The sequence below is a fragment of the Bacteroides sp. HMSC067B03 genome (assembly GCF_001811315.1).
Classification (GTDB): Bacteria; Bacteroidota; Bacteroidia; order Bacteroidales; family Bacteroidaceae; genus Bacteroides; species Bacteroides faecis.
On record NZ_KV804458.1, the window covers coordinates 103913 to 146397 of the forward strand.

General features: G+C 44.3%; 34 protein-coding genes (1 of these 34 cut by a window edge). 24 read left to right on the forward strand and 10 right to left on the reverse strand.

The features are described from left to right. From HMPREF2794_RS23265 to cdd, 3 genes are all read right to left on the reverse strand, one after another. A protein-coding gene (locus tag HMPREF2794_RS23265) for a DUF417 family protein (RefSeq protein WP_010538785.1) crosses the window boundary here: on the reverse strand, positions 1-559 show its 5' portion. Its footprint begins 23 nt before the window's first position; the window shows 559 of its 582 coding nt (coding positions 1-559); the start codon lies at positions 557-559; its stop codon lies beyond the left edge, outside the window. An 88-nt stretch (positions 560-647) separates the two neighbouring features. Beyond that, positions 648-1487, reverse strand: coding sequence for an AraC family transcriptional regulator (locus HMPREF2794_RS23270; RefSeq protein WP_010538784.1), 840 nt, complete (start codon positions 1485-1487; stop codon positions 648-650). 2 nt (positions 1488-1489) lie between these two features. Next, positions 1490-1972, reverse strand: a complete 483-nt coding sequence (gene cdd, locus HMPREF2794_RS23275; protein ID WP_010538783.1) for a cytidine deaminase — start codon at positions 1970-1972, stop codon at positions 1490-1492. 111 nt (positions 1973-2083) lie between these two features. Between cdd and HMPREF2794_RS23280 the strand changes: the two genes are divergently transcribed. The 20 genes from HMPREF2794_RS23280 (at position 2084) to HMPREF2794_RS23375 (ending at position 28788) form a co-directional block, all read left to right on the forward strand. Beyond that, the gene (locus tag HMPREF2794_RS23280; RefSeq protein WP_010538782.1) at positions 2084-2989 is read left to right on the forward strand and encodes a glucosaminidase domain-containing protein; all 906 of its coding nucleotides are present in this window, start codon (positions 2084-2086) and stop codon (positions 2987-2989) included. A 198-nt stretch (positions 2990-3187) separates the two neighbouring features. Next, positions 3188-4579: an NAD(P)/FAD-dependent oxidoreductase gene (locus HMPREF2794_RS23285; RefSeq protein WP_070752835.1), complete on the forward strand. Its 1392-nt coding sequence runs from the start codon at positions 3188-3190 to the stop codon at positions 4577-4579. A 241-nt stretch (positions 4580-4820) separates the two neighbouring features. After that, complete coding sequence (locus tag HMPREF2794_RS23290; RefSeq protein ID WP_010538780.1) at positions 4821-6068, forward strand: efflux RND transporter periplasmic adaptor subunit; 1248 nt, start codon at positions 4821-4823, stop codon at positions 6066-6068. Positions 6069-6139: 71 nt separating this feature from the next. Further along, a complete protein-coding gene (locus tag HMPREF2794_RS23295) occupies positions 6140-6805 on the forward strand; it encodes an ABC transporter ATP-binding protein (RefSeq protein ID WP_010538779.1) in 666 nt (221 codons plus the stop codon). 31 nt (positions 6806-6836) lie between these two features. After that, complete coding sequence (locus tag HMPREF2794_RS23300; protein ID WP_010538778.1) at positions 6837-7457, forward strand: GIN domain-containing protein; 621 nt, start codon at positions 6837-6839, stop codon at positions 7455-7457. Positions 7458-7500: 43 nt separating this feature from the next. Further along, positions 7501-8790 carry an ABC transporter permease gene (locus HMPREF2794_RS23305; RefSeq protein ID WP_010538777.1) on the forward strand — a complete coding sequence of 430 codons (1290 nt, stop codon included), beginning with the start codon at positions 7501-7503 and terminating at the stop codon, positions 8788-8790. Positions 8791-8822: 32 nt separating this feature from the next. Continuing rightward, positions 8823-10076: an ABC transporter permease gene (locus HMPREF2794_RS23310; protein ID WP_010538776.1), complete on the forward strand. Its 1254-nt coding sequence runs from the start codon at positions 8823-8825 to the stop codon at positions 10074-10076. 84 nt (positions 10077-10160) lie between these two features. Further along, a complete protein-coding gene (locus HMPREF2794_RS23315) occupies positions 10161-12770 on the forward strand; it encodes a sensor histidine kinase (RefSeq protein WP_010538775.1) in 2610 nt (869 codons plus the stop codon). A 131-nt stretch (positions 12771-12901) separates the two neighbouring features. Continuing rightward, the gene (locus tag HMPREF2794_RS23320) at positions 12902-14380 is read left to right on the forward strand and encodes a TolC family protein (protein ID WP_010538774.1); all 1479 of its coding nucleotides are present in this window, start codon (positions 12902-12904) and stop codon (positions 14378-14380) included. 68 nt (positions 14381-14448) lie between these two features. Continuing rightward, positions 14449-15798, forward strand: coding sequence for a sigma-54-dependent transcriptional regulator (locus HMPREF2794_RS23325; protein WP_055270796.1), 1350 nt, complete (start codon positions 14449-14451; stop codon positions 15796-15798). 15 nt (positions 15799-15813) lie between these two features. Next, positions 15814-17106, forward strand: a complete 1293-nt coding sequence (locus HMPREF2794_RS23330; protein ID WP_055270794.1) for a sensor histidine kinase — start codon at positions 15814-15816, stop codon at positions 17104-17106. A 100-nt stretch (positions 17107-17206) separates the two neighbouring features. Further along, positions 17207-19759 (forward strand): DUF5686 and carboxypeptidase-like regulatory domain-containing protein, encoded by a 2553-nt coding sequence (locus HMPREF2794_RS23335; RefSeq protein ID WP_055270792.1) that lies wholly within the window; start codon positions 17207-17209, stop codon positions 19757-19759. Between the two features lie 108 nt (positions 19760-19867). Continuing rightward, positions 19868-21157, forward strand: a complete 1290-nt coding sequence (locus HMPREF2794_RS23340) for an inositol-3-phosphate synthase (protein WP_008762240.1) — start codon at positions 19868-19870, stop codon at positions 21155-21157. A gap of 86 nt (positions 21158-21243) precedes the next feature. Then, a complete protein-coding gene (locus tag HMPREF2794_RS23345) occupies positions 21244-21723 on the forward strand; it encodes a phosphatidylglycerophosphatase A family protein (RefSeq protein WP_010538770.1) in 480 nt (159 codons plus the stop codon). A gap of 14 nt (positions 21724-21737) precedes the next feature. After that, positions 21738-22202 (forward strand): GtrA family protein, encoded by a 465-nt coding sequence (locus HMPREF2794_RS23350; RefSeq protein ID WP_010538769.1) that lies wholly within the window; start codon positions 21738-21740, stop codon positions 22200-22202. A gap of 40 nt (positions 22203-22242) precedes the next feature. Then, positions 22243-22911 carry a CDP-alcohol phosphatidyltransferase family protein gene (locus HMPREF2794_RS23355; protein WP_010538768.1) on the forward strand — a complete coding sequence of 223 codons (669 nt, stop codon included), beginning with the start codon at positions 22243-22245 and terminating at the stop codon, positions 22909-22911. Between the two features lie 36 nt (positions 22912-22947). Next, complete coding sequence (locus HMPREF2794_RS23360; protein WP_029425630.1) at positions 22948-23865, forward strand: phosphoinositol dihydroceramide synthase; 918 nt, start codon at positions 22948-22950, stop codon at positions 23863-23865. Continuing rightward, positions 23865-24857, forward strand: coding sequence for a lysylphosphatidylglycerol synthase transmembrane domain-containing protein (locus tag HMPREF2794_RS23365; RefSeq protein ID WP_022301944.1), 993 nt, complete (start codon positions 23865-23867; stop codon positions 24855-24857). The genes HMPREF2794_RS23360 and HMPREF2794_RS23365 overlap by 1 nt, the downstream gene beginning before the upstream one ends. 106 nt (positions 24858-24963) lie before the next feature. Then, entirely contained in the window at positions 24964-26136 is a 1173-nt protein-coding gene (locus HMPREF2794_RS23370; RefSeq protein WP_010538765.1) for an iron-containing alcohol dehydrogenase, read from the forward strand. Between the two features lie 93 nt (positions 26137-26229). Continuing rightward, on the forward strand, positions 26230-28788 hold the full coding sequence (locus tag HMPREF2794_RS23375) for a zinc-dependent metalloprotease (protein WP_029425629.1): 2559 nt from the start codon (positions 26230-26232) through the stop codon (positions 28786-28788). Between the two features lie 44 nt (positions 28789-28832). Here HMPREF2794_RS23375 and HMPREF2794_RS23380 read toward each other — a convergent pair whose 3' ends face one another. The 7 genes from HMPREF2794_RS23380 to HMPREF2794_RS23410 form a co-directional block, all read right to left on the reverse strand. Next, complete coding sequence (locus tag HMPREF2794_RS23380; protein WP_070752838.1) at positions 28833-29819, reverse strand: Fic family protein; 987 nt, start codon at positions 29817-29819, stop codon at positions 28833-28835. A 187-nt stretch (positions 29820-30006) separates the two neighbouring features. Beyond that, complete coding sequence (locus tag HMPREF2794_RS23385; protein WP_070752840.1) at positions 30007-30453, reverse strand: N-acetylmuramoyl-L-alanine amidase; 447 nt, start codon at positions 30451-30453, stop codon at positions 30007-30009. Between the two features lie 12 nt (positions 30454-30465). After that, entirely contained in the window at positions 30466-30771 is a 306-nt protein-coding gene (locus HMPREF2794_RS23390) for a hypothetical protein (protein ID WP_010538761.1), read from the reverse strand. A gap of 68 nt (positions 30772-30839) precedes the next feature. Beyond that, positions 30840-31340, reverse strand: a complete 501-nt coding sequence (locus HMPREF2794_RS23395; protein ID WP_010538760.1) for an HU family DNA-binding protein — start codon at positions 31338-31340, stop codon at positions 30840-30842. A 187-nt stretch (positions 31341-31527) separates the two neighbouring features. After that, positions 31528-32907, reverse strand: a complete 1380-nt coding sequence (gene dnaB, locus HMPREF2794_RS23400; protein WP_070752842.1) for a replicative DNA helicase — start codon at positions 32905-32907, stop codon at positions 31528-31530. Next, on the reverse strand, positions 32897-33529 hold the full coding sequence (locus tag HMPREF2794_RS23405) for a hypothetical protein (RefSeq protein WP_010538758.1): 633 nt from the start codon (positions 33527-33529) through the stop codon (positions 32897-32899). The genes dnaB and HMPREF2794_RS23405 overlap by 11 nt, the downstream gene beginning before the upstream one ends. Before the next feature lie 445 nt (positions 33530-33974). Further along, a complete protein-coding gene (locus HMPREF2794_RS23410) occupies positions 33975-34274 on the reverse strand; it encodes a DUF4248 domain-containing protein (protein WP_010538757.1) in 300 nt (99 codons plus the stop codon). A gap of 376 nt (positions 34275-34650) precedes the next feature. Here HMPREF2794_RS23410 and HMPREF2794_RS23415 point away from each other — a divergent pair, with 376 nt between their 5' ends. The 4 genes from HMPREF2794_RS23415 to HMPREF2794_RS23430 all read left to right on the forward strand — a co-directional run bounded on the left by HMPREF2794_RS23415 (position 34651) and on the right by HMPREF2794_RS23430 (position 42457). Beyond that, the gene (locus HMPREF2794_RS23415; RefSeq protein WP_010538756.1) at positions 34651-35589 is read left to right on the forward strand and encodes a tyrosine-type recombinase/integrase; all 939 of its coding nucleotides are present in this window, start codon (positions 34651-34653) and stop codon (positions 35587-35589) included. Positions 35590-36091: 502 nt separating this feature from the next. Then, entirely contained in the window at positions 36092-39928 is a 3837-nt protein-coding gene (locus HMPREF2794_RS23420; protein ID WP_070752844.1) for a coiled-coil domain-containing protein, read from the forward strand. Positions 39929-40078: 150 nt separating this feature from the next. After that, a complete protein-coding gene (locus tag HMPREF2794_RS23425; protein WP_070752846.1) occupies positions 40079-41170 on the forward strand; it encodes an OmpA family protein in 1092 nt (363 codons plus the stop codon). A gap of 348 nt (positions 41171-41518) precedes the next feature. After that, on the forward strand, positions 41519-42457 hold the full coding sequence (locus HMPREF2794_RS23430; RefSeq protein WP_022301367.1) for a tyrosine-type recombinase/integrase: 939 nt from the start codon (positions 41519-41521) through the stop codon (positions 42455-42457). Positions 42458-42485 lie beyond the last annotated feature (28 nt).

Below are 42485 nucleotides of genomic sequence, written 5' to 3' on the forward strand. Positions count from 1 at the left end.
GTACGCGTTGTGACGAGTCTGAAAGAAGCACTACGGCTCCTGCAAGAATAACAATATCTTTGATAACCAATCTTCCAGCACCGGACAGTAACGGGAAGCCAAACTCTTCACCGCCCAGGTTGGGGACCCAGACTTCGGGCGTGGTAACAAGAAAGGATAGGGTACCTAATGTCATAATGATAGCAAGCGTATCACCTATCAACGCTACTTTCGGGAAGAAAATCCCCAGGAATACCAATATGCCGATACTCATAATGAGTGCTCCCAATCCATAAGAGAAAGTATACGTGTTATTGGCTTCATGCCATGCACGGTTTTCCGGTACGAAAGCTCCTTCCGGATTTTTGTGTTCTTTATATTCAGGAGTATCTTTCGCATAGAAAAAACTCATGAATGGACTGTTGGCGACAAACGGAACAATTCCATCGGCTTCATAATGGAAGTATTTCAATCCGCCGATCCATACGAATACGACCAGGATAGCTACACGGATAAACTTAATTCCGAAATTCTTCAGGCTGGAGGTGAAGGTGAGTAAAGCAATCAATTTCTCTTTCATTTTGCGGTCTTTTTAATGGTTTAACTTAACACCGCAAAGATCGTGCTTTCTGCATCCCCCCGAAATGGCAATACTTCCGCTTCGCTTATCAATTCTTCCCTTCTTCCGTATTTCTGAATTGTACGGCACTCTGACCTGTCATGTTTTTGAAAAAACGGCTGAAGGAAGCCTGATCTTCAAAGCCCAGAATGTCGGCAATCTCTTTAGCGCTTTTGCTGCTGTAAAGCAGCAGGCGTTTGGCTTCTGCTTCTACGCGTTCGTGAATGACCCTTAGCGGAGAAGGTAACTTACAGGTTGAGAAAATGTTCGAAAGTGTTTTGGGAGACTTGTGAAGCATGTCGGCATAGTCTTGTACCTGCTTCTTGGTCCGGTAATGCTCGTCTACCAGATTGTAATACTGGCGGACAATCTCAAAGCCGGATTCCTTTTCCCGCGTGATATCCAGTCGCTGACGGGCGATTCGTGTGCATTGGATAATGAAGCGCTTCAGCAGGATACGTAGCATTTCTTCCTGCAGGCTGTCGGAAACGGTAAACTCGTTTTCCATGGCTTCGGTAATCTGATCCAGTTGCCGGCGTTCTTTTTCATTCAGAGTGAACCTGACAAGATGGGACGAACCGTTGAACAGGAAGCCACTGCATGATACTTCGTGGTCATTTCCATAGATACAATAGAAGTTACTGTTGAATAGCAAAGTCATATATTCACCTTCTATTGATTTAAATTCAAGATGTTGCAGATGAGTCAGTGAGATTACATCGTCTTTTGAAAGCACCATTTCCTGATGGTCAATTTCTACAGTGATGCTTCCTTGCCGGACCCATATAAACTTATAGAGTCCTTTTTCTTTTTGCAAAGCCTTCTCTGTCAGATATGAATCTGTGAGTGCGAGTGTTCCTTTTAGTTTGGTGTGATACTGTTGTAACATATTTATTCCTCCATAGCTGATGCGTCAAATGATAGTGGCAGTAAGTCGCCGATGCTTTTTACTTCGTAGATACATTCTTTGCCATATAGCAGAATGCGGATCGGTTGTCCGTAGCGTTTCTCCGTCTCCAGAATAACCTGGCGGCAGGCGCCGCAAGGAGGAATAGGTTTTTCTATAAAATCCTTTTCGGTTCTTGCTGCAATAGCGAGGGTCTTGATCGGTTGGTCGGGATACTGCGAGTTGGCATAAAACAGGGTAGTACGTTCCGCGCAAAGCCCTGACGGATAAGCTGCATTCTCCTGATTGGTTCCTGTCACAATGGTCCCGTCGTTCAGCAGTGCGGCGGCGCCTACTGAGAAATGTGAATAGGGAGCGTAGCTGCGGGCAGTTGCTTCCATGGCTGTTTTCATTAATGACTGGTCAGCCTCATTCAGTTCATCGTATTGATATACTTTAATTATAGCGGTAATTGTGAGGTCCTTCATATAGGTAAATAGGTTAGTTCTACATTATTAATGTTACAAAGTTAGAAAAGAGATTGATAATCCCAATTATTTTTCAGATTTTTGTGACCAATAATCCACATATCAATCAAAATGGAGAACAAATTGTATAGACTGGTCTTTTTAACTGTTCTTATTTTCTTTGCCGTAGGGGTACAGGCGCAAAGACGGAATGCACGTTATGTAGAATATATAAATAAGTATAGTGACTTGGCTGTGGAGCAGATGAAACTCCATAAAATTCCCGCAAGTATCACGCTGGCACAAGGATTGCTGGAGAGTGGGGCTGGAAACAGTCAGTTGGCACGTAAGAGTAATAACCACTTCGGTATAAAGTGTGGTGGCAGTTGGCGCGGGCGCACCGTTCGTCATGATGATGACGCGCGTAATGAATGTTTTCGGGCATATAGCCATCCCCGTGATTCGTACGAAGACCATTCTGATTTCTTGCGGAGAGGCGCTCGTTATGCCTTTCTTTTTAAACTGGACATCACTGATTACAAGGGATGGGCACGCGGACTGAAAAAAGCGGGATATGCCACCGATCCTTCCTATGCCAATCGTCTGATTACGATTATCGAAGATTACGATTTATATAAATATGACAGCAAAGGCGTTTACTCGGAGCGCAAACTGCGAAAGAACCCTTGGCTGCTGAGTCCGCATCCGGTATATATTGCCAATGATATCGCTTATATCGTAGCCCGTAGCGGAGATACCTTCAAAGATTTGGGTAAAGAATTTGATATCAGCTGGAAGAAATTGGTGAAATATAATGATTTGCAGCGTGATTATACACTCGTGGACGGAGATATTATTTACCTGAAGAGTAAAAAGAAGAAGGCGTCCAAGCCTCACACCGTATATATTGTAAGAGATGGAGACTCCATGCATGGCATTTCGCAGAAATATGGTATCCGTCTCAAAAATCTGTATAAGATGAACCGTAAGGACGGAGAATATATTCCGGAGGTAGGAGATCGTCTGCGTCTTCGCTAGAAGGCTGTTATATCCGTTTTTCTCCGGCACCGATGAAGCTATGCTCCGGCACCGGGGAACACCCCCTTCGGCACCGATGAGGAGGTGCTTCGCCACCGGGGAAGAAATTGCTGCCTTTTTTCTTTGCAAAAGTACTGCCGTATGAAAACTAAATGTCCTGCCCGTATGTTATTATGTATGATAAAACATGATTAATATATGAGTCTTAATATTGCAAAGGACAGTAAGAAACGTGTCGTCATAGTAGGCGGTGGTTTCGGTGGCTTGAAACTGGCTAATAAGCTGAAAAAATCAGGCTTTCAAGTGGTGTTGATAGATAAGAATAACTATCATCAGTTTCCTCCGTTAATTTATCAGGTGGCTTCGGCGGGTATGGAACCGACTTCCATTTCCTTCCCTTTCCGTAAGATATTCCAGCATCGGAAAGATTTTTATTTCCGGATGGCGGAAGTACGTGCCATTTTTCCCGAAAAGAACCTGATACAGACTTCCATAGGTAAGGCAGAATACGATTATCTTGTGCTGGCGGCAGGTACTACGACCAATTTCTTCGGTAATAAGCATATTGAAGAAGAAGCCATGCCTATGAAAAATGTATCCGAGGCTATGGGATTGAGAAATGCTCTTTTGGCCAATCTGGAACGTGCGGTAACCTGCTCCAACAAACAGGAGCAACAGGAATTACTGAACGTTGTGGTCGTTGGCGGCGGAGCTACAGGGGTGGAAGTTGCAGGAGTGCTTTCGGAAATGAAGAAATTTGTATTGCCGAATGATTATCCCGATATGCCCAGTAGTCTGATGCATATTTATCTGATAGAGGCCGGTCCACGATTACTCGCCGGAATGTCGGAGGACTCATCGAGCCATGCGGAGCAGTTCCTGCGCGAAATGGGAGTCAATATTCTTTTGAATAAGCGTGTTACGGATTATCGTAACCATAAAGTGACACTTGAAGATGGCAGTGAGATTGCTACCCGTACTTTCATTTGGGTAAGCGGAGTTACCGGAGTTTCTTTTGGAAATATGAATGCAGCTGCTATCGGTCGTGGAGGCCGTATCAAAGTAGATGCTTTTAACAGGGTAGAAGGTACGAATAATATATTTGCGATTGGTGACTTGTGTATCCTTTCCGGTGACGAAGATTATCCGAACGGACATCCCCAATTGGCACAGGTTGCCATTCAGCAGGGAGAATTGCTGGCAAAGAATCTGATCCGTCTGGAAAAAGGAAAAGAGATGAAGCCTTTTCATTATCGCAATTTAGGCTCGATGGCAACCGTTGGCCGTAATCGTGCCGTAGCTGAATTCAGTAAAGTGAAAATGCAAGGATGGTTTGCTTGGGTGATGTGGCTGGTAGTCCATCTGCGTTCTATTCTTGGAGTACGAAATAAAGTCGTGGTATTGCTGAACTGGGTATGGAATTACTTTACGTACGATCAGTCTATGCGTATGATAGTCTATGCCCGTAAAGCGAAAGAAATCCGCGACAGGGAAACAATAGAAGCTACAACTCATTGGGGCAAAGAACTCATACAAGAGCCGCAACCGGTAAAACAGGAGCCGCAGTCAGCCGAACCGAAAAAGGAATAATGCCGTTTTGCGATGGTGACGCTATCTAGTCGTGATAGTGACGCCATCATAAGAGGATAGTGACGCTATGATAACAGGATGGCGTCACTATATTTTTGAGCGGTGAATTCGTACAGGGTGTCCGATATCGGACACCCTGTTTTTGTTACTATCCATTGTTAATCAGATGATTATGATTTTGGCATAGATTTGGTATAATAAAAGGCAAAACAACTGAATGTGAAATTGTAAATACTTAGATATGGACAGAGAAATTCCGAAAGAGGTGCGCAATAAAGAACGCAATAAAAAAATCATCCGTTATTCATCAATAGGAGCAGCAGGTATTATTCTTGTCGGCGTACTTATATCAATCATGCGGACAGGAGTGGAAAAGAAGGATCTGGTACTTTCTACGATTGACAAAGGGATGATTGAAGTTAGTGTCAGTGCATCCGGCAAAGTAGTTCCCGCATTTGAAGAAATTATCAATTCACCTATCAACAGCCGCATCGTCGAGGTGTACAAAAAAGGTGGGGACAGTGTGGAAGTAGGTACTCCGATTTTGAAACTCGATCTTCAGAGCACGGAAACAGAATATAAGAAACTGCTTGACGAAGAGCAGATGCGCCGCTATAAGCTGGATCAGCTCCGTGTTAATAATCAGACGAAACTTTCTGATATGGCGATGCAGATTAAGGTTTCCGCCATGAAGTTGAGTCGTATGAAAGTAGAACTTCGAAATGAACATTATCTGGATAGTCTGGGAGCAGGAACCACAGATAAAGTGCGTCAGGCAGAATTGAGTTATAACGTAGCACAGCTGGAATACGAGCAGCTTCAACAGCAATATAAGAACGAAAAAGAAGTAGCGGCAGCCGAATTGAAAGTACAGGAACTGGATTTCAATATCTTTCGTAAAAGTCTTGCCGAAATGAAGCGTACACTGGACGATGCCCAGATTCGTTCTCCGCGTAAAGCTATTCTTACCTATATTAATAATCAGATTGGTGCCCAGATATCCCAAGGCGGACAGGTAGCTGTCATTTCAGATTTAAGCCATTTTAAAGTAGAAGGTGAAATAGCTGATACGTATGGCGACCGGGTTGCTGCCGGAGGAAAAGCGGTTGTGAAGATAGGTAATGACAAACTGGAAGGAACGGTCAGCAGTGTGACACCTTTGTCTAAAAACGGAGTTATTTCCTTTACAGTGCAGTTGAAAGATGATAATAACCATCGTTTACGTTCGGGGCTGAAAACGGACGTTTATGTGATGAACGCCGTGAAAGAAGATGTAATGCGGATGGCGAACGCTTCTTTCTATGTAGGACGTGGTGAGTATGAGCTTTTTGTTCAGACGGCAGACGATGAGTTGGTGAAACGTAAAGTTCAACTAGGAGATTCAAACTTTGAATATGTGGAAGTGGTGAGTGGTTTGCAGCCGGGAGATGTAGTGGTTGTCAGTGATATGAGTTCTTACAAGAACAAGAATAAGCTGAAAATGAGATAAAACGGATAATAGGTTTCGTATGGGTTGGGTATAATGAAATATGATATAGAATAAATTAAATACTTATAATTATGATAACATTGACTTCTCTTTCCAAGATTTACCGTACGGACGAGATCGAAACGGTCGCATTGGAAAATGTGAACCTGACAGTAGAACGCGGGGAATTTCTGAGTATTATGGGACCGTCCGGATGTGGTAAATCCACGTTGCTGAATATCATGGGGCTGCTTGATGCACCTACAACGGGGACGATTGAAATTAATGGTACGCACACCGAGGGAATGAAAGATAAGCAACTGGCGGCTTTCCGTAACAAAACGCTGGGTTTTGTATTCCAGTCCTTCCATCTGATTAACTCGCTCAATGTGATGGATAATGTTGAATTACCGTTGCTCTATCGTCGTATCAGCAATAGTGAACGTAAACGTCTGGCAAAAGAAGTACTGGAAAAAGTCGGATTAAGTCATCGTATGAATCACTTCCCTACGCAACTTTCCGGTGGTCAGTGCCAGCGTGTGGCAATAGCACGTGCAATCGTTGGCAATCCGGAGATCATTCTTGCCGATGAGCCTACCGGTAATCTGGATTCTAAGATGGGAGCGGAAGTCATGGAACTTCTCCATCGGCTGAATAAGGAAGACGGGCGTACGATTGTGATGGTAACGCATAATGAAGAACAGGCTAAACAGACCTCCAGGACTATTCGTTTCTTTGACGGTCGCCAGGTGCAGTAATCTCTAGTTGAAAATTCTAAAACAGATAATCATGACGAAGAATATTTTTATAACAGCAGTGGCCGTATTGTTAAGTGTGGCACTTTGTCCGCTTTGGGCACAAAATGTGAGTGAAGACTGTAAAGTGGGCGAATTTTCCGCAATCAATCTTCAGTCTGTAGGTAACATTGTCTTTACTCAGTCGGACACATATTCCTGTAGGATGGAAGGACCTTTTGAGTATGTTGATAAGACCAAAGTAACCGTAAAGGGAGAAACATTAGTTATCGAATATAAGCAGAAGAATGTAAAAAACGTCAAGAACCTGACATTTTATATAACAGCTCCGGATTTGAACAACGTCAAGATAGATGGTGTCGGTAACTTCAATGCCAGAGAATCTTTGAAACTGAAAAACATTACTTTTAAACTTGATGGAGTAGGAAATTGTGAGGTGAAAAATCTTCGTTGTGATGAGGTGCAATTAATAGTAGACGGAGTAGGGAATATGGAAATGAATGTAAACTGTAATACTATAAAAGCCAAGGTGGATGGGGTGGGGAATATCACTTTGTCCGGCAAGGCAGACAGGGCTTCTCTGAAACGTGACGGAGTGGGGAGAATCAATCATAAAAAGTTGAAATGTCCGGATGTGAGCACTAAAGGCTGGTGATTCTGATAAGTATGAAAATGAATGAGAAGATAATGCAACAACAATGATAAAACTCTATTTCAAACAAGCATTTCACCTGTTGAAGGAGAATAAGTTACTTTCTTCTATCTCCATCATAGGTACGGCATTGGCTATCGCTATGATTATGGTGATCGTCATCACATTGCGTGCTACCATTGCACCTTTTGCTCCGGAAAGTTACCGTGACCGCATGTTGATTTTCAGGTATGCAGGTTTTCAGTATAAAACTAATGAGAACTGGCAGAGTAACGGCCCTGTTTCTTATAAGACAGCGAAAGCTTGTTTTAAAGATATGACTACGCCCGAGGCCGTTTCTATAACTAGCAGTTTTGCGGAAACGATGTTGGCCGCCAAGCCTGCGGGTGAAAAGGTTAGTTGCAGCGTATTGCAGGTGGATGATGATTTCTGGAAAGTATTCCAGTTCGATTTCCTTTCGGGGTATCCGTTTGATAAGGCAACTTTTGATGCCGGTGCAACAAAGGCAGTGATAACTGAGGATATAGCCCGCCAATTGTTCGGAACGACGGATGTAGTCGGAAAAACATTCCTTTTAAATCATTCTGCTTATATGATTTGTGGGGTAGTGCGCCCTGTTTCCAAACTGGCACGATATGCTTATGCCCAGATATGGATTCCTTTGAGTTCTACGGATGCGTTTACTGCCAGTTGGGAAAACTATGGAATTATGGGAATGGTGAGTGTTTACATTCTGGCTAAATCGCAGGATGATTTTCCGGCGATCCGTATGGAAGCCGAACGTCTTAGGGACAAATATATGGAAGGTTATCCGGATTATAAATTACTTTATCGTGACCAGCCGGACACTTATTTCGTAGCGGCACAACGATATTCGGCCAATAATCCTCCGGCTGTGAAGCAGGCTGTCCGTCAGTATGTAATAACTTTAATCATTTTGTTGATTGTTCCTGCTGTCAACCTTTCCGGACTGACATTGTCGCGTATGCGCAAACGTCTTTCTGAAATTGGTGTTCGAAAAGCTTTTGGTGCACCTAGACGCGAACTGATGATGCAGGTGCTTTCTGAAAATATGCTTTATTCACTGTTGGGTGGAGTGCTCGGATTAGTTTTGAGTTATGCCGCTACCTTCTTCTTGGGAAGTATGCTGTTTTCTATAGACTTTATGGATAATGGTGTGACGGATTTGCGTGCAATGTGTATGGATCTGTTGTTCGATCCTGCTGTATTCTTGCTGGCGTTCTTTGCTTGCTTCACACTTAATTTATTGAGTGCGGCAATTCCGGCATGGAGAGTGACACGGACCAATATTGTGGATGCCATCAATGAGAGATAACCGGAACATTCAACAAACTAATTTTAAAAAAGATGCAACTGTTAAAACAAATATGGAATGAACGCCGTTCGAATGGGTGGCTGTGGGCAGAATTGCTGATTGTTTTCGTTGTACTGTGGTACATTGTCGATTGGACTTATGCAACGGCGCGTACTTATTACGAACCGTTGGGATATGATATTACCAATACTTACTATCTGGAACTCAGTCTGAAAAATAATAAGAGTGATTCTTATATCCCGAAAGGACAGAAAGAAACGACGACAGGGCAAGACATTATTGAGCTGACTAACCGCCTGCGTCGTTTGCCGGAAGTGGAGGCAGTCTCCATATCAGTGAATGCACGTCCGTATATAGGAAGTAATTCCGGTATCAGATTTCGCCTTGATACGTTGGTACGTAGTCCGTTGAAACGTCCGGTGACGCCGGAATTCTTTCAGGTATTCCGTTATCAGAGCGCGGATGGTCAGGGCTATCGGCCTTTGGTGCAGGCTATAAAGAATGGAAATTCGGTTATTGGTGAGAATATATGGCCCGACGATTATAAAGGTGACCGCACACTACTCGGAAAAGAAGTAATAAATGTGGATGATTCTACCAATGTCTATAAAATAGCCGCCGTATCTACCAAAGTACGTTACAATGACTTTTGGTCTAATTATGGTGACCGATATATGGCTGTACCTTTTACAGAGACAGAGTTAGCCGAGAATAATGACGACCTGTATCCAGTCAATGTTGAAGTTTGCCTGCGTGTAAAGCCGAATACCGCTGCCGGTTTTTCGGAACGTCTGATGGAACTCTCGGATACTCAGTTAAGTGTAGGAAACCTCTTCATACTGAAAGTACACGATTACGAAGCGATACGCGAAATCTACAATCGTAGCAATGTCAATCAGATGCAGACGCGGTTCTGGATGATGGGTTTCCTGCTGGTTAATATACTCTTGGGCATTGTCGGTACGTTTTGGTTCCGCACCCAGCACCGTCGTGGAGAGCTCGGACTTCGTATTGCAGTCGGTTCCACCCGTATGGGGATTTGGCACCGTCTTAATAAAGAAGGATTGTTGCTGTTGACTCTGGCTGCTGTTCCTGCTGCTGTTCTTTGTTATAATATAGGATATCTGGAACTGACAGAAGGTGGTATAGAATGGAGTATCCTTCGTTTTCTTATAGCGTTCTGTGCGACCTGTTTTTTGATGGCTTTGATGATACTCATAGGCATTTGGTTCCCTGCCCGGCAGGCCATTCGCGTGCAGCCGGCAGAAGCCTTGCGGGAGGAATAAAAAACTGGAGCTATTTGCATTGTTTTCAATATAATAACTTATCTTTGTAGGCAAAATGTTGAAAACAATGCAGCTTCTTAGCTTATGAACCGACAATATTACTGTTTGTTTGTAGTTTTGCTCTTTGCTGTTTTTGCCCGGGTGGCGGCAGCGGAACACACATACAACGTACTTTTTATTCAATCATATACCTCTCAAACTCCCTGGCACAATGACCTGAATGAGGGGTTGGCAAAGGGGTTCAGAGAGAATGGACTGACTGTGAATATTACTACTGAATATCTGGATGCGGATTTTTGGTCATTCAACTCAGAGAAGGTGATTATGCGCCGTTTTTGTCAGCGCGCCCGTGACAAGAAAACGGATCTGATTATCACAGCAAGCGATGAGGCTTTCTACACACTTTTTTCTTCCGGCGATTCGTTGCCTTATCAGGTTCCGGTTGTGTTTTTTGGAATCAAGTATCCCGATAATGAACTTATAGCGAGCCTCCCTAATGTATGTGGATTTACCGCCAATCCTGATTTTCATGTAATTTTAAAGCAGGCACGAAAGGTATTTCCCCAGCGGAAAGAAGTGATATGCGTGATTGACAACAGCTTTCTGAGTAACAAGGGGCGTGAGGACTTCAAACAAGAGTGGTTGCTTTTTCAGGAGGAAAATCCGGATTACAACATGAAACTCTACAATACCCAGCACGAGTCAACCAATCATATTATTGCAGCTATCTGCTATCCCCGCAATAGTTATGCGCGTATTGTTGTTGCCCCGAAATGGTCACCATTCCTTTCATTTGTTGGGAAGAACTCCAAAGCTCCCGTCTTTTCCAGTCAGAATGTGGGATTGATGAACGGTGTATTTGCTGCGTATGATGCGGATGCATATACTTCTGCGGTATCTGCTGCAACGAAGGCATCGAGAGTCTTGAAGGGTGAATCTCCATTGGAGTTGGGAGTGACGGAGACAAAGCAAGGATTTATTTTCGACTACAAGCAGCTGGACTTTTTTCACATAGATCCGGATAAGGTGTCTTCCAGCGGTGTCATTGTCAATCGCCCGTATTGGGAAAGATACAAATTATTATTTATTTTCCTCTATCCATCTATTCTGGCATTGCTGATAGCCTCTATTGTGTGGCTGATTCGCGTTAACCGACGTGAAGCCAAACGGCGGATACATGCCCAGACTCGCTTGTTGGTACAGAATAAACTGGTGGAGCAGCGTAATGAATTTGATAATATCTTCCATTCCATACGTGACGGTGTGATTACGTATGATACCGATCTTCATATCCACTTCACGAACCGTTCTCTGCTGAAGATGCTTCATTTGCCATCGGAATCGGGAGGACGGAATTATGAAGGAATGATGGCGGGCAGTATTTTCAAGATATACTATAATGGTCAGGATATCCTTCACAATATGTTGAGGAAGGTGGAAGAAACCGGGCAAAGTATTATTATTCCTGATGGTTCCTTTATGAAAGAAGTCCACAGTGAGCATTATTTCCCGGTTTCCGGAGAGATTGTTCCGATCCATTCCGGAGGACAGATTACAGGCATGGCTCTTTCAGCACGTAACGTATCAGATGAAGAAATGCAGAAACGTTTCTTTAACATGGCTGTGGAGGAGAGTGCCATCTACCCCTGGCAGTTTGATGTGGAGAGTAACAGCTTCATTTTTCCGCAAGGATTTCTTGTGCGCTTTGGGTATGACGGATCGATCACTTCCATTACCCGTGATGAAATGGATCGTATGGTTTATCCGGAGGATTTGAAGGAAATGCGTATTCTCTTTGATAAAACATTGGCGGGAAAAGAAACCAATACCCGTTTGAATTTCCGTCAGCGTAATGCCAATGGAGAATATGAATGGTGGGAATACCGTTCCTCTGTCATTTCCGGTCTGACAAGAGACTCGTTGTATAATATATTAGGTGTATGTCAAAGTATCCAGCGTTATAAAACAGCGGAACAGGAGATGCGGGAGGCACGTGATAAAGCGCTCCAGGCAGATAAACTGAAATCGGCTTTCCTTGCCAATATGAGCCATGAGATCCGTACGCCGTTGAATGCTATTGTCGGTTTCTCCGACTTACTGAGTGATACAAGTGGCTTTACCGAAGAAGAAATAGCACAATTTATAGCAACGATCAATAAGAATTGCGGGCTGTTGCTTGCATTGATTAACGATATTCTTGATTTATCACGTATCGAGTCGGGAACAATGGAATTTATGTTTGCCAATCATAATTTGCCTCTGCTGCTGAAGACTGTGCATGATTCGCAACGGCTGAATATGCCACCGAGAGTAGAGTTGGTTCTTCGTATGCCCGACAATGAGAAAAAATATCTGGTGACAGATAATGTCCGTTTGCAACAAGTCGTAAATAATCTGATAAATAATGCTGCTAAGTTTACGAGTTACGGCTCCATCACTTTCGGATATGAGGAAGATGAAGACCCCGGATACACCAGAATCTTTGTAGAAGATACAGGAGTCGGTATTTCCGAAGAGGGTATCCGGCATATCTTCGAACGATTCTATAAAGTGGATAACTTTACTCAGGGGGCAGGGCTGGGATTAAGTATCTGCCAGACGATCGTTGAACGTCTGAAAGGTACTATCTTTGTGACCTCCGAAGTAGGCAAGGGAACTCGTTTCACAGTACGTATCCCGAATTTCTGCGAATAAAACAGAACGTTCATTTTTGTGCATAGTGTCCGAAAATGAACACTGGCGTCTTTTTATAAACGATTGATAGTAAATGTATTATTCTTTTGGCACATGGTTTGATTCTATCTGAATGGAAAATACCGTGTACAATGAAAAAGAAAAGTATATTGTTTGTTTTGGCTGCAGTTTGCCTGCCTTTGGCAGTGTCGGCACAGAAGGAGAGGGAAATCACCTTGAATGAAGCTATCGCTATGGCGCGTGTGCAGTCTGTTGACGCTGCTGTTGCCTTGAATGAGTTAAAAACATCTTATTGGGAATATCGGACCTTCCGTGCCGATCTTCTTCCGGAAATTAATCTGAAAGGAACATTGCCTAATTACAATAAGTCTTACGGTTCCTATCAGAATCCTGACGGCTCTTATAGTTTTGTCCGCAACAGTGCTTTAGGGCTTTCCGGTGAACTCTCCATCGACCAGAATATCTGGCTTACCGGTGGGCAACTTTCATTGACCTCCTCTCTCGACTACCTGAAGCAGTTAGGTAATAATGGTGACCGTCACCTGATGTCTGTTCCCGTCACTTTGAAACTGACGCAACCGATTCTTGGCGTGAATAACGTGAAGTGGAACCGGCGTATAGAACCTGTACGCTATGCCGAAGCGAAAGCAGAGTTTATCACGGCTACCGAAGAAGTAACGATGCGGACTATTACCTATTATTTTGATCTGCTGTTGGCGAAAGAGACTCTTGGAACTGCACGGCAGAATCTGACGAATGCCAATCAACTTTACGAGGTTGCTATAGCTAAACGCAAGATGGGGCAGATTTCAGAAAATGAGCTTCTTCAATTAAAACTTTCGGCTCTGAATGCGAAAGCCGCATTGACTGAAGCGGAAAGTGATCTGAATGCCAAAATGTTTCAGCTCCGTGCTTTTCTGGGAATAGGAGAGGATGAAGTCCTTTGTCCTGTGGTTCCCGAGACCGTAGACGGTGGCAAGATGGAATATAATATGGTATTGAATAAGGCACTGGAACGTAATTCCTTTGCTCAGAATATTCGTCGCCGCCAGCTGGAGGCCGATTATGCGGTAGCTACGGCGCGTGGCAATCTGCGCAGCATTAATTTGTTTGCCAGTGTGGGGTATACGGGGGAGAGTCGTGAACTTTCCAGTGTTTATAAAAACTTGCAGGACAATCAGATTGTGCAGGTAGGTGTTCAGATTCCGATTCTGGACTGGGGAAAGAGACGTGGAAAGGTACGGGTAGCGAAAAGCAACCGGGATGTAGTGCTTTCGAAAATCCGGCAGGAACAGATCAATTTCAACCAGGATATTTTCTTGCTGGTAGAGCATTTCAATAACCAGGCACAACAGTTGGCAATAGCCAAAGAAGCGGACGGAATAGCACAGCAACGTTACAAGACCAGTATTGAAACCTTCCTGATTGGTAAAATCAACACGCTGGACTTGAATGATGCACAGAACTCCAAAGATGAAGCGCGCCGGAAACATATCTCCGAACTTTATTATTACTGGTATTACTTTTATCAGATTCGTAGTCTGACTCTTTGGGATTTTCAGGCTAACACAGAATTAGAGGCTGACTTTGAAGAAATAGTACGGCAATAGCTGTTAATCAGAGAATCTGTTGCCGGTGTTGAGTATTTGCGATATCTTTGTCATAAGAAATATAAGCTATGATTTTAATAATAGACGACGACAGTGCAGTGCGTTCTTCACTCAGTTTTATGCTGAAGCGGGCCGGTTATGAAGCACAGGCAGTTCCCGGTCCCCGGGAAGCTATGGAGGTGGTACGTTCCGTAGCGCCGGATTTAATCTTGATGGATATGAACTTCACCCTTTCTACTACGGGCGAAGAAGGTCTGACACTGCTAAAGCAAGTGAAAATATTCCGTCCGGAGACTCCGGTGATACTGATGACTGCATGGGGAAGCATACAGCTGGCAGTGCAAGGTATGCAGGCAGGAGCTTTCGATTTTATCACCAAACCTTGGAATAACGCGGCATTATTGCAGCGTATTGGGACAGCTTTGGAACTGGCGGGCTCTTTCAAAGAGACAACGCAGGAGCAGAATGAAACTTTTGACCGTCGGCATATCATCGGTCGCAGTCAGGGGCTGATGGAAGTACTGAATACCATTGCCCGTATAGCGAAGACGAATGCTTCCGTATTGATAACCGGAGAAAGTGGGACAGGTAAGGAACTGATAGCTGAAGCGATACATATCAACAGTCAGCGTGCCAGACAACCTTTTGTTAAAGTGAACCTGGGAGGAATATCCCAAAGCCTGTTCGAAAGTGAAATGTTCGGTCATAAGAAAGGAGCTTTTACAGATGCTTCCTCCGACCGTATCGGACGTTTTGAAATGGCGAATAAAGGGACGATTTTCCTGGACGAAATCGGAGATCTCGATCCTTCCTGTCAGGTAAAGCTCTTGCGGGTGTTACAGGATCAGACGTTTGAAGTATTGGGAGACAGCCGTCCGCGTAAGACCGATATTCGTGTTGTCTCTGCTACCAATGCTGATTTGCGCAAGATGGTGAGTGAACGTACTTTCCGGGAAGATTTGTTTTACCGTATCAATCTGATAACAGTCAAACTGCCGGCTTTGCGTGAACGTCGGGAGGATATTCCTTTGCTGGCACGTCACTTTGCCGATCGTCAGGCAGAAGCCAATGGGCTTCCCCGCACTGAATTTTCTGCGGATGCTATGCAGTTCCTGAGCCGTTTACCCTATCCGGGAAATATCAGGGAGTTGAAGAATCTGGTAGAGCGTACGATTCTGGTCAATGGGAAACCGATACTTGATGCTGCCGATTTTGATGCTCAATATATCCGTCATGAAGATCAGAAAGTTGCCGAAGGCGCTTCTTTGGCAGGTATGACGCTGGATGAAATAGAACGGCAGACAATTCTGCAGGCTTTGGAACGTCATAAAGGAAATCTGAGTCAGGTAGCCACGGCACTTGGTATCAGTCGCGCTGCACTCTATCGGCGTCTGGAGAAGTTTGGAATCAGTGTTTAGCAGATAACTATCATTATGCGTATAAAAGGATTCTTTGGTATACTCGTTTTCCTGCTTCTGTTGTTGGGGGGTGGATTACTTTTCCTTTCAAGCCGGTTGAACCTGATCTATTTCTATGTAGGGGAGGGGCTGATCCTTTTTATCCTGTGCTATCTCCAGTTTTTCTATCGTAAGATTGTAAAGCCGCTGAACTCTATCGGAAGCGGTATGGAATTGTTGCGTGAACAGAATTTCAGCAGTCGGCTAAGTCCTGTGGGACAATATGAAGCCGACCGTATCGTGAACGTCTTTAACCGGATGATGGAACAACTTAAGAACGAACGTCTTCGTCTCCGCGAACAAAACAACTTCCTTGACTTGCTGATTAAAGCTTCTCCGATGGGAGTTATCATCACCTCTCTGGATGATGATCTTTCAGAACTTAACCCGATGGCACAGAAGATGCTGGGTGTCCGTCAGGAAGATGTTCAAGGTAGGAAAATGAGCGAGATAGACTCTCCGCTTGCTGTCGAACTGGCAAATGTTCCAAAAGGAGAGACAGTGACCGTCCGCCTGAATGACTCGAATATTTATAGATGTACGCATTCTTCTTTTATTGACCGTGGATTTCAGCATCCTTTCTTCCTGATAGAAAGTCTGACGGACGAAGTAATGAAGGCCGAGAAAAAAGCCTATGAGAAAGTGATCCGCATGATTGCCCATGAGGTGAACAATACCACAGCCGGAATCACCTCTACACTGGATACAGTAGAGCAGGCGCTTTCTACCGAAGAAGAGATGGATGATATATGCGATGTCATGCGTGTATGCATCGAACGCTGTTTCTCGATGAGCCGTTTTATCACTCGTTTTGCCGATGTAGTGAAGATCCCCGAGCCAACGCTTACTTCGGTCGACCTGAATGACCTCGCATTTACGTGTAAGCGTTTTATGGAGGGCATGTGTACCGACCGGAATATAACCCTTCGTCTGGAGATAGACGAAACGTTGAAAGAAGTAAAAATGGATGCCTCTCTTTTCGAACAAGTACTGGTGAACATCATCAAGAATGCTGCGGAAAGTATCGAAAAGGATGGAGAAATTATTGTCCGTACCCTTTCTCCCGCCACTATCGAAGTGGTAGATAATGGCAAGGGAATCAGCAAGGAAACAGAGGCAAAGCTGTTTAGCCCGTTCTTTTCCACTAAACCCAATGGGCAGGGAATCGGACTGATCTTTATCCGTGAGGTTCTGATGCGTCATGGCTGTACCTTCTCTTTGCGGACGTATACCGACGGATTGACCAGATTCCGTATTCTTTTTCCCTGATCAAACGTCAAAGGAGAACAGTTCTTCCGCTATATAGACCTTTTTTTGTTCTAAAATCCCTCATACCTTTGCCCCGCTCAATTCAATAGGATATCAAGGTATGAGATTAATAATCAAAGGTGCATTATCGCTCTTTCTTTTATTGGCTGTCAGTGTTCCGCTAAATGCCCAGTACATAGTGCAAGGCGTGGTGACTGATTCTCTGACAAGAGAACCTTTATCTTATGTATCCGTACGCCTGAAAAATACGACCGAAGGAACAACTACCGGAAGTGATGGCCGCTTTTACTTCAAGACACACCGTTCCGAAGGAACCCTTGTTATTTCGACCGTAGGCTATAATGAATACAGCCGTTTGATTCATCCGGCCCGTAACCTTTCGTATAAGGTAGCTCTTTCTCCTGCTACGTATGCTCTCAATGAAGTACTGGTAAAACCCAAGCGGGAACATTACAAGAAGAAAGACAATCCTGCCGTGGAGTTTGTCCGCCGGATGATAGAACACCGTGACGACCATTCACCCAATGAAAAGGATTTCTGGCAACGGGAGCGTTATGAGAAGACAACCTTTGCCCTGAATAATTTCGACGAGGAGAAACAGAAGAAATGGTTATACCGTAAATTCGACTTCCTGACAGAGTATGTGGATACTTCCGCCGTAACCGGAAAACCTATCCTGACTGTATCTGCACGGGAACTGCTTGCTACCGACTATTACCGTAAATCCCCTCATTCCGAAAAGCAATGGGTAAAGGGGCGCAAACAGGCGGGGGTAGATGAATTTCTTTCCAAACAAGGAATGCAGGCTGCTATCAATGAAGTTTTTAAAGACGTAGATATTTACGAGAACAACATTTCTCTGTTCACTAATAAGTTTGTCAGTCCTTTGTCCCGTATCGGTACAGGATTCTACAAATATTACCTGATGGATACTTTGCAGATAGGTGGTGAAACATGTGCAGACCTTGCCTTCACTCCTTTTAATTCCGAGTCTTTCGGCTTTAACGGACACCTCTACGTGACACTCGACTCCACTTATTTCGTCAAACGTGCCGTGCTGAACTTCCCAAAGAAGATCAATCTGAACTTCGTAGACTATATGTTGCTCGAACAAGAGTTCAAGCGTGCGGAAGACGGTACCCGTTTGCTCGACCACGAAAGCATCACCGTAGAATTTAAACTGACTGAAGGACAAGACGGTATCTTTGCCCGTCGGGTAGCAGATTACAGTAACTATTCTTTTGCTCCGACCGCAGAAGCTGATAAAGTTTTCGGCAAGCCGGAACGCATCATCGAAGAAACCGAAGCCTTGTCACGTCCCGAAACCTTCTGGGCGGAGAATCGTCCGCAAGCAGCCATCTCCCAACAGGAGAATTCGGTAGATTGCCTGATGACACAGCTACGTGGCTATCCGGTTTACTATTGGACGGAGAAGATATTATCCATTCTTTTCACCGGATATATTCCTACTTCTAAGGAAGCGCCTCTTTTCTATATCGGGCCGATGAACGCGACAATCAGTGGTAATACCCTCGAAGGACCGCGTATTCGTGGTGGTGGGATGACGACCGCATGGCTTAATCCCCATCTGTTTGGCAAAGGATATATTGCTTACGGATTTAAAGATGAAAGAGTAAAAGGGTTGGCGGAAATTGAATACTCATTCAAGAAGAAGAAAGAATATGCCAACGAGTTCCCCATTCATTCGTTGAAAGTACGCTATGAGTCGGACGTTAATCAATACGGTCAGAACTACCTTTATACAAGTAAGGACAACGTATTCCTTGCCTTGAAACGTGAGAAGGATGACCGTATCGGTTATTATCAGCAAGCAGAAATGACTTATACCAATGAGTTCTATTCCGGCTTTTCTTTCCAGCTCACGGCACGCCGGCGGACAGACGAATCTACCTATCTTATCCCTTTCTTGAAGAAAGAGGGGGAGGTCTATTCTCCGGTCAAAGACTTCTCTACCAGTGCGGCAGAATTAAAACTGCGTTATGCGCCGAATGAAAAATTTTTCCAGACGCAGTGGAACCGCTTTCCCGTATCGCTGGATGCTCCGGTGTTTACGCTGTCGCATACCATTGCCGGAAAAGGAGTGCTAGGAAGCGACTATACTTATAATCATACTGAAGCAGGCATACAGAAACGTTTCTGGTTTTCCGCTTTCGGTTATACAGATATTATATTGAAAGCCGGGAAGGTGTGGGACAAAGTACCGTTTCCGCTGCTCATCATGCCCAATGCGAACCTTTCTTATACCATTCAGCCGGAATCTTATTCATTAATGAACGCAATGGAATTCATGAATGACGAATATTTCTCATGGGATGTGACGTATTTCCTCAACGGATGGTTGTTCAATCGCATACCTTTGTTGAAAAAACTGAAGTGGAGGGAAATAGTTTCCTGTCGTGGACTTTATGGGCATTTGAGTGATAAAAATAATCCGGATATGACCGATGGTTTGTTCGCTTTTCCGATAGCAAACACCCGTACAATGGGAAAAACACCTTACGTAGAAGCGGGTGTGGGCATTGAAAACATTTTCAAGGTATTACGTCTGGACTATGTCTGGCGGCTTACATACCGGGATTCTCCCGATGTTGATAAGTCCGGCTTGAGAATAAGTCTCCACATGACCTTTTAAAAGTTAAATCCTGCTAATTGCAATGTTTATATAGCAAACAAAGGTCGTATTAGTAATTAATTAATCTTATTTTTGCATCAATTTTAGTTTAATTTTAATAGAATAGAAATGAAACAAGAAATTAAACCCGCTACCGGACGTCTGGGCGTGTTAGTAGTTGGAGTAGGTGGTGCGGTAGCTACCACAATGATTGTAGGTACACTAGCCTCTCGCAAGGGACTGGCAAAACCGATAGGATCTATTACACAGTTAGCCACAATGCGCATGGAAAACAACGAAGAAAAACTCATCAAAGACGTTGTGCCTTTGACTGATTTGAACGACATTGTTTTCGGTGGTTGGGATATTTTCCCGGATAACGCATACGAAGCTGCCATGTATGCTGAGGTTTTGAAAGAAAAAGACCTGAATGGTGTGAAAGATGAACTGGAAGCTATCAAGCCTATGCCGGCAGCTTTCGATCACAACTGGGCGAAACGTCTGAACGGTACTCATATCAAGAAGGCTGCTACCCGTTGGGAAATGGTAGAACAACTCCGTCAGGACATCCGCGACTTCAAGGCTGCCAACAACTGCGAACGTGTGGTTGTATTGTGGGCTGCAAGTACCGAAATCTACATTCCGCTGTCTGACGAACACATGTCACTCGCTGCTTTGGAGAAAGCAATGAAAGATAACAATACAGAAGTTATCTCTCCGAGTATGTGTTATGCATATGCTGCTATTGCAGAAGATGCTCCGTTTGTAATGGGTGCTCCTAACTTGTGTGTAGATACTCCTGCAATGTGGGAATTCTCTAAACAAAAGAATGTACCTATTTCAGGAAAAGACTTCAAGAGCGGTCAGACACTGATGAAAACAGTATTGGCACCGATGTTCAAGACCCGTATGCTGGGTGTGAACGGCTGGTTCTCTACTAACATCCTGGGTAATCGTGACGGTGAAGTACTGGACGATCCGGACAACTTCAAGACAAAGGAAGTTAGTAAGCTGTCAGTAATCGACACTATCTTCGAACCGGAGAAATATCCGGACCTCTATGGAGACGTTTATCATAAAGTACGTATCAACTACTATCCTCCACGTAAGGACAACAAAGAAGCATGGGATAACATCGACATCTTCGGATGGATGGGCTATCCGATGGAAATCAAGGTAAACTTCCTTTGCCGTGACTCTATCCTTGCTGCTCCTATTGCACTCGACTTGGTGTTGTTCAGTGATTTGGCTATGCGTGCCGGCATGTGTGGCATCCAGACATGGTTGTCATTCTTCTGCAAGAGCCCGATGCACGATTTCGAACATCAGCCGGAACACGACCTGTTCACTCAATGGAGAATGGTAAAACAGACATTGCGTAACATGATTGGTGAAAAAGAACCTGATTATTTGGCTTAATTCGGGAAAATGTTCCTGATAAATATATAAACTTTCCCCTTTTCAGTAAGGGGAAAGTTTTATTATTCTACACGCTATTGGAAATAATGAAGAGACCCTCCTTTCTACCTGTTTTTATAGGCACGGGCTTTGGCTCCGGTTTTTCTCCTTTTGCTCCCGGTACGGCTGGGGCGTTGCTGGCTTCTATCATTTGGATTGCACTCTATTTTCTGCTTCCTTTCACTGTTGTATTATGGGCGACTGCCGCTTTGGTGATTGTATTTACCTTTGCAGGCATTTGGGCTGCCAATAAGCTTGAATCTTGTTGGGGGGAAGACCCGTCACGCGTGGTGGTGGACGAGATGGTAGGAGTGTGGATTCCGTTGCTGGCTGTTCCCGATAATGGACACTGGTATTGGTACGTGACAGCTGCTTTTGCTCTGTTCCGCTTTTTCGATATTGTCAAACCATTGGGAGTACGCAAGATGGAGAGCCTCAAAGGAGGAGTAGGAGTGATGATGGATGATGTATTGGCGGGCGTGTATAGTTTTATCTTGTTAGCGGTGGCACGATGGGTGATTGGCTGAAAAGAGTTGCGCGGATGATCTCGCAGAAGGGTGGAGTCTTCATGTTTTTGAGGGCGCAGCTTTCGGCTCAGATGGCGACTATTGCAGACTTTCTGGTGACTATCCTTCTGGTAAGGCTGTTTGATGTCTACTACGTATATGCTACTCTGGCAGGAGCTATTTACGGGGGGATTGTCAACTGCGTTATCAATTATAAATGGACTTTTAAATCTAAAGGAAAGAAAACACATATTGCTGTGAAGTTCATTATTGTATGGATTTGCAGTATTTGGCTGAATACTTGGGGAACGTATACTTTGACGGAATCGTTAGCGAGAATTCCATGGGTACGCGATACACTCAGCCAGTATTTCGGAGACTTTTTTATTATCCCTAAAGTGATAGTAGCAGTCATTGTAGCGTTGTTCTGGAATTATAATATGCAGCGCCTCTTTGTTTACCGGAATATAGATATAAGGAATTTATTCAAAAGGAATTGAAATAAAAACAGAAGATTTAGATAAAAACAGATTAAGGTATATGAATTATAGAGATTACTTACAGCAGGTGATTTATAAGATAATCAATCCTCTGATACATGGAATGATTAAAATAGGAATTACTCCCAACTTTATCACTACTACCGGGTTCATTCTGAATGTAGTGGCGGCAGGAATGTTTGTCTATGCCGGTATCTATGGCGGACAAGACGATTTGGCTATTATCGGATGGGCGGGAGGCGTTATCCTGTTTGCCGGATTGTTCGATATGATGGATGGCCGTGTGGCACGTCTGGGAAACATGAGTTCCAAGTTCGGTGCACTCTATGATTCGGTGCTCGACCGTTACAGTGAGTTGATGACTTTCTTCGGTATCTGCTATTATCTGTCGATGAAAGATTATTTCTTTTATGCGATTATCGCTTTTGTGGCCCTGATCGGCTCGTTGATGGTGAGCTATGTGCGTGCCCGTGCCGAAGGTCTGGGAATTGAATGCAAAGTAGGATTTATGCAACGTCCGGAACGTGTGGTGCTGACGAGTCTTGGTGCTTTGTTCTGTGGCGTATTTAAGGATATAACGGCTTTCGACCCGATGCTGATATTGATCGTGCCTTTGTCCTTTGTAGCCCTTTTCGCTAACATTACCGCTTTTGCGCGTGTAAGACATTGCTATAAAGTAATGATGGCGGACGAACGGAAGAATGCATAACTGAAAATATAAGTCGTGATGATACAAACAACTAAAATGCCATCGAAGAAAGAAACCTTGACGGTTCTTGTGATCATGGCTCTTTTTTTGCTGCTGACAACAGTCTTTATCGGACTTCGTTCCGAACACCTGCTGATAGCGGCACTCTATTTGATTTTATTCTTTGCCGGGCTGCCTACCCGGAAGCTGGCAGTAGCTCTTCTTCCCTTTGCCCTATTCGGTATTTCATATGACTGGATGCGCATTTGTCCTAACTACGAAGTGAATCCGATTGATGTAGAAGGACTTTATAATCTGGAGAAATCTCTGTTCGGAGTGATGGACAATGGGGTACTGGTGACTCCGTGTGAATTTTTTGCCGCGCATCATTGGGCGATGGCAGACGTCTTTGCAGGTATCTTCTATCTTTGTTGGGTTCCTGTTCCCATCCTGTTCGGGCTTTGCCTCTATTTCAAAAAAGAACGGAAGACGTATCTTCGCTTTGCGCTGGTCTTTTTATTTGTAAATCTGATCGGTTTTGCCGGTTATTATATCCATCCGGCTGCTCCGCCCTGGTATGCCATCAACTACGGTTTTGAACCGATACTGAATACTCCGGGCAATGTGGCAGGACTGGGCCGTTTCGACGAGATTTTCGGAGTGTCTGTCTTTGATTCCATTTATGGACGTAATGCGAATGTCTTTGCGGCGGTCCCCTCTCTCCATGCAGCTTATATGGTAGTTGCATTGGTGTATGCCATCATCGGCAAGTGCAGATGGTATGTGATTACTCTTTTTTCTATCATCATGGCGGGTATTTGGGGAACAGCTGTTTATTCATGCCATCACTACATCATTGACGTGTTGCTTGGAATTTCTTGCGCATTGACAGGCTGGTTGGTGTTCGAATACGGATTAATGAAAATCCGGGGATTCAGAAACTTCTTTGAACGATATTACCAGTATATTAAATAGTGAAGAATAAGTACCGCAATATATTCCTCGCATTCGGCATTGTTGCCGTCCTGATTATGATGTTCACTTTCGATATGGATTATCAGGAACTTTGGACGAATCTGAAACGTGCGGGAATATATTTGCCTTTGGTACTGATCTTGTGGCTATTGGTCTATCTGATTAATACAGTATCGTGGTATATCATCATCCGTAGCGGCGGCAAACCGGGATTCTCGTTTGCCCGTCTCTACAAATTCACCGTTACCGGCTTTGCTCTTAATTATGTGACTCCCGTCGGACTGATGGGAGGGGAGCCTTACCGCATCATGGAGCTGAAACCCTATATCGGTGTAGAAAGGGCGACCTCTTCTGTGATCCTTTACGTGATGATGCACATTTTTTCTCATTTTTGTTTCTGGCTGACTTCCGTACTGCTTTATATCTTCCTGTATCCGGTAGGATGGGGAATGGGGATTATATTGGGTGCTATTACAATCTTCTGCCTGCTGATAGCATTGTTGTTTATCAAAGGTTATCAGCACGGGATGGCAGTCGCTTTTGTCCGTTTGGGCAGCCGTCTTCCTTTTCTGAAAAAGAAGGTGATTCACTTTGCCGAAGTGCATCGGGAGCAATTGGAGAATATAGATCAACAGATTGCCCTTCTTCACCGGCAAAAGAAACAAACGTTTTATGCAGCCCTTTCCTTAGAGTACATGGCGCGTGTGGTCAGCTGTCTCGAAATATGGCTGATTCTTAATGTGCTGACAACCCATGTCAGCTTTGCCGACTGTTGCCTGATTGCCGCTTTTTCTTCATTATTGGCTAATCTTTTATTTTTCTTGCCGATGCAGCTGGGAGGTCGTGAAGGTGGTTTTGCCCTTGCTGTCGGTGGTCTTTCCCTTTCCGGAGCTTACGGAGTGTATGCCGCGTTGATTACCCGTGTACGCGAAATGGTTTGGATCGTTATCGGGCTTGCTCTTATGAAGGTAGGGAATAAGGTAAAAGAGTAGTGGTATCCGGAAAATATTACCCTAATTTTAATTGCGGATAGAACGGATTATTACATAAATTTATAACTTTGTGAGGCTTATATAAAGACTTACTAAAAGTACGACAATGAACAATTTTATCTTTTATAGTCCTACCGAATTTGTATTCGGGCGGGATACGGAAACTCAAACGGGAGCACTGGTACAGAAGTACGGTGCACGAAAAGTAATGATTGTCTATGGAGGCGGTTCGGTAGTGCGCAGCGGTCTGCTTGCCCGTGTGGAAGACTCCTTGCGGAAAGCAGGCATTCCTTATTGTATGCTGGGTGGAGTACAGCCTAATCCCATAGATACGAAAGTATATGAAGGTATCGACCTGTGCCGGAAAGAAAACGTTGACATGATGCTTGCGGTAGGAGGCGGTTCGGTGATTGATACAGCGAAAGCCATTGCTGCCGGAGTACCTTATGACGGTGACTTCTGGGATTTCTACATAGGAAAATCCATCGTGGCCAAAGCACTGAAGGTTGCTGTCGTGCTGACGATTCCCGCTGCCGGAAGTGAAGGTTCCGGCAATACCGTGATCACTAAAGTCGACGGATTGCAGAAATTAAGCCTGCGTGCGCCCGGCGTGCTGCGTCCTGTATTTGCGGTGATGAATCCTGAACTGACTTATACACTTCCTCCCTTCCAGACTGCCTGTGGCATTGCCGATATGATGGCGCACATTATGGAGCGTTACTTTACCAATACAAAAGAAGTAGAGATAGGCGACCGCCTGTGCGAAGGCACATTGCTTGCCATTATCAAAGAAGCGGCAACGGTGATGAAAGAACCCGAAAACTACGGTGCCCGTGCCAATCTGATGTGGTGTGGAACCATCGCCCATAACGGAACATGCGGGGTCGGTTGCGAAGAAGACTGGGCTTCCCATTTCCTCGAACATGAAATCAGTGCTATCTACAATGTTACTCATGGAGCCGGTCTGTCTGTGATCTTCCCTGCCTGGATGACATGGATGACAGAACACAATGTAGATAAAATAGCCCAATATGCTGTTCGTGTGTGGGGAGTGGAAGAGTCGGACGATAAAAAGAAAGTGGCACTTGAAGGGATTGCCCGCTTGAAAGCTTTCTTCAAATCGATTGGCTTACCTGTAACCTTCAAAGAACTGGGTATAGAAAATCCGGATATTGACCGCCTTGCAGATAGTCTGCATCGCAATAAAGGTGAATTTGTGGGTAACTATGTGAAGCTGACAAAGAAAGACAGTAAGGAGATCTACCGCCTGGCATTATAAAAAACGGTCATACGCCGGAATGATTATAGTTTTGGATAGTTCGTTCAAATAATTATCTTTGTATTTCAAATAAATACATATAATATTGGACACATGAAGAAATTAGTCTCAACTCTAATGATTCTGGCGATGCTCATTCCATCAGTCGGGGCGCAATCTACAGACATTTTTAAAAAGAAGAAGAAAAAGAAAGGAAAGACAGAGGAAGTAGCCAAAGTCAAAACCGATTCTGTTGCCAACAGGAAGAAAGATGCCTTGCAACCTTATGCAAGAGTAATTACCGGCAAGGCTAAAACGATGAATGGCTTCTTCAAAGTGCACAATGTAGAAGGCAGATATTATTTTGAAATTCCCGACTCGCTCTTCGGACGTGATGTACTGATAGTGAATCGGATCGTGAAGGCTCCCGTAGATATGCAAAAGCGCAAAGTCGGTTATCCGGGAGATCAGATCGGAGATGAAGTGATCCGTTTCGAAAAGGGAAATGGTGATAAACTGTTTGTTCGTGAAATCTCTTATATTGAACATTCTTCGGATACATTAGGATTGTATCAGGCAGTACTGAATTCTAATGTACAGCCCATTATAGCCACTTTTCCTCTGAAAACGGTCCGTAAAGAAGGCGAGACGAACAATTACGTCATAGATATGACTGACTATATCCGCAGGGATAACAAACTGTTTTCATTTGAAAGCCGTGCGAAAAACAATGCCGGAATAGGAGGTATGGTAGATGATGCCAGCTATATTGATACTCTGAAGGCATTTCCGCGTAATATCGAAGTCCGTACGGTACGTACTTTTCAGCGGAGAGCCTCATCACCTGCAGGAGCCGGAACATCCGTGTCTTCCGCTCCAAGTTCTCCGTTGACATACGAGCTGAACAGTTCTATGATGTTACTCCCCAAAGAACCGATGAAATCAAGACTGTATGATAGCAGAGTAGGTTACTTTGCTGTCAGCTACAAGGATTTTGACGAAAATCCTCAGGGGGTGGAGTATAAAGCGAAGATTACCCGCTGGCGTCTTGAGCCGAAAGACGAGGATATAGAAAAATACCTGAAGGGAGAACTGGTGGAACCAAAGAATCCGATTGTGATCTATATCGATCCGGCCACTCCCAAGAAGTGGGTACCTTACTTGATTCAAGGTGTCAATGACTGGCAGAAAGCTTTTGAAAAGGCCGGATTTAAGAATGCCATTATAGGCAAAGAAGCTCCGACAGACGATCCTGAATGGAGTTTGGAGGATGCGCGTCATTCCGCTATCGTATATAAACCTTCCGATATTCCAAATGCGAGCGGTCCTCATGTACACGACCCTCGCAGCGGTGAGATTCTGGAAACGCATATCAACTGGTATCACAATGTGATGAGCCTGTTGTACAACTGGTATATCGTGCAGGCTGGAGCTGTCGATCCGGGTGCACGCAAACCTCTGTTTGACGATGAATTGATGGGGCAGCTGATTCGTTTTGTATCTTCTCATGAAGTAGGCCATACGTTGGGACTGCGTCACAACTTCGGCTCTTCCAGCACGGTTCCTGTAGAAAAGCTACGAGACAAAGCATGGGTGGAAGCCAACGGTCATACTCCTTCTATCATGGATTATGCACGGTTTAATTATGTAGCGCAGCCCGAAGATAACATATCCCGTGCCGGAATCTTCCCCCGCATCGGTATGTACGATGAGTGGGCTATCGAATGGGGATATCGCTGGATGCCCGAATATAAGACGCCCGAAGCCGAAATCCCTCACATGAACAAGTGGATTATCAGTAAACTACAAGAGGATAAACGTTACACTTTTGGTACGGAAAGTGACCGGAACGATCCTCGTAATCAGAATGAGGATTTGGGTGACGATGCTGTATTGGCGAGCACTTATGGTATCAAAAATCTGAAACGCATCATGCCTGAAATTATGAACTGGACTTACGAACCGAACGAAGGCTACGCTAAAGCATCCAGTCTGTATCAGAATATAGTGGGGCAGTTTAATCTGTATATGCGTCATGTAGCGACGAATGTGGGTGGTATTTATAGTACCCCGGTTTCCGTAGAGCAGACTGACGTCAAAGCAATGGAATATGTACCCAAAGATATTCAGAGAAAAGCAGTTATCTTTTTGAATAAGGAACTGTTTAATACTCCCAACTGGTTGCTGGATAAGAAGCTTGCCGAAAGAGCCAGAATCAACACTTACAATGCTGTATTCCGTGTACAGAGCAGCATTCTGAAGCAACTCTTAAGCAAGAACACGTTGGATAAAATGACAAACGATGAATTCTTGAACGGTACAAAGGCATATACAGCCAATAACCTGTTTACTGACTTGAAGAAAGGTATCTGGAGCGATCTGCAAGGCGGTAAGAGACCGGATTATGCCCAGCGTAATTTGCAGAAAGTTTATGTCAACGCTTTGATCTCGATGATTGATAAGCCGAAAGGTAACTCTTCATCGCTTCTGGGTATGATGACGAGTGTTTTATCCTCGTCTGATTCTCCTTCCGAAGCACCGACAATTGCCCGTGGACAGTTGCTCGAATTAAGGAGGTCATTGGCAAGTGCGGCAAGTGCTTCTACGGGGATTGTCCGGAGTCACTATCTGAACTTGCAGGCACTGATTGATGCAGCTTTTGATGCACGATAAGGTATAGTTTAAATGAAAGGTTGACATTGAGGTCAACCTTTCATTTAAACTATAATTTCCCAGTATCCGTTTTTGTTTGATCCAACTCGCTGAATCATTCCTTTTTGCTTTAATGATGTGATCAAACGTTCGCTATGCCTCAGACTGATACCTAGAAGTCCGGCGATTTCTTTGGCGGTGATTTGATTGTTTTTTCTCAAAAGTTCCAGAACTTTTTGTTCGTTTATACCGACATTTATACCGACATCCTTTGTCGCTTTCATTGTTACTATAGAATCGCCTTGCCGTTTCTTTAGTGTTTCGTATATTTCTTGTAGCATGAAGTCAATGAATATACCACTATTTACAGCATCAGTACTTCGGTTTATAGCATTATAATAGGCTTGTTGATTGGCGAATACCATATTCTCTACCGGTAAGTGTTCGAATACAGGATGGAGTTTGCCTAATATCAGCGATTGCCATAAACGTCCTATTCTCCCGTTTCCATCACTGAATGGATGAATAAATTCAAACTCATAATGAAAAACACAGCTTTTTATTAATAAATGATCATCCGACTTTCGTAACCATTCAAACAAATCTTTGATAAGATAAGGAACGCGGTCGGCAGGAGGCGCCATGTGGATCAACTGTGTGCCTGCGAATACTCCGACACCTCCTTGACGAAAGTGTCCTGTATTGTCTACCAGTGCTTCCGTCATTATTTTATGTGCTATCAGTAAGTCGTCTACCGAGTAGGGATCGAAAGTGTGATATGAATTGTAGGTTTTGATGGCGTTTCGTACCTCCTGTATTTCACGGATGGGAGCTACTATATGCTTCCCGTCAAGGATATCTGTAATTTGACTTTCAGATAGGGTATTTCCTTCAATAGCCAGTGAACCTTGAATGGTCTTAATTCGGTTGATTTTTCGCAATAGCAAGGCATCTTCCTGCTCCATACGGATGGCATATCGTTCTACCAATGCGGAGATATCCGCTATTAAGTGAATGGTGCGGGGAGATATGGTGAAAGGCGGAGTATACATGCTAAAATATAAAAGTTTCTAGGTTTATTACTTTCTACAAAGATAGCATTAATTTCCTTCAGAGGAGATATCCCGACAATCTATTTTATAAATGTAGAAACTCCAACTGCTCCGACTTCGTTTGGTCGGGCAATTGGAGTTTTCTTGTTTATAAGCTATTCAATTGAAGCTTTACTTGATTTCTGCCTCATGCTTTCCAGTTATTTTCCGCATCGAAGCAAGGGCAAGCTTTCACCCATTCTTCCGGCTCTGTCTCCCCATTCTCATTCCGGTCGGGACTAAGGTCACGGTGACCGCATACGCGGCATCCCGGATAATCCTTCAATAAAGTAAGAATCAGTACCCGCAGTGAATGTTTCTGCCATTCGGTCCGGGTATCTTTGGGGCGACCTTTGCTGTCGAGCCCGCCTTCATAGCAGATACCGATACTTTCTCTGTTGAAACCTTTGGCGTGGGCACCGACCTTTTCTATCGGTCGGGTAGACTTTATATCCCCGTTTTTGCGGATATAAAAATGATAACCCGCTCCGTTGAATCCGCGTCGGCGATGGCAGACGTCCAGGTCATATTCCGTGAAATCCTTGTCTTCGCGTGTGGCGGAGCAGTGAATTACGATTAAGTTGATCGTTCTCATGATTGTCCGGCATTATGCTTCAGAGATGGATGCTTCGCTTTGAGTACGTTGTATGCACTCTTTGTTTATGCACTGTAATGCGGCAGCCTGTGTCAGTTGCTCTCTCAGCGAAAAGATTTCGGCGTGCATCTCTTTCATTCTCGCACTAAGGTCGAAATAATCTTTCAGTACCTTTTCCAGCTGCTCCATCAGGAAGGTATACTGGTCTTTCACCAGCTCGCTGAATTCTTTGACGTTTTGCGCCATCGCTTTACGCTTTTTACGATTACCCAGAAAAGGGAGGATAGTCATAATAATCTCGATAATTTTATCTAGCATTTTTTAAATGGATAATTGATAATGGGGGTGAGTTATATGTTAAGGTTGGTTCGATATGGTATCTCCTGTTAAACTGTCGGGTCCGGAGCTTCCTCTTCGCCTCCAGTATTTCCTCCTCCTCCTCCGGCATTTTCGCCTTCCGTGTCACCTTTGCTTGCCAGTACGAATTCCACGTTGTTTTCACTTCGTGTACTGGTGTGGCTTGCGTTCACCAGATGCAATGCTTTATCCGCTACAAACCGGACATTCACCCTGCGGATGCTTCGGACCGTGCAATCTTTTTCCTTCTCTGTCCCCTCGCTGCATAGTGTGATGTGAAATGTTCCCAAACCGTCGATCTTCACTTTGTCGCCTTGTGTGAGTGACAGGCGGAGCTGCTCTACAAAAGCTTCGATGGCATGTTTTACATCTCCTGCTGTGAGTGAAGAGTTGGCTTCGATGGCATCTGCCAGTTTTTCGACGTCCATCACTCTGACTGTTCCCGATTTCTGGCGTACGTAATACAGCATCGGAGAATTCTCTTGACTCATGTACTTTCTACGCTGATAGCGTTCTACTGAAACATTCATAATTTTAAAAAGTTAAGGTTTAAGTAATAATAATTTTGTTTCTCTATGACATTGCAAATATACGAAATATAAGAGGCAAAGTCAAGCATTATGCTCTTTATTTTACTGCAAATATGGAATAAAATCGGAAAATATTTAATCTTATATTATGTAATATAATATTGTAGTTATGGTTCCGGGATTTTTTTTATTTTGCTTGTTTCAGCAATACTTCCAGTGGTGGTGTATAGTCCGTAATTTTCGTTAGAGAAGGGTTGTGGCTGAAGTATGCGTTCCCTGTCTCTCCATTGCGTTGTTTGGCTACGATGACTACTCCCAGCCCTTCGGTCGGATAACCGCTTTCGCGGTCGGTAGTGATTCGTGCCAGTGCAGGGCGGTAGAGTAGCATCACTACATCAGCATCTTGCTCGATGGCGCCGCTTTCACGCAGATGGAATAGTTCCGGCCGACCACCGGGACGGCCTTCCGATTCGCGGTTTAGCTGGCAAAGTAATACGACGGGAACGTTCAGTTCCTTGGAGATCAATTTAGCCTTGCGGGTGGCTTGTGCCACTTCCTGTTCACGGTTGCGGTTCTTCTGTCCGGTGCTCATGTCGCAAAGTTGCAGGTAGTCGATGATGATCAGATCGCATGTACCCTTGCTTTTAAGGAGCCGTGCGCTGGAGCGTACATGGTCCATGCTGGTCGAAGTGCTGTCGTCTACGTGTATCGGTAGTCGTGCCAGTTCTGCGGCGGTGGTGTGTGCTTCCGCCACTTCGTGCGGGTTAGGGATGCCTGTGCGCCAGCGGTAAGGGTTGATGTCGCCGGCGGACAACAGCCAGCGGTCGGCAAGGCGTTCTCCTTGCATCTCAAGGCTGTAGACAGTGACGGCATGTCCCTGCATGGCAGCCTGCCGCGCCAGATGGAGGGCGAAGGCGGTTTTCCCGACCGAGGGACGTGCGGCGATGACGGTGAGTTCTCCGTTTTGCAGTCCGGATGTCATGTGGTTCAGGTCTGTCAGGCCGGTAGGGATGCCGGTGATTCCGTTCACGCTTTTGGCGATACGCTGTTCGGCTTCTTTCATCGTGTCGGTCATCAGTGCGTCCATGTCGCGCATGTGGTCGTTGTGTCCGAATTCACCTTCCAGGCGGTCGAGCAGGTTGTGTGCGTCTATCAGTGTGTCGGCTATGTCCATTGTTTCGTCCAGAGAGCAGGCGAGGAGTTTGTTGAGTCCCAGTATCATTTCTCGCCGCAGATATTTCTCGTGTACGATCTGCATGTGATATTCGATATGCGCCGAGGTGGCTACTTTGCTGCTCAGTTGCGTGATGCCGAATGCTCCTCCGGCTTCTTCCAGCTTGCCCCGGTGGGCAAGTTCTTCTTTGACGGTGAGGATGTCGATCTTCATTCCTGCCCGGTACATGGCAAGCAGGGCGGCGTAGATCACTTGGTGGCTCGTGGTGTAGAACATTTCCGGGCGCAGTGTGTCGGCTGCGAGCGGCATGGCTTCCTGTTCTATCAGGCAGGCCCCCAGGATGGCTTCTTCTATCTCCGGGGCCTGTGGGGAAACTCTGTTGTCAGTATTCATTCAGAAAGGCTTTATTGGATAAATAACTGCAGGCATGTAGGATGAATTTCACGTTTGTCTGATGATAATAATACTCTTCGATGTTGTCGATGGCGAGTTGCTGTTCTTTTTCGCTCAGCTTTTTCCAGATACGCTGCGCTTTGGCGATGTTCTCTTTGGGAAGCTGCAGGATGTTGTGGAAGTCGTCCCAGAAGAGGCGGAACTTTTCGTCGCTGGTTTTTCGGGCGTTTTCTTTTTTCTCGCCGACGAGTGCCGAAATGTTTGTCCAGTTTTCGTAGTTGACCACTCGGATATGCAGGGCGGTGGTGTCGTTGTGAGGAATGATTTCGATGATTCCGTTTGTTTTCAGTTGTTGTATGAAGCGGTAAGTTCTGCTCGTTGGCCAGTGGAAAATGGCGCTCCAGCTGCGGTAGCTGTGCAGGCTTTCACCTCTTTTGCACACGATGGTGTGTTTTTGGCGGTCGGTGAGTTTTGTTTCCGAGTAGTTGACTTTTATAAGAAGTTTCAGGAAAGCTTCTATTTCTCCTTCGTGTGGGCTGCAGCCTGTAAGTTGCTCTTTCAGCAGAGCTTTTGGGATGATGATGTAGCCATATCCGATGGCCTGGCAATTCATTTTTTGCATATGATATTCTGTTTTTTAAATTTTGTCCAAAAGTAGGTTGATTGCTGTTCGAATCCTAAACGGATGTACGTGCTTGGACGTGTTGGGATGTAATATTCCTCGTGGTGACGTAAATAGCTGCTTTTGGCGCGTGTTGTTTTTTTGTGCGGTATACGTTGGAGGAAGATCGTGAAACAGAGGCTTCGTCTGATGCAAACAGAGCCTCTGTTTATAGTAAACGAAGCCTCTGTCCGGTCATTTTGGAGCCTCTGTTTGAGGGTGAAAAAAGGGCATTTTTGTGGAACGCACAGCGGAACACTCTAAGGAGTGAGGTAATCTTCTGACATTTAATGAATTATGTCTGTTGAGAAAAATGTGTTGAAACGCAGGGCGGAACCATAATAAGGGATAACTAATAAATTATATATTTAAAAATATATAGTTCGATTTTCACTTTTTTGGGCGTTTAAACTCGTTTGTTGTCCGACTCGTTTGCCTGGTTTTCCGACAGTGAAATGATGGGTGGTCCCCAGTACGCCCAAATGATTTGCTGCATCTTCGGACTTAGCAAAGTCGTGTGTTCGGTGTAGCTTGCTGCGGTGAGCTCTGCTTTGAGCTGCAAGTTGGCGTCTATTGTGTCGCGCATTCTTTTTCTGGCTGCATTGCAGTCCGGATGTCCTTGAAAGTATTCCGTAGCTAATTGGGTAAAATGTTTAAATCCCTTGATGATGTAATCTTTGGATACTTCTTTTTCTACTTTTATCATATTCTTATATTTAGTTTTTATAAACCGCTATTTGTGGCTTATTTTCTGCAAAGTTATGAAAAATAAATTAATTGAATAGTATAAAATTATTTAGTTTTATTTTCGTTTTTAATATCTGTAAATTTATATGTATATGCTTGCTTTATAAAATTTGTAATTAGAACTATTTGTTAATTATAATAACTGTTTATTCGCAGCGAAAACTTTGTGCGAAAAAACATACCGGTTTCTTTTTTTGTTGTTTTACTTTCGGAGGTATGGTCAAATCCGCTGATTGGATAACCTGCCGATGAATGAATATATGTCTGTAGGGTATTTGGGAGAGATGCTAAAATATTCCTATATTTATCGTGTAATTTAATTAATAGTAAGTAAAATGTTGAAAGTAGTAGCATTTATGAAGCAAGTAGCGGTGGGGCTACAGATGGAGGGAAACTTTGGTACTGCACACGTTTATCGCAGCAGTCTCAATGCCATTATTGCTTATCATGGGAAAAGGGATTTTGCATTTGATGAAGTAACCCCTGAATGGTTGAAGGGCTTCGAGATTTACCTTCGTAGCCGTGGATGTAGCTGGAACACTGTTTCCACTTATTTACGCACGTTTCGTGCGGTCTATAATCGTGCGGTGGATGGTCGCATGGCTTCTTATGTACCCAATCTGTTTCGTTCTGTCTATACGGGTACCCGTGCGGATCACAAGCGTGCCTTGTGTGATGAAGATATGAAAAAGGTGTTCGCTGGGGTGTCTTCGTCTTCTGTCGTGCCTGCCGGCATGCGGCGCTCACAGGAATTGTTCATCCTGATGTTTTTGCTTCGCGGTCTTCCTTTTGTCGATCTTGCCTATTTGCGTAAAAGTGATTTGCGTGATCATGTGATAACTTACCGCAGGCGTAAGACGGGTCGTTCTCTGTCGGTTACTGTGACTCCGGAAGCGATGGCAATCCTGAAGAAGTATATAAGTCGTGACGACACATCTCCTTATTTATTTCCTCTGTTGAAAAGTGGTGAGGGGACGAAGGAAGCATATCGCGAATATCAATCGGCATTACGCAGCTTCAATCAGCAACTCATGCTTCTGGGCGAATGGCTGGCGCTGAACGACAGACTCAGCTCGTACACTGCCCGTCACACTTGGGCGACGACCGCCTATCATTGCGAAATTCATCCGGGTATTATCTCCGAGGCGATGGGGCATTCCTCCATCACTGTGACGGAGACGTATCTGAAACCTTTCCGTAGTAGGAAAATTGATGAAGCCAACACACAAATAATCAGTTATGTAAAGCATTCGGTGATAGGAATATCTGCCTGATAGCTAGTCCGTTACTTTGTAGGTAACGGAGCTAAATAGCGTTGCAAAGATGGAGATATTTTGGAAAACATGCAAACAAAAAAGATATTTTTTCTGATAAACTACTAAAAAAAGAGAAATAACACGATAAAACAGCGATTTTCTTAGTATTAGAGTGTTTCACCCTTCTAATTTAGATAAAAGAATTTCCTCCCCTCTGCCTCTTCTCAGAAGCAGGGGTAAAGATGTTTCATTACCAATTCAGACATTTTCCGGTATTGACTACCCTTTTGGGGCAGGTACAAAGGTTTTCCCGTTACCTACAAAGTAACGGGTAAAGTGTGCATAGACTATATACTTCAGAGTATATTGTATAAGGCAAATGTAGGTGAAATAATTTAAGAAAAGGAGGTTATGCAAGGAATGAAAGGAGTAAAACATGGGATTTATGGGAATTGATAATCCAAAACAAGAACTATATTTTTATTATTTTTTTAATTTATAAATTAAAAGTTTTTTTATCATGAACAAAAAGTATTTAAGTGCAATCCTGTTTGGAACGCTGTTGGCGGCTTCAACAGGTACATTTACTTCTTGTAAAGACTACGATGACGACATCAAGGCGTTACAAGAACAAATCGACAAAAACGGAACTACCGTTGGCACTCTACAAGAACAGTTGACTGCTCAGCTGACTGCCTTGCAGGCTGCTTTGCAGACAGCCCAGTCTACTGCTGACGCTGCCAAGGCCGACGCTGCCAAAGCCCAGGCCGCTGCCGATGCTGCCAAAGCTGCCGGTGACGCTGCCGCTGCCGAAGCTGCCCAAGCCAAAGTTTTAGCAGAAGCGGCAAAACAGGCCGCTGCCGACGCCGAAGCTAAAGCGCTTGCTAAAATCACGGAAGAAGTAACTGCGATGAAAGAGTATGTAGACTCTTCTATCGCTGAAATCAACGCGACCAAGGCTGACAAGAAAGACCTGGAAGCCGCTATTGTGCAATTCAATGAAGACATTGAGGGTGTCATTCAGTTGCTCGGTGGTAGGATTGACGGTGTTCAAGCCGAATTAAGTACACTGACAGGCACTGTAGACGGTCTTAAGGGGGATGTGGTCACCAACGCGAACAATATCCAGACCGCTCAAGACGCTATCAAGACTTTGATTGCTGCGGACGAGAACCTTCAACTTCAGTTGGATGCCTTGAAAGCTTATGATAAGGAATTGAAAGGCATGATAGACGCCAACAAGATAGAAGCTGACGAAGCTCTTGCGCAAGCTATTAAGAAAGCTGAGGATGAACTGAAAGCCGCTCAGGAAGCAAACCAAAAATTGTGGGATGCGCAGACAGAGGAAAACAGTGCATTGCGCGGACTGATAGGTGACAATGCAAAGGATATTAAGGACTTGCAAGGTGATTTGGTGCAAACTAATAAGGACCTCAAAGATCTGGGAGATAGAATCGATGGCGAGCTGGATAAAATCAAAGCAGATATGGGTAAACTTGGAGAAAGAATTACTACTCTGGATACCACTCTTAGAACTCTCATCTCTACAGAAATCAGCAACTTGCATGTATTGATCGTCGCTCGCTTGAGCAGCATCGCGTTTGCTCCGGATTATATTGTAGACGGTGTGGAAGCTGTTAAATTCAGTTCTTTGCAGTATAGCGCAATGAGCCCGAATGAAAATGCTTCACTTCCTATCGTGACTAAGTATGCTTACTCTGTAGGTGCTCCTGCAATTGCCAGCTACCATTTCAATCCGAAGAGCTTTAATTTGGGAAATGCTACTTATAGCTATCTTGACCGTGCTGTAACTATTATTGAAACTGGAACTCGCGCGGCAGGCAGCAATTTGGTAGATATCATCGGGCAACCGATCAAGAATACCGCTACAGGAACTGTTGACTTTACACTTCGTCGTAAGCATGCCAATGTCAGACCGGCAGAAGATAAAACAAACATGATTGCTTTGCAGGCAACTATGACCGGTGATCCTGCCCAGAAGGATGCAGACCCCGTAATTACTTCTCCATATGTAGCTGTATATGACGATCTGATCACTCCTGAAGACATCTTTATTGCCGACGGAGCGACTTTGGCAACTGGAAACACTGCTCATTTCGCAGCAACGTTCAGTGCATGTAAGACTACACTCGTTCGTTACGAAATGGCATATGACAAAGTGTTTGACTTGAAGTCATTGGTAGCTACTTGTCTTGTGAAGGACGGTTCACATGAAGCGTTCCCTGTTGAAGATTATGAATTGTCATACCGCTTTGCTGTAGCATCTTCTGAGTATAATGTACAAAGTGGCTCTACTATAACTAATCAGCAGAAAGACTTGGTATGTACAGATGCTGAGAAGGGTACTTTCGAGGCGATTGCTGATAATGGACATAACCCGGAATTTGTAGGACGTACTCCTATTTTCAAGGTTGAGTTGGTAGACAAGGCCGGTAATGTAGTTCGTCGCGGCTTCGTGAAAGTTGAAATCGTAGCAGAGAAGACTCCTGATATGGCCGTGACTATAGAAGGTACTGAAACTTATGGCTGTGCAAATACGCAATCTAAACTGTATAAATTCGAAGAGGATTATCTGCGTGATAATATCTATCGTTTGATGAACAAGGGTGACGGTTCTGAACAAGGTATGAGTCATGAGGAATTCTGGAATACGTATGAATACCTAGAAACCTCAGTTCTTAAGAATGGTGTTGCTCTTCCGGGTATTGATGCACCGAGACTGATTGACGGTGTAGCAACTGACGGCAAAGCTACTAAGATTGTAACTTGGCGATTCGCTCATGGACAGGTTGGAAATGTAGGTATAACTGGAGCTAACTTGTATGCTACTTTGACACTCCGCAATAAGGTTTCTTCTAATAAATATCCGAAATACATTCATTTCCATTTCGCAGTGAAAGTTAATTTGCCTGTCATTGCTTTGGATACGGAAAAGACAAAGGTAAATGATGCCTTCTGGGATAAGGATGCTGACGGTAAGTATATCGCGTTCAGAGTAAATGCCAAAAGACCGGGTGCTATCACTTCACCGGCTTCGGAATGTACAATCTCACAAGATATAACGAAAGCTTATGTTGATGGTACTTATACAGTTAATATACCGACTGGAGTATGCACTGAAAGTACGTACGAAATTGAATCAACTTATAGCAACGGTGTCAAAACAGCAAACGTTCTTACCGGTGTTCAGTTGAATGGAACGACCATTTCTTTGAACAAGAGTAATACTGCAGTTAAGGCAGCGTTGAATAGCGAAAAGGGATTGCAAGCTGTTATTATTCACAAGTATATGATTGAGAGTGGTGATACGTATATCGTGAACAGATTTAAGGTAACATTTATCCGTCCTGTCACTTTCACTATGCCTGATGGTATCACTGTAAAAGACGGTGCGACAGGTGGTGATGAAGTCAGCTTCCAGCACGATGGTTTGTTGACAGACTGGAGAGGTTACGCGATCACACATCCTGTTTGGGAATCGGTTGTAAAGACACACGGTAGGTGGAAAACAATTTGCGTGCCAGAGTACACTTATGTTGACGGACATTATAATAAGACAAAGGATGCTGAATTTAATCTTGAAACAGAGACAGTTACATTTACTACAGGAACTGACTTGAAGATGTATACCGGTCGAGAAAGTTATGCAGTTCAAGAATATAGGCTAATAACTGCCGCCGACGGCACACAATATTGGGGTTGGATGACTATGGATTATAATAAGGTGTTTAATGTAACAGATGTGAAGATAAGTAAAGACGCTGTTCGTGTTGAACTTGCATTGCAAGCTGAGCGGTATGCTGCTAGTCAAGCTGTGCAGACCCGATGTGTGTCTAACGATGATGTTACTTACAACGAACACGTTATTACTGCATCAAGTGAAGTTTCCTTTACTAATATCACGGGCGTTAATTACGTGCCTGCTGTATATGAATATGTACCGGCTACAGAAGTGGAAATCAGTCATGAACATTCTCCAAAACCTCATTACGCAGGTACAGTGAACGGACAAACTTCCGGTTGCTGGGAATGGCATCAATGGGAGCACGATCACGAAGTTCTGGTTCCGGGTCAATTCTGGGATTATTACGGAGAGATCAAGAATGTCGTGCTTGATATAAATAATGTTAGCACAAGCTTGGAATACAACAATCATAAGTTGCCTGATGATGCAGTGCTGACACAAGGAGCTACTAACACTGTGAAGTATGAAAATGCTGAATCGAATATTGGCTATTCATATACCATCACTATCCCTGCTTCTATAGAATATGGCTGGGGTATCCTTAAGACAGACTTGATTCTTACGGCTGAGCCGGCAGGCAACAACAAGTAAGAAATCTAAGATAGTAATAAACTTTTAGACATGCTACAATCGAAAGGGTGCTCTGCTCAAAAGAGCACCCTTTTTATAACTACTTCCTGATAATGTGAGGGATGCAATGCAGATCATTCTGTGATAAAGACATTAAATACATAACATATGATGAAAATAAGAAATTTACTACTAGCCATACTGACTGTCAGTAGCACCTTGGCTTTCGCTCAAGAGCAGCGGATCAAGGAGGAGGGTAAAACCCTTTTTAATCCCCACTGGTTTATGCAAGTGCAAGTAGGAGCCGCTCATACGATAGGCGAAGCCAAATTTACCGATCTGATCTCTCCGGCAGCCGCCCTCAACGTGGGCTATAAGTTCGCTCCGGCATTCGGGGCGCGTATCGGTGTCAGCGGCTGGCAGGCTAGGGCGGGCTGGGTGACTCCCTCCCAATCTTATCAGTATAAATATCTTCAAGGCAACCTGGACCTGATGGCGGACCTCAGTGCTTTGTTCTGCGGCTTTAACCCCGACCGTGTATTCAATGGTTATCTTTTTGCCGGTGTAGGATTTAATCACGCTTTCGACAATGACGAAGCCAACGCGCTGGATACGCGTGCTTATGAAATGGAGTATCTGTGGCAGGACAGCCAGAACCTGGTAGCCGGACGTTTGGGCTTGGGCTGCGACCTTCGCCTGAATGACCGTCTGGCGATCAACATCGAAGGAAACGCCAATATCCTTTCCGATAAGTTCAATTCAAAGAAAGCGGGCAACTGCGACTGGCAATTTAACGTATTGGTGGGACTTAGCATCAAACTGGGCAAGAGTTATACCAAGACCGCTCCCGTTTATTACGAACCGGAGCCTGTAGTGGAACAGCCCAAAGCGGAACCTGTGGTAGAAAAGCCGCAGCCGAAACCTGCACCGGTGGTGACCGTCGAGCCGATGAAGCAAAGCGTCTTCTTCGCGCTGAATTCCGCAAAGATCCAGGATGACCAGCTTGCCAAAATAGAATCTTTGGTGAAGCATCTGGAAAAATATCCGACTGCCAAGGTAGCCGTCACCGGATACGCGGATAAGGAAACGGGTAACCCAGGCATCAATATGACCTTGTCAGAGAAGCGCGCGAACAACGTGGCGGACGTCTTGAAAGCGAAAGGCATTGCTGCGGACCGGATCGTGACTGACTTTAAAGGGGATACCGTACAACCGAACACGAATCCTACGGAAAATCGTGTCAGTATCTGCGTGGTAGAATAATGTTTGTATAAAGGCATAACCCTTTTTTAAGATATCTCATGTGCGGTGTTCCCCATTTTTCTTCGCTTTCCCGCGAAGAGCCTCACATGAGAATACCCCAAGGGAATCCGTGCTTGCGAAAGTATGTATTTCCGCAATGAACCCTTTCTTCACTTAATGTGAAGAAATAACAGGGGGTAGCAGTGGAAGAATTTGCTTGTGAAAGTGAATCTTTCCTGTCCCTCTAAAGAGGATGCCTCCCTTTCCCTAACGGCATCCTCTTTTTTCGTTTTTAAATTTCTTCTATAAAAACATACTATCCCCTTATTTTGTTATATTTATCGCGTCATTTAATAAATAATAAGTAAAATGTTAAAAGTAGTAGCATTTATGAAGCAAGTAGCAGTGGGGCTACAAATGGAGGGAAACTTTGGAACTGCTCACATTTATCGCAGCAGTCTCAATGCCATTATTGCTTATGGTGGGAAAAGGGATTTTGCTTTTCGTGAAGTAACTCCGGAATGGTTAAAAGGCTTCGAGATTCACCTTCGTAGCCGTGGTTGTAGTTGGAACACTGTTTCCACTTATTTGCGTACATTTCGTGCGGTTTACAATCGCGCGGTAGACAGGCGTATGGCACCTTATGTGCCGCATCTCTTTCGTTCGGTGTATACCGGGACACGTGCTGACCGCAAACGTGCGTTGTGCGAAGAAGACATGAAGAAGGTATTCACTAAATTACCACAGTCATCTACCGTGAGTCCTGCCATGCGTCGTGCGCAGGAATTGTTCGTTCTGATGTTCCTGCTCCGTGGTCTGCCTTTTGTCGATCTGGCTTATTTGCGTAAAAGCGATTTGCGTGATAATGTAATCACTTATCGACGGCGTAAAACAGGCCGGCCTTTGTCTGTGACTTTGACTTCGGAAGCGATGGCTATATTAAAGAGGTATATGGACCGTGATAGCTCCTCTCCTTATTTATTTCCGTTATTAAGCAGTCGGGAAGGAACAAAGGAGGCTTATCATGAATATCAGTTGGCTCTCCGTAACTTTAATAGGCAGTTGATGTTGCTTGGTGAAATGTTAGGACTGGGAGATAAACTAAGTTCGTATACAGCCCGCCATACATGGGCAACGACAGCTTACTATTGTGAAATTCATCCGGGCGTTATTTCTGAAGCTATGGGGCATTCGTCAATTACGGTGACCGAGACATATCTCAAACCTTTTCAGAATAAGAAAATAGATGAAGCCAATAAAAAAGTGGTAGATTTTATAAAGCGCTCAATGTCAGTAGCAATATGTTGAATTTAAGCCTGTTACTTCATAGGTAACG

Bases quoted from the DNA above. Each gene is read 5' to 3' on its own strand.
- HMPREF2794_RS23325 (WP_055270796.1), top strand. From the start codon at position 14,449: ATGATTTTAATAATAGACGACGACAGTGCAGTGCGTTCTTCACTCAGT.
- HMPREF2794_RS23360 (WP_029425630.1), top strand. From the start codon at position 22,948: ATGCCATCGAAGAAAGAAACCTTGACGGTTCTTGTGATCATGGCTCTT.
- HMPREF2794_RS23335 (WP_055270792.1), top strand. From the start codon at position 17,207: ATGAGATTAATAATCAAAGGTGCATTATCGCTCTTTCTTTTATTGGCT.
- HMPREF2794_RS23345 (WP_010538770.1), top strand. From the start codon at position 21,244: ATGAAGAGACCCTCCTTTCTACCTGTTTTTATAGGCACGGGCTTTGGC.
- HMPREF2794_RS23270 (WP_010538784.1), bottom strand. From the start codon at position 1,487: ATGTTACAACAGTATCACACCAAACTAAAAGGAACACTCGCACTCACA.
- HMPREF2794_RS23395 (WP_010538760.1), bottom strand. From the start codon at position 31,340: ATGAATGTTTCAGTAGAACGCTATCAGCGTAGAAAGTACATGAGTCAA.
- HMPREF2794_RS23350 (WP_010538769.1), top strand. From the start codon at position 21,738: ATGATCTCGCAGAAGGGTGGAGTCTTCATGTTTTTGAGGGCGCAGCTT.
- dnaB (WP_070752842.1), bottom strand. From the start codon at position 32,907: ATGAATACTGACAACAGAGTTTCCCCACAGGCCCCGGAGATAGAAGAA.
- HMPREF2794_RS23370 (WP_010538765.1), top strand. From the start codon at position 24,964: ATGAACAATTTTATCTTTTATAGTCCTACCGAATTTGTATTCGGGCGG.
- HMPREF2794_RS23340 (WP_008762240.1), top strand. From the start codon at position 19,868: ATGAAACAAGAAATTAAACCCGCTACCGGACGTCTGGGCGTGTTAGTA.
- HMPREF2794_RS23405 (WP_010538758.1), bottom strand. From the start codon at position 33,529: ATGCAAAAAATGAATTGCCAGGCCATCGGATATGGCTACATCATCATC.
- HMPREF2794_RS23410 (WP_010538757.1), bottom strand. From the start codon at position 34,274: ATGATAAAAGTAGAAAAAGAAGTATCCAAAGATTACATCATCAAGGGA.
- HMPREF2794_RS23315 (WP_010538775.1), top strand. From the start codon at position 10,161: ATGAACCGACAATATTACTGTTTGTTTGTAGTTTTGCTCTTTGCTGTT.
- HMPREF2794_RS23415 (WP_010538756.1), top strand. From the start codon at position 34,651: ATGTTGAAAGTAGTAGCATTTATGAAGCAAGTAGCGGTGGGGCTACAG.
- HMPREF2794_RS23295 (WP_010538779.1), top strand. From the start codon at position 6,140: ATGATAACATTGACTTCTCTTTCCAAGATTTACCGTACGGACGAGATC.
- HMPREF2794_RS23425 (WP_070752846.1), top strand. From the start codon at position 40,079: ATGAAAATAAGAAATTTACTACTAGCCATACTGACTGTCAGTAGCACC.
- HMPREF2794_RS23300 (WP_010538778.1), top strand. From the start codon at position 6,837: ATGACGAAGAATATTTTTATAACAGCAGTGGCCGTATTGTTAAGTGTG.
- HMPREF2794_RS23390 (WP_010538761.1), bottom strand. From the start codon at position 30,771: ATGCTAGATAAAATTATCGAGATTATTATGACTATCCTCCCTTTTCTG.
- HMPREF2794_RS23320 (WP_010538774.1), top strand. From the start codon at position 12,902: ATGAAAAAGAAAAGTATATTGTTTGTTTTGGCTGCAGTTTGCCTGCCT.
- cdd (WP_010538783.1), bottom strand. From the start codon at position 1,972: ATGAAGGACCTCACAATTACCGCTATAATTAAAGTATATCAATACGAT.
- HMPREF2794_RS23290 (WP_010538780.1), top strand. From the start codon at position 4,821: ATGGACAGAGAAATTCCGAAAGAGGTGCGCAATAAAGAACGCAATAAA.
- HMPREF2794_RS23420 (WP_070752844.1), top strand. From the start codon at position 36,092: ATGAACAAAAAGTATTTAAGTGCAATCCTGTTTGGAACGCTGTTGGCG.
- HMPREF2794_RS23330 (WP_055270794.1), top strand. From the start codon at position 15,814: ATGCGTATAAAAGGATTCTTTGGTATACTCGTTTTCCTGCTTCTGTTG.
- HMPREF2794_RS23285 (WP_070752835.1), top strand. From the start codon at position 3,188: ATGAGTCTTAATATTGCAAAGGACAGTAAGAAACGTGTCGTCATAGTA.
- HMPREF2794_RS23355 (WP_010538768.1), top strand. From the start codon at position 22,243: ATGAATTATAGAGATTACTTACAGCAGGTGATTTATAAGATAATCAAT.
- HMPREF2794_RS23310 (WP_010538776.1), top strand. From the start codon at position 8,823: ATGCAACTGTTAAAACAAATATGGAATGAACGCCGTTCGAATGGGTGG.
- HMPREF2794_RS23380 (WP_070752838.1), bottom strand. From the start codon at position 29,819: ATGTATACTCCGCCTTTCACCATATCTCCCCGCACCATTCACTTAATA.
- HMPREF2794_RS23375 (WP_029425629.1), top strand. From the start codon at position 26,230: ATGAAGAAATTAGTCTCAACTCTAATGATTCTGGCGATGCTCATTCCA.
- HMPREF2794_RS23385 (WP_070752840.1), bottom strand. From the start codon at position 30,453: ATGAGAACGATCAACTTAATCGTAATTCACTGCTCCGCCACACGCGAA.
- HMPREF2794_RS23305 (WP_010538777.1), top strand. From the start codon at position 7,501: ATGATAAAACTCTATTTCAAACAAGCATTTCACCTGTTGAAGGAGAAT.
- HMPREF2794_RS23280 (WP_010538782.1), top strand. From the start codon at position 2,084: ATGGAGAACAAATTGTATAGACTGGTCTTTTTAACTGTTCTTATTTTC.
- HMPREF2794_RS23430 (WP_022301367.1), top strand. From the start codon at position 41,519: ATGTTAAAAGTAGTAGCATTTATGAAGCAAGTAGCAGTGGGGCTACAA.